This is a genomic window from Sphingomonas sp. CFBP 8760, from assembly GCF_014841615.1.
GTDB lineage: Bacteria > Pseudomonadota > Alphaproteobacteria > Sphingomonadales > Sphingomonadaceae > Sphingomonas.
Genome location: NZ_JACYUG010000010.1, coordinates 56,886 through 111,949 on the forward strand (window position 1 = coordinate 56,886; position 55,064 = coordinate 111,949).

Consider the following 55,064-nt stretch of genomic DNA (forward strand, 5'->3'; position numbering starts at 1 on the left):
GATCAGGGCGCGGGCGCTGGCGCTGGTGGGGTTCGAGGACGAGGACGATTGACGAAGCCGGCCGGACGGGCAGGGGCCCGGTCGGGGAACATCGCGCGCGTTCCTGCGCTTCATCGCTCCTGCTACAGGAGTACACCATGGCCGATGCCCTGCTGATCGACCCCGCCACCGTGTTCGACAATGTCGACGAGCGTCGCGTCGAATTTTCCGCCAGCGCCGACACGGACGAGTACGCCTTCGCCGCGCAGTACGACCTGATCGAGGCGCTTGCCGCCGAGGTGCCGGACGACCGCGCGGTGGCGCTGTTCCACCGTCACGAGGGGCAGATCATGGATCTGGCGGCGGTGGCGCTGGCGCGCGATCCCGATCAGGCGGTCATCGTCGTCAGCGAGAACGATCTGGCATGATCGATCCGGCGACGATCGACTGGCGGATGAGCGCTGCGCTGGAGAATGTGCCGCGCGGCGACAGCGAGATCGCCTCCGTCACCAGCCTGGCCTATGCGGTGCGCGAATGGCTGCGCCTCGACGGCGAACTGCAGGCGGCGGCGCTGCTGACCCCCGAACATCCGGTGACGATCGATGGCGAGGAAGCCGTGGCGTTCGCGGGGATGGCGATCCGGGCACTCGCGGCCCGGCTGCCGGACCATGACGGCGAGGGTGCCGTGGCCTAGCGTCGGGCGGTGACCGGCATGCAGTCGAACCCGCCGGCCGCCGCCGCCGCGCACAGCTGGATCGCGCCTGCCCGGTCGTCCGCCGCACCGACCTGCACCCGCACCAGCGGCTTGCCCGGCACCGGCTGGTAGATCGGGCTGTATCCGCCCAGAGAGGGTACCCGTGTCGTCGCGCGTGCCCAGGCCGCCTCGGCCGCCGCCTGCCCGGTGAACGCACCGATCTGGATACGCCATGCCGACGCGGTCGGCGTAGCAGCCGCCGCCACGGTCGGTGCAGGTGCCACGGTCGGCGCCGATGCCGTCTCGGGCGCCGATGCCGCCGCCCTCGCCGTGGATGCGACGATCATCCGCGGCGCGACGACCGGTCGTTCCAGTTGTTCGAGGGCCGTCGCCGCGAAACCCGGCAGGGCGGCGGCGGGGGTGGCGGCGACCTGTTCCGCCACGTCCGCCGCAGCGGCGCAAAAGCCCCGCTGCGCAGCGGGATCGGCGAAGAAATTGTACAATTGCGTCATGTGCCGGTCCAGCGCGCCGCGTTCCGTTCCGTAGCGTGCCTTTTCGGCGGCGTAGGCGGTGGCCAGTACCGCCTTTCGCTCGATCAGCAGCGCGTTGTAGCGGGTGACGATGCCGGCCCCGGCCGGTCCCTGGCCACAACCGAGCGCGGCGACATTGAGCGCGGCGCGCAGATGCCACAGCGCCTCCTCGTCCCCCAGTCCGCTGTTGATCGTCGGTGGTGGCGGCGGTGGCGGCGATGCGGGGGTCAGTGAGGGTTCCGGCACCGGCACCGGTGGCGTCGGCCGTTCCCGGTGCCCGCAGCCGACCAGCATCGCGGCAACCGCCGCGGCCGCCATCCATCCGCCGATCCGTCGTGTCATCTTCGTCATCCCGCCTCCGTAAAGGACCGACGGCATTCGGCAAAGATCGCCCGCGTCACCGGATCGAGGGCGCGACATGACAGTAATAAATAAAAAGTAAACGATCATGGTTAATGATAATTTACCCATAAACTGTCCTGACATGGTCCATCCCAAATAGAGACAGTAGTTGTTCTGGCATCGTCTTGGGAAAACGACGAAAAGCGGGGCACGGCATCGGACCCCGACACTTCGGGAGATGCGCAAGACATTGTCACGGGAACCGTCATCATGAAGAACATCGCTATTATCGCCGCCGCCATCGCCGGTTTTGCTGCCATGCCCGCCCACGCCGTCACGCTGGTCGGCACCAATGGGTCGGCTGCCGTGTTCGCGCAGTCGGCCAATGGCGCCCAATATAATTTCGAGAGCGCGACGACGGGCAATATCGGCGATCCCGCTGGCTTCCTGCGCACCGGCGGGCAGATGATGATCGACAGCGCCCAGAACGTTGCCGCCAACCCGTTCGGTGCCCCGGCCGGCAACAGCTACCTCTATATTTCCACGGGTGGTACGTCGGTGATCCGTTCGGTGGCGGCCGGCATCGCCGGCTATCGGACGGTATCGTTCTACATCGGGTCGATCGACTGGGGGAACACGGTGGACGTGCTCGACCTGGGCGGCAACCTGCTCCGCTCGTTCAACGGTGCCGAGATGGCCGCGCCCGCCTCGCCCAGCGGCAACCAGGATTTCCCGCTCACCAACCGTCTGCTCACCTTCAATGCGGATGCGGGCGAACTGATCGGCGGCGTGCGCTTCACCTCCAGCGTCGACTCGCTGGAAGCGGACAACATCAAGTTCACCGCCGCGGTGCCGGAACCGGCCACCTGGGCGATGATGCTGGTCGGTTTCGGTATGATCGGTGCCACGGCGCGCTATCGCCGCCGCAAGAGCACCGTCGCCTTCGCCTGATCGCTTCGACTTCCCGAAGCGTTCGTCGGGAAAGGGTCGTCGGCATCGCGCCGGCGGCCCTTTTTCCGTTTCGGGTCAGTGATGATGACCCGCTTGCCAAACGCCGCGGATCGCGGGAACAAGGCGGCATCCATCATCCGGGGAATTGCCGATCGTGCGCCTGTCCTTTCTTGCCCTTGCCCTGCTGTCCACCGCCACCCCCGCCCTGGCGCAGGACGCCAAACCCGCCGCGCCCGCGAAATCGCATGCCGAGATGGTGAAGCAGGAGGCGGAAGCCGGCTGGGCGACCGCGCCGGTCGCGGAACAGGAGGTCACGCACCGCGATGCGGTGACGGTCGGCGGCCGGCGGCTGTCCTATACCGAGTCCGCCGGGACGCTCACGATCCGCGATATCGAAGGCAAGCCGACCGCCAGCATGTTCTACACCGCCTATACGCTCGACGGGACAAAACCGGGCACGAAACGCCCGGTGACGTTCTTCTACAATGGCGGGCCGGGCAGTCCCAGTTTCTGGCTGCGCATGGGATCGTTCGCGCCGATCCGCATCCGCACCACCAACCCGGAATTCATCCGCCCCGCCCCCTATGACGTCGGCCCCAATCCCGACACGCTGCTCGACAAGACCGACATGGTCTTCCTCGACGCGATCGGCACCGGCTATTCGCGACCGCTGGGCGACATGAAGCCGTCCGATTTCTACGGCACCGACGAGGATGCCGATGCCTTCGCCAAGGCGATCCTGCGCTATGCGACCAAGTTCGGGCGGTGGAGCAGCCCCAAATTCCTGTTCGGCGAAAGCTATGGCACGCTGCGCTCCGGCGCGCTCGCCTATCAGTTGCAGGAACGGGGCATGGCGCTGAACGGCGTCGTGCTGCTGTCGTCGATCATGAACTATGGCTATCGCCAGCCGGGACTGGATCAGGTCTATCTGAACTACCTGCCCAGCTATGCCGCGACCGCCTGGTATCACAACCGCCTGCCCGATCGTCCCGCCGATGTCGCCACTGTCGTCGCGCAGGCGCGGGCCTTCGCGAATGGGCCGTATATGGTCGCGCTCGCCAAGGGACAGTCGATCTCCGACGCCGAGCGTGATTCGATCGCGAATCAGATGAGCCGGCTGATCGGCCTCAGCCCCGATTACATCAAGCGCGCCAACCTGCGCATCGACCTGCCCCGCTTCCAGAAGGAGTTGCTGCGCGGGCAGGCGCGCACGATCGGCCGGTTCGATTCGCGCTATACCGGGATCGACACCGATGCGGCGGGCGAGCGGCCGGAGACGGACGCGTCGTCCGATGCGATCTCGGGCGCGTACATCGCCTCGTTCACCGATTACCTGACCGGCACACTGAAGTACCAGACCGAGCTGCCCTATCGCCTGTCGGCGCGCGACGCGGCGGGCTGGACGTGGAACTGGAAGCACGATGCGCCGGGTCGCGGCGGCGGCGGCGGCGGCCAGAACAACCCCAACACCGCGATCGACCTGGCCGCCGCGATGCGCGCCAACCCGTACCTCAAGGTACTGTCGATGAACGGCTATTACGACATGGCGACGCCGTTCTTCGGCACCGAGAACGACCTCGGCCACATGATGCTGGAACGCCCGCAACAGGCGAACCTGGCCTTCACCTATTACCCCGCCGGGCACATGACCTATCTCAACCCCGACGCGCTCCGACAGATGAAGGTCGACCTGTCGCGCTGGTACGACGACGCGATCAGCGACGCCCGCTCGCCCACCCCGCCGGTGCCACCGACTAGCGCGGCGGCGACGGGGCCGGCGGCGGCGGGACCGAACTGAGAGGGCGTGACCCTGATGTACGTCTGATCCGTCGTTGCGAGCGCAGCGAAGCAATCCAGGGTTCCGCGCGGTACACTGGATTGCTTCGCTACGCTCGCAATGACGATGTGTTCTTGCCTGCGCTCACCCGCCGCCCAGCGTCCGCGCCCGGCGGCGCTGGACCGAGCTGCCGATGCCCAGCGCCTCGCGATATTTCGCGACGGTGCGGCGGGCGATGTCGAAGCCCCTGGCCTGCAACTGTTCGACCAGCGTATCGTCGGACAGGATCGCCGCGCCCTCGCCCGCGATCAGCGCGCGGATCGCGCTTTTCACCGCCTGCGCTGACACCGCATCGCCGCCATCGGTCGCCTGGATCGCGCTGGTGAAGAAGTATTTCAGCTCGAACATCCCGCGCGCGCAGGACAGGTATTTGTTGCTGGTGACGCGGCTGACAGTCGATTCGTGCATCTCGATCGCGTCGGCGATCTGGCGCAGCGTCATCGGCTTCAACTGCGATACGCCGTGGCGGAAAAAGCCTTCCTGCTGCTTCACAATCTCGGTCGCGACGCGGACGATGGTGCGCTGCCGCTGGTCGAGCGCCTTGACCAGCCAGGTCGCGCTGGCGAGGCAGTCCGACAGCCACGCCTTCGACGCCTTGTCCTGCGGCCCATGCGCCAGTTGCGCGTGATAGCGGCGGTTGACGAGGACGCGGGGCAGGGTGGCGCCGTTCACCTCGATCGCCCAGCTCTGGCCGACGCTCCGCACGAACACGTCGGGTACCACCGCGCGCGACGCCTCGCCCCCGTACCGGCAGCCGGGTTTGGGATCGTAGCCGCGCAGTTCGCGGATCATGTCGGCCATGTCCTCGTCGTCGACGTTGCACAGCCGCCGCAGCCGGGCGACGTCGCCGCGTGCCAGCAGGTCGAGATTGGCGATCAGCTTCGCCATGCACGGATCGTATCGATCCGCCTCCTTGGCCTGCAACGTCAGGCATTCGGCCAGATCGCGCGCGCCGACGCCGGTGGGGTCGAAGGTCTGGATCGTCGCCAGCACCGCCTCCACGCGCATCTGCGCCACGCCCAGCCGGCTCGCGATGTCGAGCGTCGATCCGGTCAGATAGCCGGCGTCGTCGATCTGGTCGATCAGGTGCTGCGCGATGAACAGGTCCGCCGCCGCCACCGCCGGCCCCGCCTGCGCCAGCAGATGATCGGCGAGGCTCAGGCTGGTGTCGGCGAAACTGTCGAGGTCGGGGCCATCCTCGGGTGCCGCGCCGCCGCTCCCCGTGATCGCGCCATCGAACCCGCCGCCGCCATCGGCCACCGAATCCTGTTGATGACTTTCGGTCGCGTAATCGATGTCGAGCGGATCGGCGGCGGCGGTGCCGGTGACGAGTTCGTCCGCCGCCGCCGGCTCCTCGCGCTCAGGCCGTTCGGGCTTCACCACCTCGTCGGTCTGCGTCGCCTCCAGCAGGGGGTTGCGTTCCACCTCCTCGGCGATGAACCCCTCGATCTCCAGATTGGACAGCGTCAGCAGCTTGATCGCCTGCTGCAACTGCGGCGTCATCACCAGCGACTGCGACTGGCGCAGGTCGAGACGCGGCGCGAGGCTCATGATGGCGGGCGGAGAAGGGGACTGCGCCGCATCGCCATCACCCTAGAGCGAGAAGGTTTCACCGAGATAAAGCCGCCGCACGTTCGCATCGGCGACCAGTTCGGCCGGGCTGCCGGAGAACAGCACCCGCCCGTCATAGATGATGTATGCGCGGTCGACGATATCCAGCGTCTCGCGGACATTATGGTCGGTGATGAGCACGCCGATGTCGCGCCGCTTCAGGTCGCGCACCAGATCGCGGATGTCGGCGATCGAGATCGGGTCGATGCCCGCGAACGGTTCGTCCAGCAGCATGATCGACGGATCGGCCGCCAGCGCGCGCGCGATCTCCGCCCGGCGCCGCTCGCCACCCGACAGCGCCATCGCCGGTGCCGCGCGCAGCCGGGTCAGCCCGAACTCGTCGAGCAGCCGGTCGAGCTTGGCGGTGCGCGCCGCCGGGTCCGGCTCCGACAGTTCGAGCACCGTCAGGATGTTCTTCTCGATCGACAGGCCACGGAAGATCGAGGTCTCCTGCGGCAGATAGCCCAGGCCCAGGATAGCGCGCCGGTACATCGGCAGGCCGGTGATATCCTCGCCGTCCAGCATGATCCGGCCCGAATCGGGCTTCACCAGCCCCATCACCGAATAGAAGCAGGTCGTCTTGCCCGCGCCGTTGGGGCCGAGCAGCCCGATCACCTCGCCCCGCCCGACCGAGACGGACACGTCGGTCAGTACGGTACGCTTGTCGTAGGATTTGGCGATCGACACCACCTGCAGCCCGTGCGCCACCGGCGGTTCGGCCAGCGGCGGGGCGCTTGCGGGGGTGCTGTCGGGGAGGGGGGCAGGGGCGGTGGGCGCGTTCATCGACCTGTCCCTCAGTTGCGCTGGGGGACGGAGAAGGTGCCCGTCACCCGGCCGCCGCGCGACGGGGTGACGCCGCCGGTCCCGGTCGCACCGCCACTGCCGCCCGCCACCGACGATCCGTCGATCACCGCGCGGCCGGTGTCGAGGTTGATCGTCAGCCGCCCGCCATTCACGGTGTTGCCGCCACCCTGTGTCAGGCTGACCCCGCCCAGCATCGTGATGACGCGGCGGTTGAGGTCGTAGATCGCATACTGGCTCTTCGCGGTCTGGTCCGGCCGGCGCACGGTGACGCCGCCCGACGCGTCCAGCCGCGACACCTGCGGGTTGCCGCCGACGACCTGTCCCACATAGGTCACCGTCATCCGGGCCGCGTTCAGCGTCATCTCCGCCTGCTTGACCGAGACGTTGCCCGACAGCACGCCGCGATTCGCCTTGTCGCGCAATTCGATATGATCTGCGCCGAAATCGATCGGTGCGTTGGTGTCATGCCGCTGCTGCGCACCCGCAAGGGCCGAAACGGCGATCAGGCCGGGGACGAGAAGGGCAGGGATGCGCATGGCGGGCTATTTCGCCCCTCGCGGCACGAACCGCAAGCGGGCATTGCCATCCAGCGTGACGGTGCGCGCCTCCAGGTCGGCGCGCATCCGGTCGCCGCGGAACGTTCCCTGCGGCACCGTGCCGGTCACCGCGCCCGCGCTCTGCATCCGCCGCGATTCGAGATCGACGGTGGCGTTGCTGGTGTCGAGGCGATAGCCGCCCGCCGCGCGCACCGCGATCGGCCCCTCCAGCGTCACCCGCTGCGTGTCCATGTCGTAATGGCCCTGCCCCGCCACGACGCGGGCGGGGCCGTCGGTCAGCTGGATGCCGGCGGACAGGTCGCGCAACTGCACCACCGGTTCTGCCGAGCTGCGCTGGATCGCGGAGCCGGCGTCCAGTTCGAACGGCTGGCCCTTGGTATCCTGGCCCCGGTATCGCGCCGACTGGATCTTCATCCGTTCGTGCGCCACCTCGACCTTCTTCTTGTCGAGGACGAACGACACGTCGCCCACCGCGGTCAGCGGCGCCATGACGAGGAACGCGGACAGGATGCCGATCCCGGTCGGCAGCGCCACGCGCATCACCGCGACGAGGCGGTCGTGCCGGCTGCCCGGCGCCGCCCATTCCTCGCGGGCTGTGCGCTGGCGCGAGGGATCAGGCATGGGCGAAGATGTCCTGCTCCGGCCAGCCGGCCAGATCGAGCGCGGCGCGGACCGGCAGGAAATCGAAACAGGCCTGCGCGATCGCCAGCCGTCCCTCGCGCGCCAGCCGGCGCTCCAGCTCGTCCTTCAGCCGGTGGAGATGGCGCACGTCGGACGCGGCATATTCCTTCTGCGCGTCGGACAGCACCGGCCCGCCCCAGTCGGACGATTGCTGCGCCTTGGACAGTTCCTGCCCCAGCAGTTCGCGCACCAGTTCCTTCAGGCCGTGGCGGTCGGTATAGGTGCGGATCAGCCGCGACGCGATCTTGGTGTCCCAGGCGGGGCCGGCGACGACGCCCAGATAATGCTGGATCGCCGCGATATCGAACCGGCCGAAATGATACAGCTTCAGCCGCGCCGGATCGGCCAGCACCGCCCGCAGTTCGGGGGCGGCATAATCGCTGCCGGGGCCGAATCGCACCAGATGCTCGTCCGGCCCGCCGTCCGACAGCTGCACCACGCACAACCGGTCGCGCGGGGTGATGAGGCCCATCGTCTCGGTATCGACGGCGATGCTGGCACCGGGCGCGAACAGGCCGGCGGGGATGTCTTCCTCGTGGAAATATACGGTCATGGTACGGCCGTAGCCGCTGGCGCCGCTCCGCTCAATGGCAGGACGCCATGATGGGCGCCGTATGATGGGGGTCGTCGGCGGGCGGACATGATCCATGCTGTGCCGTTACGGCCACGCCCCGCCGCTTTTTTCGCGCGGGGCGGCGTGATCCTGCCACAATGATGACGAATTCGTTCGCAGGGGTTCGGCAAATCGGTTATGCGTTCGAGTAAGCGCAAAAGGTTTTCGCGCTAAAGACCGTGAGCACTTCGTCCGGCTCGTGTTCTTGATAAAGTATCATACGGGCGAACCGGGAAGACGAACAGGGCTTATGGGTTTCGATAAAGGCGGCCGCGGCAACCGTGGCGGACGTGGTCGCGACAAGCGTGACAGCTTCGGTGGCGACGAATTCGGTGGCGGAAGCAGCTTCGGCGGCGGTGATCGCGGCGGCTTCGGCGGCGGCAGCAGCTTCGGTGGCGGCGATCGCGGCGGCTTCGGCGGCGGCAGCAGCTTCGGTGGCGGCGATCGCGGCGGCTTCGGCGGCGGTGGTGGCGGCGGTGGTTATCGCGGCGGCGGTGGCGGCGGCGGCTTTGGTGGCGGCGGCGGTGGTTTCGGCGGCGGTGGCGGCGGTGGCCGCGGCATGCCCCCCCAGGTCGTCGGCGAGGGCACCGGTGTCGTCAAGTTCTTCAACGCGCAGAAGGGTTTCGGCTTCGTCGTTCGCGATGACGGCGGCGAGGACGTGTTCGTGCACATCTCCGCTGTCGAACAGGCGGGCCTCGCCGGTCTGGCCGAGGGTCAGCCGCTCGGCTTCACCCTGGTCGATCGCGGTGGCCGCATCTCGGCGACCGAGCTCAAGATCGATGGCGAGCCGATGGCCGTCACCGATCGTGCGCCCCCGCGCGAGCCGCGTGAAGGTGGCTTCGGCGACCGTGGCCCCCGTCAGGGTGGTGGCGATCGCGGCGGCTTCGGCGGCGCGCCGGGTGGCGCACCGCAGCGTCAGCTGACTGGTGAGAAGGCGACGGGCACCGTCAAGTTCTTCAACGCGATGAAGGGCTTCGGCTTCATTCAGCGCGACGATGGCCAGCCCGATGCGTTCGTGCACATCTCGGCCGTCGAGCGCGCCGGCATGGCGAGCCTGAACGAGGGCGACCGCCTGCAGTTCGAAATCGAGGTCGATCGTCGCGGCAAGTACGCCGCCGTCAACCTGGNTTGCGTTTTCGGGGATGGCGGCGCGATCGTCGATCGGTCGCGACGGATGGTCATGAGTGGTGTCGCAGCCATGCGGCTGATCGTCCGTGGCCGGCGGCAAATAGCCTCCATGAGGTGAGGGCAGTGACGGGCCGCCGCCATGCGTCACCCGACGGGACGGCGCGCCTTGGCAACATCATTCCTATGTCCCAGCGCAGACCTGCCCCGGATAGGGAAGGCTGCCGCAAGCCATCGCAGACATTCGTAGATCGTCTGCCAAAGTGATCCTTCTCGCCGGGAGAGGGGGCACCGGCACCGCATTTCTGACGCATGATGACGGTGAACCCATTCCGTCGTTGCGAGCGCAGCGACGCAACCCGAAGTCCAGCGCGCGACGCCCTGGATTGCTTCGCGGCGCTGGCAACGACGGGGAGCGGGGCGAGCCGACGCCATCGCGCCCTTACCGATGAACAACCCTGTCCGCATAGGATAGCGTACCCTGCCATCGTCAGCCCGATCCATATTTCCGGCTCCGGTCTGCAACGATGCGTTGCATGCTGCACTGCATCCAAAACAGGGGCCGCTCGTTAGGGCCGCAACGGATATGAACCCGCGCGCGCTGCCGCCCCATCGGTGTCGCGACGGACAAAGGAACGCCGCCATGACTGATATCGTCACCCCCATCGCCCGCCCGCGACTCGCCTTGGCGCTTCAGGGCGGCGGCGCTCACGGCGCCTATGGATGGGGCGTGCTGGATCGTCTGCTCGACGAGGATATCGATATCGTCGCGGTCAGCGGTGCGAGTGCGGGCGCGCTGAACGGCTGCGCCCTTGTCGCCGGGCTGGCGGACGATGGCCGGGACGGGGCACGCGCCGGGCTCGAACGGCTGTGGCGCGCGGTGTCGCGAAGCTCGCCGTTGCAGGCGTTCGATCTGGAATGGGGCGGGCCGCTGTTCGAGCCGTGGTTCCGCCGCTCGCTGGAGGTGAGCAAGCTGTTCGGCCGCTACATCGCGCCCTTCGCCCCGCATATCCGCGACATGCGCGCGCTGCGCCAAGTGGTGTCGTCGAGCATCGACCTGACGGCACTGACCCGCCCGGCGGCATTGCCGCTCTATATCGCGGCCACCAGGGTATCGAATGGCGCGGCCCGCCTGTTCGGCAATGACGACATCGATCTCGACGCGATCATGGCCTCCGCCTGCCTGCCCGAACTGTTCGCGGCGGTGGAGATCGACGGCGAGGATTATTGGGACGGCGGCTTTTCCGCCAACCCCGCGCTCGAACCACTGATCTTCGAAGGGCATGGCGCCACCGATCTGCTGGTCGTGCAGATCACCCCGTTCGCGGTCGAGGACGTGTCCTCGACGCTGACCGGGATCATGGGGCGGATGAGCGATATCGGTTTCAACGCCTGTCTGCTCCGCGACCTGAAGGCGCTGACGGAGGTGCAGGCGATCGCCCGCGATGCCCATTCGCGCGATCCGGGGATGCAGGCGCTGGCGGCGACCAACCTGCACATGATGGCGGCGGCGCCGGAACTGGCGCAGCGCGGCGGTGCGAGCAAGATCGACACGCGCTGGTCGCGGATCGAGGAATTGCGCGAACTGGGCCGGGCCACGGCGGAGGCATGGCTGGCCGAGCATCGTGGCGAATTCCGCCGGTCCTCCACCCTGACCGATCTGCCCGAAGCGGCAGCGGCCTGACCAGTCAGCGCGATCCCGCCGGAACGGATACCGGCGACACCGCGCCATGGCCATCGAACCAGCTGGTCAGGTTGTCGACCACCAATTGTCCCATCGCCGCGCGGGTGTCGCGCGATGCCGATCCGATATGCGGCAGCAGCACGACCTGCGACATCGCGCGCAACTCCTCAGGCACGTTCGGTTCGTCCTCGAACACGTCCAGCCCCGCGCCGCCGATGATGCCGTCGCGGAGCGCCGCGACCAGCGCCGCCTGATCAACCACGCTGCCCCGCGCGACGTTGATGAACACGCCCTCGGCGCCCAGCGCGGCCAGCACCGCCGCGTCGACCAGATGCCGCGTCGCCGCCCCGCCGGGAACGATCGCGATCAACACGTCGCACGCCGCCGCCAGCGCGACGGGGCTGTCGTGATAATCATGGGCCACGCCCGCCTGCCGGGTCCGTCCGTGATAGGCGATCGCGACGCCGAACCCCTCCAGCCGCCGCGCCACCGCCTTGCCGATCGCGCCCAGCCCCAACAGACCGATCCGCCGCCCGCGCAACGTGGGCGACAGCGGAAACGGCCCGTCCGGCCAGTGCCCGTCGCGGACGTACCGGTCCGCCTGCGGTATCCGGCGCAGCGTCGCCAGCAACAGGCCGATCGTCAGATCCGCCACCTCCTCGTCCAGCACGCCCGGCGTGTTGGTTACCACGATTCCGCGCGCCGCGGCGGCGGCGGCGTCGATATTGTCGTAACCGACCCCGAAATTGGCGACGATCTCCAGCGCGGGCAGCGCATCGAACGACGCGGCGTCGACCCGGCCCGCCAGCGTGCTGACCGCCATGCCCCGGATGCGCGGACCCACATTTGCCAGATAGGCGGCGGGATCGGCCTGTTCCCACAGGCGGTGCAGCACGAACCGCGCGTCCAGCGCGGCGATCACCGCGTCCGCCATCGGCGCCGGCATGAGGATGTCACGATCGGTCATCGACGCCAGATAGGGTGCCCGACGTTACGGGCCTATAGCCTCCCCGTCCCGAACGGGCGGGCAAATCAGCCGGGGGCGGCGCGCCTCCGATGCCATTTGTCCAGCGCCGCGATGGTACGGGTGCGCACGTCATCCGGCGTCCCGGTGGCGTCCACCACCACGTGCCGGTCGGGATCGCGTCGCGCCTGATCGAGGAACGAGGCGCGGATGCGGCGATGGAAATCGAGGTCCAGCGTCTCGAACCGGCCCTCGTCCACCGCGGTGTCGGTCAGCCGCTTGCGGCTGCGCGCGAGCGCGATCGCCGGGTCGAGATCAAGGACGATGGTCAGGTCCGGCCATACCGCGCCGACGGCGGCGGCATGCAGGTCGCGGATGAAGCTTTCCGCCATCCCCCGCCCGGCGCCCTGATAGGCGATGGTCGATCCGACATAGCGATCCGAGATTACGAATCGGCCCAGCGCCCGCGTCGGCAGGATCACACGCCGGACATGTTCCACCCGCGCCGCCGTCATCAGCAGCAGTTCGGCATGGGGGTCCCACGCATCGTCGGTGCCGGACAGGATCAGCGCGCGGATGCGCTCCCCCTGCGGCGTGCCGCCCGGCTCGCGCGTCGCGATCCCCTCGCACCCGGCCGCGTGCAGGTGATCGGTCAGGTAACGGACCATCCCGCTCTTGCCGCAGCCGTCCACCCCCTCGACCGCATAGAAGGCCGCAGGCAAGGCGATGGTCACGCCTGCATCCGGGCGTGGTGGCGGATCACCTCGTCGATGATGAAGCGCAGGAACTTCTCCGAGAATTCGGGATCGAGCTGCGCGTCGGTCGCCAGCCGGCGCAGGCGGGTGATCTGGCGATCCTCGCGGCCGGGATCGGCGGGGGGCAGGCCGTGTTCCGCCTTGTACCGCCCCACCGCCTGCGTCACCTTGAACCGTTCCGCCAGCATATGGACCAGCGCGGCGTCGATATTGTCGATCGACTGGCGATACCCGTCGAGCACCGCGTCGGGGGCCGGAACCGTATCGGAAGGCGTGTCGGTCATCATCGGGGCGACTCCTTTTTCACCGCCCCTTTGCGCGACGGAGGGCACGGGGGGCAAGTGGCGGGGTTGCGTTGCGGCGGGGTTGCCGCCACTTGGGGGCCGATGACCGCGACCATCCACCGCCTCGGCGCCAAGCCGCCCTCGCTCGACCCGATGATGGCCCTCGTCACCGGTGACATGAATGCCGTGAACGCGGTGATCCTGGACCGGATGCAGTCGGAAATCCCGCTGATCCCCGAACTCGCCGGTCACCTGATCGCGGGCGGGGGCAAACGGATGCGGCCGATGCTGACGCTCGCGAGCGCGCGGCTGATCGGCTATACCGGCAATCGTCACCACCGGCTCGCCGCGTCGGTGGAATTCATCCACACCGCCACGCTGCTGCACGACGATGTGGTTGACGGGTCGGACCTGCGTCGCGGCCGGCGCACCGCCAACATCATCTGGGGCAACCCAGCCAGCGTCCTGGTCGGCGATTTCCTGTTCAGCCGCAGCTTCGAGTTGATGGTGGAGGATGGCAGCCTCAAGGTGCTGAAGATCCTGTCCAACGCCAGCGCCGTGATCGCGGAGGGCGAGGTGAACCAGCTGACCGCCGCGCGCCGCGTCGATCTGGCGGAGGACCGCTATCTCGACATCATCGGCGCCAAGACGGCGGCGCTGTTCGCCGCCGCCTGCCGGATCGCGGCGGTGGTCGCGGAACGGCCCGAGGGGGAGGAGACGGCGCTCGACGCCTATGGCCGCAACCTCGGCATCGCATTCCAGCTGGTCGACGACGCAATCGATTACGTGTCGGACGCGGGCACGATGGGCAAGGACGCGGGCGACGATTTCCGCGAGGGCAAGATGACGCTGCCGGTCATCCTCGCCTATGCGCGCGGCGACGCCGTCGACCGCAAGTTCTGGAAGGACGCGGTCGAGGGCCGGCGCGACAGCGACGAGGATTTCGCTCACGCCATCACCCTCGTCCGCCAGAGCCGCGCGGTCGACGATACTCTGGCCCGCGCCCGCCATTACGGCCAGCGTGCGATCGATGCGATCGCCGGTTTCCCCGCCAGCAAGGCGAAGGACGCGATGGTCGAGGCGGTCGAATTCGCGGTGGCGCGGGCCTATTGACGTACTGACGGGGGCGGGGCGCGCCACGCGGTAGTTCAGCGCGTCCTGACCGATCGCACTGCCAGTATCGCGATCGTCACCGCCGCCGCCCCACAGGCCAGCCACAGCCACCCGATCAGCATGACCGGTCCGATGGGCCGATAGAGCACCGCGCCGACCGGCCCCACCGACAGCATCTCCGCCCCGAACAAGGCCGCCGCGGCCCCCGCCACCATCCCGGCGGGCACGAGCCATGACGACTGGCGCCCGGCCCGGAACATGGCGATCGCCGCGCCAACCGCGACCAGCAGCATCGCCGCCGCCAGCCCGGCCTGCACCGCATGGCGCGCGACCCCCGGCAGCGCGGCATCGATCACCGCCACCGCGTTGAACCGGATAGTGCCGACCAGTTCGGCCAGCAGGGCGAGATGGACGAACGCCAGCGTCCGCCATGATCCGCGTTGCCGCGGTGCCGCCGTCCCCACGTCCCAGTTCGCCGCCGCGGCGAGCGAGAAGGCGGCAAGGCCCGCCACCAGCGTCCAATTGATCTGCACCCCGTCCCCGCCTAGCCTGCGCGCCGCGGCCATCGATGCCCGCCCGCCTGGAAAATCACGTGCTGCTATACACGATCTATGCGCTCTACACGGCGCTGGCCCTGCTGTCGTTCCGATGGTGGCCGGTGCGGACCGCGATCCCGGCGATATTCATGGCCGGCTGGCTGCTGCTGCCGGTCGGGCATTTCCCGCCCGCCGAAATCGTCGGCAGCCTGCCATGGTGGATCGTCGGCCTCGCATTGGCCTCGTCGATGCTGGCGACCAAGGCATGGGTGGCGGCGGTTGCAGCGCTGGCGGCGGGGCTGGTGTTCGACCGGGCACGGGTGCGGGCATGGCGGCCGCGCTGGATCGACCTGCCGATCGCGCTGTGGTGCCTGTGGCCGCTGATCGACGGGCTGGTCGCGGCGGACCCTGCGCCCGCACCATGGCTCGCCTGCCTCTACGTCACGGGCAGTTGGGGACTGCCCTGGCTGATCGGACGGATCTGGATCGTCGATGCCGCCGATCGCGCCGCGCTGCTGACCGTGATCGTCGGCGCGGGCGCGGTGCTGCTGCCGGTCGCGCTGGTCGAGGGGGTGGCGGGGCCGTTCCTCTACGACGCGCTTTACGGCCCGCACCCGTTCCGCACCGACGGCATGGTCCGCTATATCGGCTATCGCCCGCTCGCCCTCTTCGAGAACGGCAACCAGTACGGCATCTGGATCGCGATCAGCGCGGTGGCGGCGGCATGGCTGGCCTTCCTGCGTCGCGGTGGCGCCCGGTCGCGCTGGGCACGGCCGCTGTGGCTGGCGGTGACGGCGATGGCGGTGGCGGCGCAATCGGTCGGGGCGTTGTTGCTGGCGGCGGCGGGGATCGCGTTCCTGGCCCTGCGCGGGCGGGCGATCGTGCGGCCGGTGATGATCGCGGGCGTCGCATCGGTCGGGCTGCTGGGGGCGGTCCACCTCAGCGGCATCGTGCCGCTCGAACATATCGCGCGCAATACCACGGTCGGCCAGCAGGTGCTGGGCGCGGTGCGCGGCGTCGGCCGGGGGTCGTTCACCTGGCGGCTTTCGCAGGATGCGAAGGTGCTGCCCGCGATCCACGCCGCGCCGCTGACGGGGACGGCGCGGTGGGACTGGTTCCGGCCGTTCGGCACCCGGCCCTGGGGGATGGCGATGCTGATCCTCGGCCAGTTCGGGCTGATCGGACTGGTGCTGGCGTTCGGCGGCGTGATCGTGCCGGCGGTAGCGGTGCTGTTCCGGCGGATCGGCTACGGCGCATGGGCGCAGGACGACGACGCGCTGCCGCTGGCGGTGATCGTGCTGGTGGCGATGGCAGACGCGACGCTCAATTCGTTCGTCTACCTGCCCGCGATCCTGATCGCGGGCGGCATCGCGGTGCGGCCCCGGCAGCGCTGATTCAGCAGTCCACCGCGCAGTCCTCGCCGGTTTCGACCTGCAACGTCGCATGGCCGATCGCGAAGTCCCGGCGCAGCATGTCGCGCGCGTCCGCCAGGAACGCGTCGCCCGGCGGCCCGCCGGGCATCAGCAGATGCGCGGTCAGCACCGGTTCGGTGGTCGACATCGCCCAGATGTGCAGGTCGTGCAGCCGCGTCACCCCCGGCAGCGCGAGCAGCGCGGCGGCCACCCGGTCGTAATCGATCCCGCGCGGCACGCCGGCCAGCGACAGTTCCACCGTCTCGCGCAGCAGCCCCCAGGTCTGCCAGAAGATCAGCGCCGCGATCACCAGGCTGACGACCGGGTCGATCCAGCCGATCCCCGTCGCCCAGATCACGATACCGGCGATCACCACCCCCGCCGATACCAGCGCATCGGACAGCATGTGCAGGAACGCGCCCCGGATGTTGACGTCACCGTGCCGCCCGCGCGCGAACAGCCATGCGGTCAGCGCGTTGACGAGGATGCCGACCCCCGCGACCGCCGACACCGTCAGCCCGGCCAGCACCGGCGGATCGCCGATCCGCTGCACCGCCTCCAGCACGATCGCGCCCAGCGCGACCAGCAGAAACAGCGCGTTGAGCAGCGCGGCAAGGATCGTCGACCCCTTCAGGCCATAGGTGAAGCGCTTCGTCGCCGGCTTGCGCGCCAGCGACGCGCCGCCCCACGCCACCGCCAGCCCCAGCACGTCGGACAGATTGTGCCCCGCATCCGCCAGCAGCGCGACCGATCCCGTCCACCATCCCGCGCCGCCCTCCGCCAGCACATAGGCGATGTTGAGTGCGATCCCGATCGCGAAGGCGCGGTCGAACGAGGCGGGGGCGTGGTGATGGCCATGGCCGTGTGCATGGCCATGGCCATGGCCGGCATGGTCGTGCCGCTGATGATGCGCATGGCCGTGATCGTGATCGTGATCGTGCAGGTCGGCCATGTGCTCTCTTTCGCGAACGTCGATCCTGCCAGTAGCTATGACGAGCGCGTTTCCCAAACCCGTTCGCCCTGAGCGCAGTCGAAGGGCGCCTCGCCGAGCGAAGCCGAGGCGCCACGGACGGAGCGTCCTCGACGTTGCTCGGACCAGTGCTTCGACTGCGCTCAGCACGAACGGGGAAAGAATTAGATCGTATCATCGCTGGCAGAACGTCCCGCTTTCCGCACCCGCCCGGCTTGTGGCAGGGCACCCCCATGTCCGCCCCCGCCATCCTCCCGATCACCGCCGTCCTGCCCGATCTGCTCGTCGCCCTGCGGCAGGGATCGTCGGCGGTGCTGGTCGCGCCGCCGGGTGCGGGCAAGACGACGGCGGTCGCGCCCGCCCTGCTCGCCGAGCCGTGGTGCACGGGCGAGGTACTGCTGCTGTCGCCGCGCCGGCTGGCGGCGCGCGCGGCGGCGGAGCGGATGGCGCAGTTGGCGGGCGAGGCGGTCGGCGCTACCTTCGGCTATGCGACCCGGCTCGACAGCCGGCGCTCGGCGACGACGCGAGTGATGGTGATGACGCAGGGCATCTTCACCGCGCGCATCCAGGCCGATCCCGAACTGGCCGGCGTGTCGGCGGTGCTGTTCGACGAAGTGCATGAGCGCAGTCTGGAGGGCGATGTCGGCCTCGCCTTCGCGCTCGACGTGCAGGGCGCGCTGCGCCCCGACCTGCGGCTGGTGGCGATGTCGGCGACGCTCGACGGCACCCGCTTCGCCGCGCTGATGGGAGACGCACCCATCATCGAGAGCGAGGGGCGCAGCCACCCCCTCACGCTACGCTATCTGGGCCGCGCTGCCGAACGCCGGCTGGAGGACGAGGTGGCCGGCGCGATCCGCCGCGCGCTGGCGGAGGAAGAGGGCGGCGTCCTCGCCTTCCTGCCCGGCGTCGCGGAGATCGAGCGGGTGGCCGAACGGCTCGACCGCCTGCCCGAGGGGGTCGAACTGTTCCGCCTCCACGGCAATCTTGATCCCGCCGAACAGCGCGCGGCGATCCGCCCGGCCGCGTCGCGCAAGGTGGTGCTGGCGACCTCGATCGCGGAGACCAGCCTGACGCTCGACGGCATCCGCGTGGTGGTCGATCCCGGCCTCGCCCGCCGGCCGCGCTACGATCGCGCCGCCGGGATGACCCGGCTGGTGACGGAACGCGCCAGCCAGGCGGCGGCGACGCAGCGGGCGGGCCGTGCCGCGCGACAGGGGCCGGGCGTGGCGTATCGCCTGTGGGAGGAGGCGGCGACCGCCGGCCTACCGCGCTTCGACCCGCCCGAGATCGTCGAGGCGGACCTGTCGTCGTTGCTGCTCGCGAGCGCGATCTGGGGCGTCGCCGATCCGCGGTCGCTGGCGTGGCTCGATCCGCCCCCGCTCGCGGCGGTGACGGAGGCGCGCGAGCGGCTGGCGACCTTGGGCGCGATCGATGCGGACGACCGGCCGACCGCGCACGGCCACGCCATCGCCGCGCTGCCGATGCCGCCGCGTCTAGCGCATATGCTGATCGTCGCGGGGCAGCGTGGTCTCGGCCGGGTTGCGGCGGAGGTGGCGGTGCTGCTCGGCGAGCGCGGGCTGGGCGGCAACGACCCCGATCTGGAGGTGCGCCGCCGCCGCTGGCGTAGTGAGCGCGGCACCAAGGCAGAGGGCGCGCGCAAGCTGGCCGGACGCTGGGCGCGGCTGGTTGCGTCCGGCGATGAGGCGGGGGAGGGCGCGGAGGGATTGTGTATCGCGCTCGCCTTTCCCGATCGCGTGGCGCGGCGGCGCGATGTATCGGGCGAACAATGGGCCAGCGTCGGCGGGCGCGGGTTCCGGCTCGATCTCACTGCCTCGCTGGCGCGCGCGGAATGGCTGGCGGTGGCGGAGACGCAAGGGTCGGCGGCGGGCGCGCGCATCCTGTCCGCCGCGCCGATCGATCTCGCCGGCATCGAATCGCTGTTCGCCGACGCGATCCGGCTGGTGCGCAGCGTCACCTTCGATCCCGCGACCGGTGGCGTGCAGGCGCTGCGTGAACGCCGCCTCGGCGCGCTGCGCCTGCAATCGGGGCCGGACAGCGCCGCCGATCCGCGCGACGTGGCGGCGGCGCTGCTCGACGGGGTACGCCAGGACGGGGTGGCGCGCCTGCCCTGGGACGACCGCGCGGTGCAGTTGCGCGACCGCGCGGGCTATGCCGGGATCGACAGCGACGCGCTGCTGCTCGACCGGCTGGACGAATGGCTGCCGCCGCTGCTGGCCGGCAAGCGCCGGCTGGATCAGGTCGCGCCCGGCGAGCTGATCGAGGCGATGCGGACCATGATCGGCTGGGACGCGATGCGCCGGATCGACCGGGTGGCCCCCGCCGCCTTCACCTCGCCCGCCGGCAGCGGCCACGCGATCGACTATGCGGCCGAGGGTGGCCCGCGTGTCGAACTGCGCGTGCAGGCGCTGTTCGGGCTGGCGGTGCATCCAGTGGTGGGGGAAGGGCAGGTGCCGCTGGTCCTGTCGCTGACCAGCCCGGCGGGGCGGCCGATCCAGACCACGCGTGACCTGCCCGGCTTCTGGGCGGGCAGCTGGGCGGCGGTGGCGAAGGAGATGCGCGGCCGTTATCCCCGCCATCCCTGGCCCGACGACCCCGCTGGCGCGGCGGCGACGCTGCGCACGAAAAATGCGGATGCAAGGCGCGGCGGATCGCGGTAGATGACGGTCATGGCAACCGCTCGCATTTTCCAGCGCCCGAAGAACTCGATGCAGTCCGGTCGCGCCCGGACCGACCAATGGCAGCTCGAATTCGAGCCGGCCGAGGCCAAGCATCCCGATCCGCTCACGGGCTGGGCCGGCAGCGGCGACACCCGCGACCAGATCCGCCTGCTGTTCCCGACGGTGGAGGCCGCGATCGCGCATTGCGAGCGTGAGGGCCACGACTACACCGTGGTACCCGCGCCCTCGAAGACGCTGAAGCTGCAAGCCTACGCGGACAATTTCCGCTAACCGACGCGGGGCTTTTGTCCCTGATCCTACTTGTTACTGCCTCCCCGGCGGAGGCCGGAGCCCAGTTGGGAAGGCGGTCGTTGTTCATCACGACCCTCCGCCCAACTGGACCCCGGCCTCCGCCGGGGAACTGCTTTTTTGAGCCGGATGATATCAGGTTGAACCGGATGTTCGTCATTGCGAGCGTAGCGAAGCAATCCAGGGCGTCCTGGTCCGGCGCTGGATTGCTTCGCTACACTCGCAATGACGGATTGGGTCAAACCATGTCATCCCGCTCTAGGATAGCTGGTGCCCCTCCGCAGGCGTCACCTCACCTGAATTACGCCGCGACCGCCTTCGATCGCGCCGCGAAGCTCTTGCGCAGCTTCTGGAGCTTGGGCGGGATCACCGCCATGCAATACGGGTTCGACCGGCCCGACGTTTCCCAGTAATCCTGATGATAGCCCTCGGCCGGGTACCAGGTGTCCATCGGCTCGATCGTGGTGACGATCCGGCCGCCGGTTTCGCCCGCCCGTTCGATCGCCGCCTTCATCGCCGCTTCCTGCTCGGGCGAGGCGGGGAACATCGCCGACCGGTACTGGGTGCCGACATCGTTGCCCTGCCGGTTAAGCTGCGTCGGGTCGTGCGTCGCGAAGAAGATGTCGAGCAGGTCGCCGAGATCGAGCTGTTCGGGATCGTAGCCGACGCGGATCGCTTCGGCATGGCCGGTGTCGCCGCCGCACACCTGCTTGTAGGTCGGGTTCGGGACGGTGCCGCCGATATAGCCGCTTTCGACCGAGGTCACCCCGATCACGTCCTTGAACACCGCCTCGGTACACCAGAAACATCCGCCTGCAAGCGTTACATATTCGGTCCCACGTTCAGTCATAGCCAACTCCTTTGATCCCAAGATAGGAAGCCGCTAGGGCGCCCGCAAAGGGAGACGATCGATGGCGGTTATGGTGACGGGCGGCGCAGGGTATATCGGCAGCCATGCGGTGCTGGCGCTGCTCGATGCGGGGCAGGACGTGGTGGTGGTCGACAACCTCGTCACCGGGTTCGACTGGGCGGTGGACGATCGCGCGACGCTGGTCGAATGCGACATCGCCGACGAGGGTCGGGTGCGTGCGGCGATCCGCGGCTACGATGTCGATGCGATCATGCACTTCGCCGGATCGGTGGTGGTACCCGAATCGGTCACCGATCCGCTCAAATACTATCGCAACAACACCGCCGCCTCGCGCTCGCTGATCGAAAGCGCGGTGACGGAGGGGGTGCGGCACTTCATCTTCTCGTCCACCGCCGCCACCTATGGCACGCCGGAAAAGGTGCCCGTCGCCGAGAACGACCCGACCGTGCCGATCAATCCCTATGGCATGTCGAAGCTGATGACCGAGGCGATGCTGCGTGACGTCGCGGCGGCACATCCGATCAACTATTGCGCGCTGCGCTACTTCAACGTCGCCGGGGCCGATCCCGATGGCCGCTCGGGCCAGTCGACGGCGGGCGCCACGCACCTCATCAAGGTGGCGGTCGAGGCGGCGACGGGGCGGCGCAGCCACGTCTCGATCTTCGGCACCGATTTCGACACGCGCGACGGCACCGGCGTGCGCGACTATATCCACGTCTCCGATCTGGCCGCCGCGCATGTCGCGGCCCTCGATCTGCTGCGCACCGATCCGGGCAGCAGCCACACCCTCAACTGCGGCTATGGTCGCGGCTTCTCGGTCGCCGAGGTGCTCGACGCGGTCGATCGCGTCACCAACATGGCGATCGAGCGCAGGCTGGAAGGCCGCCGCGCCGGCGATCCGGCCGAACTGGTCGCCGACAACAGCGCGATCCTCGCCGCGCTGCCGTGGCGGGCAGAACGCGACGATCTGGAAGGCATCGTCCGCGACGCGCTGGCCTGGGAGCGCAAGCTGGCCGAGCGGGACCGCTGAGATAGACGGATCGAGACGATCGTTCGCGTCGCGTAGCGGCTGAGCGAAGTCGACATGGCGTATCTGGGCGGCACTGGGGAAGACGGCATCGAGACGATGCCCGGACACGTCGATGCCGCCATCGTGACGGCTGGCGTGCGCGCTATCGGTCGTCGGTGGCGGCAGCGGCCAGTGCGGCGGCGATCTGGCGATGGGAGGCGGATTGCGCGTCGACATGCGCGGCGTGGACCAGCCCGATGGTGCGGGTGAAGTCGAAGCCGTCGAGCGGGATGCGCACGACGCCGGGGTCGCGGAAACCATCGGGCATCACCGTCACCCCCAGACCGGCCCGGACATAGCCCAGCGCCTTGTCGTCGCCGGTCGTCCGTGCCGGGAAGAAAGGCCGGATACCGCGCGCCGTGAAGAACCGGCTGGTCTCCGCCAGCAATTCGCAGTGCCGGCGCAGGATCATGGGATCGTTCGCCAGTTCGTCGACGCGGATGCTGGCGCGCGTGGCGAGTGGATGCACGGTGCCGAGGGCCAGCGAATAGCCTTCGATCAGGATCGGCCGTCCCCTGTCCCCATCGTCGTCGCGCACGATCGTCACCGCCGCGTCGATCCGCCCGCGGGCCAGCCGGTGGCGCAGGTCCCGTTCCGTACCCTCGACGATCTCGATCCGGTCGCCGGTCGGGAAGGCGCGGCGTTCGTGCAGGAGATGTTCGGTCCAGCGTCGCGGCGTCGTCGACAGGATTCCCAGGCGGAGCGTGCCGCCATCGACCGTGCCGATCACCTCGCGTTCGGCTGCGGCGAATTCCGCCTCGATCATCCGGGCATGGCCGAGCAGCCGGACCCCGGCATCGGTCAGTTCCACGCGGCGGTTGGTACGGTGGAACAGCGGCCGGCCCAGCGCCGCCTCCATCTTGGCGATGCCGACCGACAGCGTCGGTTGCGACACGTTGCAGGCCGCCGCCCCGCGCGAGAAATTGCCCGTATCGACCACCGACAGGAAATAGCGGAGGTGATACCGGTCGATCATAGACGTGATCTATGAACTTCCCCCGGCTCTTTCAATTTTGCATGCAGGCCGCATCTCCCTAGAAGTCGTGGCAACGATATCCGGGAGAGTGAGATGGCAGAGCTGGACTTTGGCCTGGGCGAGATGGCGGATACGATCCGCGACACGGTGCGGCGGTTCGCGCTCGACCGGATCGAGCCGATCGCGGCCCGCGTCGATGCGGAGGACAGCTTCCCGCGCGAATTATGGCCCGAGATGGGGGCGCTCGGCCTGCACGGCATCACCGTCGAGGAAGCGGATGGCGGCCTCGGTCTCGGTTACCTGGAGCATCTGATCGCCTGTGAGGAGATCAGCCGCTCGTCCGCCTCGGTCGGTCTCAGCTATGGCGCGCACTCCAACCTGTGCGTCAACCAGATCCGCCGCTGGGGCAATGCGGCGCAGAAGGCGAAATACCTGCCGAAGCTGATCTCCGGCGAGCATGTCGGCAGCCTCGCGATGTCGGAGGCCGGCGCGGGATCGGACGTCGTGTCGATGAAGCTGCGCGCCGACAGGGTCGATGGCGGGTATCGCCTGAACGGCACGAAGTTCTGGATCACCAACGCACCCTATGCCGACACGCTGGTGGTCTATGCCAAGACGATCCCCGACGCCGGATCGAAGGGCATCACCGCCTTCCTGATCGAAAAGGGCATGTCCGGTTTCTCGATCGGGCAGAAGATCGACAAGGTCGGGATGCGCGGATCGCCGACCGCCGAGCTGGTGTTCGATGATTGCCTCGTCGCCGACGAACAGGTGATGGGGCCGCTGAACGGCGGCGTGAAGGTGCTGATGTCGGGGCTGGATTACGAGCGGGTGGTGCTGTCCGGCATCCAGCTCGGCATCATGCAAGCATGTCTTGACGTCGTGCTGCCCTATGTCCGCGAGCGCCGGCAGTTCGGCCGGGCGATCGGCGAGTTCCAGCTGATGCAGGCGAAGATCGCCGACATGTACGTCGCGCTGAACACGTCGCGCGCCTATGTCTATGCGGTCGCCAGGGCGTGCGATGCGGGGCGGACGACGCGGTTCGACGCGGCGGGATGCATCCTGTTCGCGTCGGAAAACGCGGTGAAGGTCGCCAACGAGGCGATCCAGGCGCTGGGCGGCGCGGGCTATACGAAGGACTGGCCGGTCGAGCGCTATTGGCGTGACGCCAAGCTGCTCGACATCGGGGCCGGCACCAACGAGGTGCGGCGGATGCTCGTCGGGCGCGAACTGATCGGTCACGACGCCCCGAAAGCGCAGTAATGACGACGCTGACCACGCTGATCGATCCGGCTTCGGACGAATACCGGGCAAACGTCGCGCATAATCGCGGACTGGCCGCGGCCTTGCGCGCGACCGTGGCGAAGACCGCGCTGGGCGGGTCGGAACAGCATCGCGCCCGGCACGTCGCGCGTGGCAAGCTGCTGCCGCGCGATCGGGTGGAGCGGTTGCTCGATCCCGGCTCGCCGTTTCTGGAGGTGGGCGCGCTGGCGGCGCACGGCCTGTACGATGACGGCGCGCCCGGCGCGGGGGTGATCGCCGGGATCGGCCGGGTGTCGGGGCGCGAGTGCATGATCCTCGCTAACGACGCGACGGTGAAGGGCGGCGCCTATTTCCCGATGACGGTGAAGAAGCATCTGCGCGCGCAGGAGATCGCGCGCGAGAACCGCCTGCCGTGCATCTATCTGGTCGACAGCGGCGGCGCCAACCTGCCGCATCAGGCGGAGGTGTTTCCCGACCGCGATCATTTCGGCCGCATCTTCTTCAATCAGGCGCAGATGTCGGCGGAGGGCATCCCCCAGATCGCCTGCGTGATGGGCAGTTGCACCGCCGGCGGGGCCTATGTCCCCGCCATGGCCGACGAAAGCGTGATCGTGCGCGATCAGGGCACGATCTTCCTCGCCGGGCCGCCGCTGGTGAAGGCGGCGACGGGCGAGGTGATTTCGGCCGAGGAACTGGGCGGAGCGGAGACGCACGGCCGCCGGTCCGGCGTGGTCGATCATGTCGCCGAGAATGACGAACACGCGCTGCTGATCGTGCGCGATATCGTCGCGACGCTGAACAAGCCCAAGGCGGTGGACATCGAGATCGCCGCGCCGCGCTCGCCGAAGCTGGACCCGCAGGACCTGTACGGCCTCGTCCCGCAGGACGTGCGCGCGCCTTACGATGTGCGCGAGGTGATCGGGCGGATCGTCGACGCGTCGGAATTTCATGAGTTCAAGGCGTTGTACGGCACCACCCTCGTCTGCGGCTTCGCCCGCATCTGGGGGATGCCGGTCGCGATCCTCGCCAACAACGGCGTCTTGTTCTCGGAATCCGCGCTGAAGGGCGCTCATTTCATCGAACTGGCGTGCCAGCGGCGGGTGCCGTTGCTGTTCCTCCAGAACATCTCCGGCTTCATGGTCGGGGGGAAATACGAGGCGGAGGGGATCGCCAAGAACGGCGCGAAGCTGGTCACCGCCGTCGCCACCGCGTCGGTGCCGAAGATCACGGTGCTGATCGGCGGCAGTTTCGGCGCGGGCAATTACGGCATGTGTGGCCGCGCCTATTCGCCGCGTTTCCTGTTCACCTGGCCCAACGCCCGCATCTCGGTGATGGGCGGCGAGCAGGCGGCCAGCGTGCTGGCGACGGTCCACCGCGATGCCGAGACGTGGACACCCGAACAGGCCGAAGCCTTCAAGGCGCCGGTCCGCCGGAAATATGAGGATGAGGGCAATCCCTATTACGCCACCGCGCGATTGTGGGACGACGGCATCATCGATCCCGTGCAGACCCGCGACGTGCTGGGCCTCGCCTTTTCCGCCACGCTGAACGCGCCGATCCCCGAGCGCGCGCAGTTCGGCCTGTTCCGGATGTGATGGTGATGATCGAGAGCCTGTTGATCGCCAATCGCGGCGAGATCGCCCGCCGCATCATCCGCACCGCGCGCCGGCTGGGCGTGCGGACGATCGCGGTTTATTCCGACGTCGATGCCGATATGCCGTTCGTGCGCGAGGCGGACGAGGCGGCGTGCATCGGCACCGCTGCTGCCAGCGACAGCTATCTGCGGCAGGACCGGCTGCTGGAGGCGGCGCGTGCAACGGGGGCGGCGGCGATCCACCCCGGTTATGGTTTCCTGTCGGAGAATGCCGAATTCGCCGAGGCGGTGGTCGCGGCCGGACTGGTCTGGGTCGGCGCGCCGCCCGCCGCGATCCGCGCAATGGGTCTGAAGGACGCGGCCAAGGAGCGGATGATCGCCGCCGGCGTGCCGGTGACGCCCGGCTATCTGGGGGCGGACCAGAGCCCGGAGCGGTTGCAGGCGGAAGCCGACGCGATCGGCTATCCGGTGCTCATCAAGGCGGTCGCCGGCGGCGGCGGCAAGGGGATGCGCAAGGTCGATGCCGCGGCCGACTTCGCGGAGATGCTGGCAAGCTGCCAGCGCGAGGCGGCGGCCTCGTTCGGCAACACGCAGGTGTTGATCGAGAAATACATCCTGTCGCCGCGCCATATCGAGGTGCAGGTGTTCGGCGACATGCACGGTGGCGCGGTGCATCTGTTCGAGCGCGACTGTTCGCTGCAACGCCGCCACCAGAAGGTGATCGAGGAGGCGCCTGCACCGGGTATGGATGCCACCACGCGCGCGGCGGTGTGCGATGCGGCGGTAAAGGCGGCGCGTGCGGTCGATTATGTCGGAGCGGGCACGATCGAGTTCATCGCCGACGGGTCGGAGGGTCTGCGGGCCGATCGCATCTGGTTCATGGAGATGAACACGCGGTTGCAGGTCGAGCATCCGGTGACCGAGGCGATCACTGGCCAGGATCTGGTCGAATGGCAACTCCGCGTCGCGTCGGGCGAGCCGTTGCCCCGTACCCAGGACAAGCTGTCGATCACCGGCTGGGCGATGGAGGCGCGGCTCTATGCCGAGAACCCGTCGACCGGCTTCCTGCCCTCGACCGGGCCGCTCGACCGGCTGCGCTTCCCCGCCGACGTTCGCATCGATAGCGGCGTCGAGGAAGGAGGCGCGGTCACGCCTTATTATGATCCGATGATCGCCAAGCTGATCGTCCACGGCTCCAGCCGGCGCGAGGCGGCGGCGAAGCTGGCAGCGGCGGCGGGCGGCACGCAGGTGTGGCCGGTCAGGACCAACGCCGCCTTTCTGGCGCGCGCGGCCGCGCATCCCGATTTCGTCGCTGGCCGCGTCGATACCGGCTTTATCGAGCGCCATGCCGATGCGCTGATCCCGCCGGCCGCGCCGTCCCCGGCGGTGCTGGCCGCGGCGGCGGCGGCAATCCTGCCCGTCCCCACCGGCGATCCATGGACCAGCCTGCGCGGCTTCCGGGCCAACGCCGCACCGTCTCCGCAGATCGAGGTGGAGGTCGCGGGCAAGCCGTATCTGGTCACCGACGTGCCGGGCACCGGTGCGGTCGTCGCGGACGGGGTGTTGTTCCTCGATGGCGAGGCATGGCCGTTCGGTCCGCGCCGCGCCGATCATGTCGCCGGCGGTGGCGACGGTGACGGCGCGATCCTGTCGCCGATGCCGGGCCGCGTGATCGCGGTGCTGGTCACGGCGGGACAGGCCGTCACCAAGGGCGAACGGATGCTGGTGCTGGAGGCGATGAAGATGGAGCAGGCGCTGCTGGCCCCGTTCGATGGCATCGTCGCCGACCTGAAAGTGGCCGAAGGCGCGCAGGTGCCCGAGGGCACGCTGCTGGTGCGCATCGACAAGGGAGAGGGTTGATGGCCGGACGATTCTACGACCAATGGACGGTCGGTGACCGGATCGTCCACGACATCCGCCGCACCGTGACCGAGACGGACAACCTCCTGTTCTCGACCATGACGCACAACCCGCAACCGTTGCATCTGGATGCGGAGGCGGCGCGGGCCAGCGAGTTCGGCCGGATCCTCGTCAACGGCACCTTCACCTTCGCGCTGATGGTCGGGCTGTCGGTCGGCGATACGACGCTCGGCACGCTGGTCGCCAATCTCGGCTACGACAGGCTGGTGATGCCGAAGCCGGTGTTTCTCGGCGATACATTGCGCGCCGAAACCGAAGTACAGGAGTTGAAGGACAGCAAGTCGCGGCCCGAAGCCGGCATCGTCACCTTCGCCCACCACATGCTCAACCAGCGCGACGAGATCGTCTGCCAATGCCTGCGCAGCGCGCTCCTGAAGCGCACCGTTGCCGGGCAGGTCGGGGCATGAGGCTGCGGTCGCTGCTGTTCGTGCCGGGCGACCGGCCCGAACGGTTCGACAAGGCTGCCGCCAGCGGTGCCGACGCGCTGATCCTCGATCTGGAGGATTCGGTGTCGGCCGCGAACAAGCACGTCGCGCGGGCGGCGGTGGCGGCGCGCATCGCCGCGCGGGGGGAGGTCGCGGTGCTGGTGCGGGTCAATCCGCTCGATTCCGGTCTGCTGGCGGACGATCTCGCCGCGCTGCATGGCCTGTGCCCCGGCGGCATCGTGATGCCGAAGGCGGAGGGAGCGGACAGCGTCCGGCTGCTCGATCAGCGGCTGGCGGCGGCGGGGATCGACGCGCCGATCCTGCCGATCGCCACCGAAACCCCCGCCGCGATCTTCCAGCTCGGCAGTTATGCCGATGCGGGCGTGCGACTGGCGGGACTGACCTGGGGCGCGGAGGATCTGCCCGCCGCGATCGGCGCGGCGACCTCGCGGGAGGCGGACGGCCGTTACACCGCGCCCTATGAAATGGTGCGGTCGCTGACGTTGTTCGGCGCCCATGCGGCGGGTGTGGCGGCGATCGAGACGGTGTATCCGGCTTTCCGCGATCTCGACGGACTCGATGCCTATGCCCGCCGCGCGGCGCGGGACGGCTTCACCGGCATGATGGCGATCCACCCGACGCAGGTGGCGACGATCAACGCCGCCTTTTCACCCGACGAACGACAGATCGCGGCGGCGCGGGCGATCGTCGCCGCCTTTGCCGCCGCCCCGGATGCGGGCGCGTTGCAGGTCGATGGCCGCATGGTGGACGCCCCGCACCTGAAACAGGCGCAACGCCTGCTCGATCGCGTCGACGGGACGGCATAGAGCCCGATGACATCCTGGCATAGAATCCATTGGAAAACTCGCGAAAGGGCGAGTTTTCCAATGGACTTCTAAACCGGGCCGGGTCCGTTCAGACGTCCAGATTGGCGACGTTCAGCGCATTGTCCTGAATGAACTCGCGCCGTGGCTCCACCACCTCGCCCATCAACTGGGTGAAGATCATGTCCGCCGCCGACACATCGTCGCTGGTCACGCGCAACATCGTGCGGTTCGACGGATCGAGCGTGGTTTCCCACAGCTGTTCGGCGTTCATCTCGCCCAGCCCCTTGTAGCGCTGGATGGCGAGGCCCTTGCGCCCTGCGGCAAGGATCGCATCCAGCAACTGCGACGGCCGCGCGACCCGCGATTCGCCACGGGCCAGCGTGGTCTTCTCGCCATTCTCGTCGGTGGGGGCATCGTCGCCCTCACGGTCCTCGTCCTCGGGGGCCGCCGCCTGCGCCGCGCCGCGCGCGGGCACCAGCTTGCCGGCCTGCGCGAAGCTGTCCGCCTGTTCGGCCGACAGCGTGTGCAGCTTGCGCGCCTCCGCGGAGGCGATGAAGCTGGCCTCGACGATGTGGTGGTCGGTCACGCCGCGCCAGCGCCGCTCGAAATGGATGCCGCCATCCTCGGTCAGGCGCGCGGTCCACGTCGCCTCGCCGACGGTGCCGGTCTCACCCGATTCCAGCCGTCGCGTCACCTCCGCGACGGTCGCCTGCCGCTGCTCGCGAGTCAGCGCGGGGTCGAGCGCGCCGCCCAGTGCCAGCACCTCGATGATCGACGGATCGTAGCGGCGCGGGACGTAGCGCATCAGCGTGCGCATCCGCCGCGCGTGATCGGTCAGGTCCTTCAGGTCGCGGCCGGTGCGGGCGCCCACCGCCGTCTCGAACACCATCGCCTGCACGCCGCCCTCGACCAGATATTCGTCGAGCGCGGTATCGTCCTTCAGATAGACCTCCGACCGGCCTTTGGTCGCCTTGTACAGCGGTGGCTGCGCGATGAAGAGATGCCCGCGCTCGATCAGTTCGGGCATCTGGCGGTAGAAGAAGGTCAACAGCAGGGTGCGGATGTGCGCGCCGTCGACGTCTGCGTCGGTCATGATGACGACCTTGTGGTACCGCAGCTTGTCCGCGTTGAAATCATCGCGGCCGATGCCGGTGCCCATCGCCTGGATCAGCGTTCCGATTTCCTTGGACGAGATCATCCGGTCGAACCGGGCGCGCTCGGTGTTCAGGATCTTGCCGCGCAGGGGAAGGATGGCCTGGAAATGGCGGTCGCGGCCCTGCTTCGCGGAGCCGCCGGCCGAATCACCCTCGACCAGGAACAGTTCGGACTTGGCGGGATCGCGCTCCTGGCAATCGGCCAGCTTGCCGGGCAGCGACGCGATATCCATCGCGCCCTTGCGCCGGGTCAGTTCGCGCGCGCGCTTCGCCGCCTCGCGCGCCGCGGCGGCGTCGATGATCTTGCCGACGATGCTGCGGCCATGCGCGGGGTTTTCCTCCAGCCATTCCGCCAGCTTGTCCGCCATCAGGCTTTCGAGCGGCTGGCGCACCTCGGATGAAACCAGCTTGTCCTTGGTCTGCGATCCGAACTTCGGGTCGGGCAGCTTGACCGAGACGATCGCGGTCAGCCCCTCGCGCATGTCGTCGCCGGTCAGGCTGACCTTTTCCTTCTTCAGCAACCCCGATTTTTCGGCATAATTGTTGAGCGTGCGGGTCAGCGCCGCCCGGAACGCGGCCAGATGCGTGCCGCCGTCGCGCTGCGGGATGTTGTTGGTGAAGGCGAGGACGTTCTCGTAATAGCTGTCGTTCCATTCCAGCGCGACGTCGATGCCCACTTCGTCACGCTGGCCGTGGATGGCGATCGGTTCGGGGAACAGCGGCGTCTTGGCGCGGTCCAGCCACTTCACGAATGCGGCGATGCCCCCCTCGTAATACAGTTCCACCGTCTTGGGTTCTTCATGTCGCCCATCGGTCAGGAACAGGCGCACGCCCGAATTGAGGAAAGCCAGTTCGCGGTAGCGATGCTCCAGCTTCTCGAAGTCGAACTCCAGGATCTTGAACGTGGCGGGCGAGGGGAGGAAGGTGACGCGCGTCCCTTTCTGTCCGGGCGCCGCAGGGCCGACCACCTTCAGCGGCGACACGGCGTCGCCGAACGCGAAGCGCATGTAATGCTCCTCGCCATCGCGCCAGATCGTCAGGTCGAGGAACTCGCTGAGCGCGTTCACCACCGACACGCCGACGCCGTGCAGGCCGCCCGATACCTTGTAGGCATTGTCGTCGCTGGTGTTCTCGAACTTCCCGCCGGCGTGCAGCTGGGTCATGATGACCTCGGCCGCCGACACGCCCTCCTCGGGGTGGATGCCGGTCGGGATGCCGCGACCGTTATCGGTGACGCTGACCGATCCATCGGGGTTCAGGACGATGTCGATGCGGTCGCAATGCCCGGCCAGCGCCTCGTCGATCGCGTTGTCGCTGACCTCGAACACCATGTGGTGCAGGCCCGATCCGTCATCGGTGTCGCCGATATACATGCCCGGCCGCTTGCGGACGGCGTCCAGGCCCTTCAGCACCTTGATCGACGAGGCGCCATAGTCGGAGGTATTGGCGGGATTCTGCGAATTCTGCGGAGTGGTCATGCCCGATCTATAGCCGGGCGGGCCGCCAATCCCAACTGCAATCCGCCCATTTCCGCCATGCAGACCGGGCGGATCGCAGGACGGCCGGTCAGGGGTTGGTGCGCCCGCCACCATTGGCACCGCCGCCGCCCGGCCCGCCACCGCCCGCCGCGCCGACCGTGCCGATATTGCCGAACAGGTCCTGGAAGAAACCGCGCTGGCGACCCAGCGTCGGCGTCGACTTGCCATAGGGGTTGATCGAGGCGACCTGCGACACGTCGCCGCGGCGGATCGCGGTGACGTTGCCGGCGGGATCGAAGCTGATCTGGATGGTGATCTGCGACTTCACCTTGGGCGTCTGGAACCCGTAGTTGCGGCTGTCGCGGGCGACATAGTACCAGTCGCCCTGACCATCGGGCGCGAACTGGCCGGACACGCTGGGCTGGCCCAGCACCTGCGCCACCGATTGCCGGGTGTCGACGCCCGGCTGCACCGAGTTGACCAGATCGGCATCGATCACATAGCCCTGATGCGAGCGCAGCGGCGCACAGCCGCCGACCGTGACCCCGACGATAAGCCCTGCGACGAGCGCGGCGGACGGGAAACGCATGGGGATCACTCCAGACGGGCACGCAAGCGATATGACGGGGCGGCCGCGCGCCCGCGATTGCATCGGCCACCGATCGCCTCGATATGCGAGGAGCCCGCAGCGCACAAGCCATGCACCGCCGGGCATGATGGCCGGAGCGGGGCGACGGGAGGAATGCGGGTGAACTGGTGGAAGCGGATAAGGGGAGCGCGCCGTGACGAGACGATATTGCCGCTCTACCGGGCGGTGGTCGCCCGCGGCCGCGCGCCGCACTGGTATCTGGACGGGGCGGTGCCCGATACGCTGGATGGCCGGTTCGACATGATCGCCGCGGTGCTGGCCATGGTGCTGCTGCGGCTGGAGGAACGTCCCGACGAACAGGCGGTGACCGCCGGTCCGTCGGCCGCGCTGACCGAGCATTTCGTCGACGACATGGATGCGCAGCTCCGCCAGATCGGTTTCGGCGACATGGTCGTCGGCAAGCAGGTCGGCCGGATGATGGCGGCGCTGGGCGGGCGGCTCGGCGCCTATCGCGACGGGCTGGCGACCGGCGGCCTCGCCGAGGCATTGGTCCGCAACCTGTATCGCGGCGATCCGCCCGCACCCGCCGCGCTCGCCCATGCCGAGCATCACTTGCGCGCGCTGCGCACCGCCCTGTCCGCCACGCCGCTGGCCAGCCTGATCGCCGGAGAATTGCCATGACCACCCCAGAATGGAGCCGCCCCGAACGCCTCGACACGATCGCGCATGACGAGCGCGCCGTGACGATCGAGGCCGACGAGGCCGAACGGGCCGCGGTCGCCCGCCGGTTCGACCTCGTCGCGATCGACCGGTTGTCCGCGCACCTGACGATGCGCCGCGACGGGGCGGGCATCCTCGTCACCGGACGGGTGACGGCGGCGGTGGCGCAGGCCTGTTCGGTCACCGCCGAGCGGCTGGCGGTGATGGTCGACGAGCCGGTGCTGGTCCGGTTCATCGAGCCCGTGGCCGAGGAGGACGAGATCGAACTGTCCGCCGACGCGCTCGACACGATCGAGATCGAAGGCGGCGCGATCGACCTGGGGGAAGCGGCGGCGCAGACGATGGCGCTGGCGCTCGACCCCTTTCCGCGCGGCCCGAATGCCGGCAAGGTGCTGAAGGCCGCGGGCGTCATCGGCGAGGACGAGGCCAGGCCGCTCGGAGCGCTTGCCGGGTTGAAGGCGTTGCTCCAGAAGGAGTGACTACTCCCGGCGTTTCACCTGCAGCCGGCACCCGTAAACCATCGGTTCACGGGCAGGACGGCATGGCGGATGCAATGGCGGATGCGTAAAGTACGTAAAGGTGGACCGGATGCCGGATGACAGGGTGGCCGACCGGGTGTCGGCCGACATGGAACGGATCTTCCGGCGGCACCCCCAGGCCGCCGACACCCCGGCGGCGGCGCGTGCCGCCAGCGGCAGGTCGCGCGAGTTCGTCGTCCAGACCCCGCCGGCCGATCGCACGTCCTCGTGGGTCGTGCGGTTGGTGACGATCGTCGTCCCCCTGATCGCCATCGCCGTGTTGGCGTTCCTGTTCCTCCAGATCGGCGCGGACCGGAGCCCGGCGGCGGCGCTGGCCCAGGCCAGTCCGGTCAGGCGATCCGCCGCCGTACCGCCCGTCCGCCCGGCACCGGCGACCTACCGCACCGCCGCGCCCGTCGTCGTCGCGGACGAAGCGGACGAAGCGGACATGCCTGCGGAAGCGATCGAGCGCGCCGGAGATGACAGGCTCGCCACGTCCGCCGTGCCCGCCCGCCGATCGCGCGTGATAACGCGGACGTTGCCCGTCGCCACCGCGCGGTCCGCCGCCGCCGACGATGGCTGCCGCCCCGGCAGCGAGGAGAACCGCTGCATCTATCGCGAGGTGCGGGCGGCCGACCGTCGTCTGGTCGCCGCCTATCACGCCGCTACCGAGGCGGGGGTGCCGCGGCGCGAGATGCTGGCGGTGCGCCGCATCTGGACGCGGGCGCTGGCGGTCTCGCTCGACGATCCCGACGGCACGATCCGAACCTATGACGAACTTGCCGCCCGGTTGCGCGACGCCGCGCGGCAGGCACAGGCGGATGACGACCGGCCATGACCGGCCTGCTCGACGCGGAGTCGGATTGGGAGGTCGGGCCGCACGCATCGGTCGAGGGGCGGCTGGTCTATGCGATCGGCGATGTCCATGGGTGCTACGATATCCTGACCAGGCTGCTGGCGATGATCGCCGACGATGTGGCGGCGCGCGGCCGGGGCCGGCGGCCGCTGCTGGTCTTCGTCGGGGACTATGTCGATCGCGGACCGGCGACCGCCAAGGTGCTGTCGTCGCTGGTCTGGCTGCAACGCCATGCGCCGTTCGAACCGCGCTTCCTGAAGGGCAATCACGAGGAGATGCTGCTCGCGTGGCTCGACGATCCGGCAGAGGCGCGCGGCTGGTTGCGGGTGGGCGGGGCGGAGACGTTGCGATCCTACGCGGTCGAACCGCCGGCCGAGGTCGATGCGATCGACGATCACCTGCGGGCGCGCGACGATCTGCTGGAACGGATGCCCGCCTCGCACCTGCGCTTCCTCCAGGCACTGGAACTGACGCTGACGCTGGGCGACTATGCCTTCGTCCATGCCGGGGTGCGGCCGGGCGTGCCGCTGCGCAAGCAGGTGCCCGCCGATCTGCTGTGGATTCGCGAGCCGTTCCTCAGCCATGGCAAGCGGTTCGAAAAGGTCATCGTCCATGGCCATACCTGGGATTCGGCGGAACCGATGATCCGGGAACAGCGCATCGGGATCGACACCGGCGTCTATCGCACCGGGGTGCTGACCGCGCTCAGGCTGGAGGACGGGCGGATCGGCTGCTTCCAGGCGAAGGGGGCGGGTGATCCACTGGCGATCAGGTTGTAACGGCTACCTTTTGTCATGCTTTGTATTGCCGCCCGACAACTTCTATGAACGATGGTCCATCCTGCCCAGAACCCTGCCGGAGCCACCGTCGCGCATGTTGAAAATCCGTCTCTGGGCCGCCTTGTGGGCGGCGACGACCATCGTTCTGGCGTTGCTGCTGTTCATCACGCCATCGGCGGATCTCGCCTTGCCGATCCTGCTGGCCATCGCCGCATTGTGCCTCGCGATCGTGACGCCGTTCGACGCGACGAAGCGCGCTGCGCGTCTGCGCGTGGTGGCGGCATGCGGCACCTATGCGGGCATCTGCGTGGGCGCGCTGGGCTGGGCGATCTGGCAGGGGCAGTCGTTCGGCATCCTTGCGCTGCTCGCGATCATGGTGGCGTTCGGGCTGTTCCTGTCCGGCTGGGCGTGGACGACCCGGGCGCGCAAGCACCGCACCGGCTGGGGCGGCTATTACGACCGCGCCGATTAGGCGCGCCGCCCCGTCTCACCGCCCCGTCAGCCGGGCTGGCGTTCGGGGCGGGAGGCCGGCGGCGCCTCGGTGACGATCGCGGTGCCCGACTTGTCGATCGTGATGATCCAGCGCGTGCTGCGGTCGCAGATTGCCACCCAGGCGGGTTTACCCTCGATCGCGGCGATGCCGTCTTCCTCCGTCACCTCCTGGCATTCCTTGCCGGCGTCGCGGATCGCGCGCAGGAACACGCCCTGCCGCAGACGGGGGGAAAGCGCCGTGATCCGCGCCGCATAACCACCGTCGGGGGCCGCTGCCGCAGTGTTGTCGGCCGTGTTGCCGGCCGCTTCCGTGGCGGGTCCGCCGGTACCGCAGGCAGCGAGCATCAGCAGGGGAAGCGAGGCGACGAACAGCGACCGGATCATGACGGGTCCTCCTGATCGCGCAAACGAGCGATCCACCGGCTGGTTTCGCATGTGATTTTCTCTCTGACGGCGCGGTGGCGATCGGCTAGACGTACGTTGATACAGGGGGATTCGATGAAGTCCAAGGTCGCCGGGATGCTTGCCATGGTCGCGTTGCTGTCCGCCTGCGGCGGCGGTGGTGACGGCGGCGGCAGCGGTACGTTCACCGGCGGCACGACGACCGCCGGCGGCGGCGCGGGGGGCGGGGGATGCTCGCTGCTGGAACGGCAGAACTGGGCGGCGGCGCAGTTGCGCGAATGGTATCTGTTTCCCGAACTGCTGCCCGTCTCGTCTAACCCGGCCGGCTATGGCACCGTCGACGATTATATCGATGCGCTGACCGCCACCGCGCGCAGCCAGCGCCGGGACCGTTATTTCACCTACCTGACCTCGATCCGCGAAGAGGATGCCTATTACAACGCCGGCACCAGCGGCGGGTTCGGCGTGCGCCTGTCCTACGATACGGTCGCCCGGCGCGTGTTCGTGGCGGAATCGTTCGAGGGTGCCCCCGCATTGGCCGCGGGGATCGACCGCGGGGCGGAGATCGTATCGATCGGCACCAGTACCGCCAATCTTGCCTCCGTGGCGTCGATCATGGCCGCCAGCGGACCCAATGGCGTGCTGACCGCGCTCGGCCCCGATACGGCGGGAACGGCCCGGGTACTGCGCGTCACCGGCGGGGGTGGCGGGCAACGCGACGTGACGGTCACCAAGGCCGATTATGCGCTGACCCCGATCTCGTCGCGCTACGGCGTGCAGATACTGAACGATGGCGGCCGGCAGGTCGGCTATGTCAACCTGCGCACCTTCATCGGCACCGCCGATCCGGCACTGCGCGATGCCTTTGCCCGATTTAGGGCAGCGGGGATCACGCAGGTGATCGTCGACCTACGGTACAATGGCGGTGGCGCGATCGTGATCGCCGAGCTGTTCAGCGACCTGCTGGGCGGACAACGCTCCACCGCGGACGTGCAGAGCCGTACCGTCTTCCGGCCCGACAAATCGTCGAACGACTCGATCAGATATTATGGCCCGCAACCACAGTCGATCGCGGCGACGCGGATCGCCTTCATCGGCACCGGCGGCACCGCCTCGGCCAGCGAACTCGTCATCAACGCGTCGATCCCCTATCTTGGCGCGAACGCCGCGCTGATCGGCACCAACACCTATGGCAAGCCGGTCGGCCAGATCGCGCGCGATCTGGCGGCCTGTGACGACCGACTGCGCGTGGTGGCGCTGGCGACGCAGAACGCGGCACGGCAGGGCGACTATTACGACGGGCTGGCGGGCAAGGTGCAGGCCAGTTGCCAGGCGACCGACGACGTGAACTATCCGATGGGCGATCCGCGAGAGGCCTCGACCAAAGCGGCGCTCGATTTCCTGGCGGGGCGTAGCTGCGGTGCGGCGATCGGCGATGCCGGCCTTCGCAGCGCGACGTCGGGCGGGCGGCGTGAATTGCTGACACCGACGCGGCCCAACACCGCGCAGCGCGAGGTGCCGGGGCTGTTGTAACGCGTCAGTCGGTCTTGACGATCGTCTCGTCCAGCGACGCCACCGTCACGCCGAACCGTTTGGCGGTCAGCCGGTTCTGTGCGGAACGGCCATCGGACGACAGCGTCAGCCATTGCTCGACCGCGAAGCCGCCGGTGCTGGTGTAGCGCAGGTGCAGGCGATCACCGGTCGTCTCGCCGGTGATCGGGCCCTTCGCATCGGTCAGCGTGCCGGTGTAGCGGCCCGGCCCGATCGCGCGGATGCGCCACTGGCGTGATTTGGGCGCGGTACCCTCGCGCGTCACGATCTGGTCGAGGATCAGGGTATCCCCCTCGATCCGGCCCCGGCCCTGTACCGTGAAGCGGTGGCTGCCGCGCAGGATCACCTTGAACAGCCCGTCCCCGCGCGTGCCGCCTTCGAAAAACCGGATCGCGTCGAATTCGGGCGGTGGCGGCGTGGCCGATGCGGCGGTGGCGAACAGGGCAAGGACGATCAGGGCGGGGCGCATGGTCAGGCAACGCATCATGTCGCCGGCCGGACGCATATGGTGGACCATCGCCGCCGCCTGCTTTAGCGGACGCAGCATGAGCGACGACGATTATGTCTATGACGAGGCGAGCGGCGAATGGGTCGCGGCCTCCACCGTGCAGGATGCGGTGGCGGACGCCGATGCGGTGGTGGTCCGCGATGCCGTGGGCAACGTGCTGGCCGATGGCGATCAGGTGACGCTGATCAAGGACCTGACCGTCAAGGGCGCGGGGCAGACATTGAAGCGTGGCACGCTGATCCGGTCGATCCGGCTGACCGGCGACGCGCAGGAGATCGACTGCAAGTTCGACGGGATCAAGGGGCTGGTGCTGCGCGCCGAGTTCGTCCGGAAGCGCTGAATGACCGATCCGAAGATCGATCCGACCTGGCTGGAACCACTGCGCGAGGAGTTCGCCGGCCCTGCGATGGCGGCGCTGCGCACCTTCCTGAAGGGCGAGAAGGCGGCTGGCAAGCGCATCTTCCCCCATTCCAGCGACTGGTTCCGCGCGCTGGAACTGACGCCGCTGCCCGCCGTGCGCGTCGTGATCCTGGGGCAGGACCCCTATCATGGCGAGGGGCAGGCGCATGGCCTGTGCTTCTCCGTCCGCCCCGGCGTGAAACCACCGCCGAGCCTGCTCAACATCTACAAGGAAATGGCGACCGATTGCGGCATCCCGCCCGCCACGCACGGTTTCCTGGAGCATTGGGCCAAGCAGGGTGTGCTGCTGCTCAACAGCGTGATGACGGTGGAAAGTGGCAAGGCGGGATCGCACCAGAACCGGGGCTGGGAACGGTTCACCGACGCGGTCGTGCGGCTGGTGGCGGCCAAGCCGGAACCGGTCGTGTTCCTGCTCTGGGGCGCCTATGCCCAGAAGAAGGCGGCGTTCGTGCAGGACGTGGCGGCGGGCGGCCGTCATCTGGTGCTGAAGGCGCCGCACCCTTCGCCGCTGTCCGCGCATAATGGCTGGTTCGGCAGCAAGCCGTTCTCGCAGACCAACGCGTTTCTGGAGCAGCACGGGCGCGGGACGATCGACTGGGCCCTGCCGCCGGTGTGAGGGGGGCGGGTCACGCCCCGCCTTCACGTCCCCGCCACGCCAACCCGGCCGGTGCGTTCCAGTTTGCCCCAGCCCACCGTCCAGCCGCCGATCGCCGCGCTGATCGCGCGCAACACGACGCCGTACATGATCTGGCGATAGACCAGCCGTTGCGCGATCAGGAGCAGCGCCGGAAAGCGCTGGCCATGCCCGTCGAGGCGATAGCCGATCCAGCCGCAGGCCGCGTCGATCGCGGTGAACGCCGCCCAGTACAGCGCCATCGTCCCTACATCGCCGCTGGTCTGCGCCCAGCCATGCTGCGCGACGCGGAGGGCGGTGCCGACGATCGACAGCAGCAGCGCGAGATCGATCAGCGGCGAGATCGCGGCGAACACGATCTGGAACAGCCACGCCTGCGGCAGGCCGACCAGCGCAAGGCCGGAGGGTTTGCGGGCGCGCAGGATGCCGCGATGCTTCCACAGGCATTGCAGCGTGCCGAACGCCCAGCGGAACCGTTGTTTGGCCAGCGCACGGAACGTCTCCGGTGCCTCGGTCCAGGCGATCGCCTGCGGATCGTAGGTGACGCGCCAGCCGGCGCGCTGGATCGCGATTGTCAGATCCTGATCCTCCGCCAGCGTATCTTCCGGATAGCCGCCGACGGCATCCAGCGCGCTGCGCCGCCATGCCCCCACCGCGCCGGGCACCACCGTCATCGCATCGAACCCGGCGAGCGCACGGCGTTCCAGATTCTGCGCGGTGATGTATTCGATCGCCTGCCAGCGGGTGACGAGATTGACGCGGTTGCCCACCCGCGCGTCGCCCGCGACCGCGCCGACCGCCGGATCGGCGAACCACCGCGCCAGTCGCGCGATGGTCTGCGCCTCGAACTGGGTATCGGCGTCGAGGGCGATCACCACCTCGCCGTCCGCCTCTTGCAAGGCGCGGTTGAGCGCCGCCGCCTTGCCGCCGTTGGCCAGCGTCAGCAGGCGGACGCGCGGGTCGTCGGCGAACGCCGCGCGTATCAGTGCGCTGGTCGTATCGCGCGACCCGTCGTCGGCGACGATCACCTGCACCGCCGGATAATCGCTCGCCAGCACGCGCCGGACCGAGGCGACGATGACCCGTTCCTCGTTATAGGCGGGGATGACGACCGACACCGTGGGTGCGAAGACGGGCGGTTCGGTGCGGCGGCGGCGCGCCTGCAACCGGGCGAGTCCCGCCATCATCACCGCGCGCGCGATGCCGAGCGTGATTGCGACATAGAACAGCCAGGTCAGCGCCGCGGACAGCGCCGCCAGCACGACGAAGACCGCGACATCGGTACGCACCGCCCACAGGTCGCCACCCGTCACCGTCGGCATCGCCCGCGCCGGCGACACGCCGACCAGTCGTGATGCGGTGACGAAGCGATAGCCGTTCGCCTTCAGGGCGGCGATGATCCTCGGCAGCGCCGCCACCGTCTGTGCCCGGTCGCCGCCGCCATCGTGGAGCAGAATCACGTTGCCGCTGCTGGTCGCGCTGGCGTCGTGGACCTGATCCAGCACCTGCCGCACGATCGCATCGGCGCCCGGCCGCTGCCAGTCGTTGGGATCGACGTGGAGGCCGACCACGGTATAGCCCGCGCGCTGTGCCTGCAGCGCCGGCCCCAGTTCGTCGGTGGTGGTCGGCTCGGCATCCCCGAAATAGGGTGCGCGGAACAGCGTCATCGACCGCCCGGTATAGGCCTGCACCAGCCGCTGCGTCGTGTTCAGTTCCAGCGCGGTGCCGCGCGGCCCCAACCGGGCCATGTTGGGATGGGTATAGCTGTGGTTGCCGATCTCGCTACCGTCGGCGACGATCCGGTTGAGCAGGCCGGGATGCGCCAGCGCGTCCTCGCCGATGACGAAGAAGGTGGCGGGAACGTGCGCGGCCTCCAGCACGTCGAGTATCCTTGGCGTCCAGGTCGCGTCCGGCCCGTCGTCGAAGGTCAGCGCCAGCGCCATGGGATCGGCGGCGCCGGCACGCTGCACGACATAGGGGGTGGGCAGCACGTCGTAGCGTTCGTCCCGGATGATGCCCTGTGCATCGGTGCGCAGCGTGCGCCGCCCGATCGTGGGGGTGGCGGCGATCCGCAGGATTTCGCCCGACCCCTCGACATCGGTGTTCAGCATCGCGGCGGGGTGCGACAGGGCGGGGCGATGGCTGGTACGCATCGCCGCCAGATCGGCCCAGAAACCCTGATCCTCGCTGCCCAGCCGCCACAGTGCGACATCGCCGATCCCCAGCCGCGTCAACGCCTGCATCTGGTTCCAGCTGGTGGCGGCGTCGAGCATCCATACCGCGTGGTGCGTTCCCCCTTCGTCATAGGCGAAGTTGGCGTTGCCGCTGGCGGAATCGAAGACCGGCGCGGCGCTGCTGTCATGGGCGGCCAGCCATGCCTCTTCAATCGACAGCGCATCGGTATCGTCGCCGTGCCAGTCATAGGCATAGCTGCCAAGCGCCACGACCAGCTTCGCGGCCGGCACGACGCGTCGCGCGGCGGCGACCTGCTGCACGAACCAGTCCTGCGCGGCGATCGGGCCGGTGCTGCCCCCCTCCCAATGCTGGTCATAGGCCATGAAGATCAGCTTGTCCGACACCGCCGCCAGTGCTGCGAGCGGCCAGCGCTCGTCCTCCGCCGGGGCGGTGACGGCGAGGACGGTGCCGGCGGGCATGGCGGTATGCAACTGGCGCAGGAAGTCGAGATAAGGATGGATCGCGGTGGCGGGCAATGCCTCGAAGTCCATCACCAGTCCCGCCACCTTGCGGGTCGCGACCATGGCGGCGAGCTTTCGGGCGAGCATCCGGCTATCGGTGCGATGGGCCAGCAGCGCGGCGGCGCCGTCGCCGTCCCAATCGCTGTCGCCGAAATTCTGCACCATCGGCAGCAGCCTGGGTGGATGCCGCATCGCCGCCAGCGTGCGGTCGAACGCGTCGTCGCGGGCGATGGCGACGGTGTGCCGCGGCCCCGCCACCGTGACGAGCGCGGGGACGACCCAGTCGAGCGCATCGTGGTTGCGCCGCAACGAGGCGAGACTGCCGTCATTACCCGGTTCGTAGAAGCCGATGCTGAGCGCGGACCCGCCCGCCGCTACCCGGCGATGCGGCAGCCATGCGGCCAGCCCGTGCGGATGATGGTCGCCACGCGCAGCAGCCGCATGGGGCAGTGGCAGCGGCAGGCGCAGATCCTTTCGTGGCGGCATCACCATCAACGTCGTTGCGAACGCCGCCGCCGCCAACGCTATCACCAGCATCAGCACCGCCACCATCCGCCGCGACACGCGGCTGCGCCGCCCGGTGGGATCGAAGAAAACCGGTGCCGACATCTTCTCTCTTCTGCCCTGCTAATGCGCCATCGCGGCCGATCGTGTCGCGATGATCGTGCCCGCCCGCCTAGCTCCGGCGACCTGAGCGGCGGCTGGGCGCCAGCTTACCTTTTCGTCATCTTTGCCCGTCCCGACGAAGATGATGGGATCCGGCCCCGGTTCAGGCACTCAGCGCATAGGTGATGACGAAGCACGCCGCGGTCAGCAGCAGCATGGCGATCATGAAGGTAGCATCCGCCACCCGTTCCATCCGGTGCAGGCGATGGCGATGCAGGCTGCGCAGCGAGACGTAGGAGGCGAGCGTTGCGACGAGGAACAGGAGCGAATCGATCGCCAGCAGGTCGTCGGCGATGCTGGCCCGCCGCCCGATCGCCACGCCGACGTGGAGCAGGCCGATGCCGGTCAGGCACACCCCGACCATCGCCGAGGCGATCGGGCAGATCAGCCGGCAGATCCGCTCGTCCAGCGCGGCGCGACGGGGCGGGCCGGGGATGGGTGATGATCCGATCATCGCCGCCTTGTGAACGGGTCCGTCTGGCGGTGGACTGACCGGAAGATGAGCGATCCGTCATGTTGCGCCCATCGCCCGAACAGGCACGGTCGGCGACAAGGGCGGTCGGATTGGACGAACAGATGCAGGAATATCGCCGATGCTTCCCCTTTCCCACCGGCAGGCTGCAACCGTCGTCGACCGGTTCACGACGTGGCTTGATACTCCAAAGGGCATGGGGCCGGACGAACCACACGCAAGCGTGCGGGCCGGACCGGTATCGCCCGGACGGGCGCCATGAACGACATACGCCGGCTCGGCCAAATAGCGCTGGCCTTGGCGTTGCCCGCATTGCTGGCGGCGGCGCTGGTGCTGCATGGTCTGCGGGGGCAGCGGATCGCGATGCAGGCGCGGCTGGGCGCGACCTTTGCCGGGGTCCGGCCGGTCGTGGTCACCAGCCTGCGCCGGGGCGGGCCGGCGGACCATGCCGGGCTGGCGGTGGGCGACGTGGTGGAAACCATCGACGGCCGCCCGGCCGGGTCGCTTGCCGGACTGGACCGGGCGGTGGCATCAGGCACCCCGGCGGCGGTGCGTATCCGGCGCGGCACGCGTGAGATCGGGGTCATCGTCCGGTAACGACGGGACGGTTACCGGAAGGAATATCGGAGGGCGGCCATGGGTCACAAGATATTGCTGGTCGAGGACGACGACGCCACCGCCGGCTACGTCGCCAGGGGGTTGGGCGAGGAGGGGTTCGTGGTCGACCGCGCCGCCAACGGGCGCGATGGCCTGTTCCACGCCACCGACGGCAGCTATGACTGCATCGTCCTCGACCGGATGTTGCCGGGCATGGACGGGATGGCGGTGTTGTCCGCGTTGCGGGCGGCGGGGGTGGCGACGCCGGTCATCATCCTGTCGGCACTCGGATCGCCCGAAGACCGGGTGAAGGGGCTGGTCGGCGGCGCCGACGATTATCTGGTCAAGCCGTTCGCCTTTGCCGAACTGCTCGCGCGCATCCGGCTGCTGGTGCGACGCGGCGCGGCCACGCCGGCGGCGCAGACGATGCTGCGATGCGACGATCTGGAGATGGACCTGCTTGCCCGCCGCGTGGTCCGGTCCGGCCGGACGCTGACGTTGCAGCCGCGCGAGTTCCGCCTGCTCGAATATCTGCTGCGCCATGCCGAGCAGGTGGTGACGCGCACCATGTTGCTCGAAGGCGTGTGGGATTATCATTTCGACCCGGGCACCAACGTGATCGACGTCCATCTCAGCCGCCTGCGCAAGAAGGTGGACGAGGGGTTCGCCCGGCCGCTGCTCCATACCGTGCGCGGGGTCGGATACCGGCTCGGCGTGGATGGTTGAGCGCCACGTGCCGGCATGAACTGGCGGTCGACCACGGTGCGGTTCGCCGCGCTGGTGTTCCTGTTGCAGATCGCGGCGGCGGGCGTGCTGCTGCTGGCGGTGCGCATGATCGTGCATGGTCAGGTCTATGCCGGCGCCGCCGCGACCGGTGAGATGGTGCGGCAGGACGTGCTGGCGGGGCAGGCGCGGGGCGTGGCGGCGATCGCCCGCGCGGTCGGCCTGCACACCGTTGGTGACACGGGTTCACGCGCGGTGCTGTTGCTGACCGATGCCGCCGGCCGGCCGCTGGCGGGCAATCTCGACGCGCTGCCACCCAATGTCATGCCCGATGGCCAGCCGGTGCAGATCGACCTCTATCGCCGTCGCCATGCGACGCCGGAGGCCATGCTGGTCCGCATCGACCGGCTGTCGGGCGGGTTGCGGCTGCTGACCGGCAGCGTGGTGGAGGACGAGGCGCGCACCGTCCGCCTGCTCGAACTGGCGATGCTGGTCGCGCTGTCGCTGGCGGTCGCATTCGCCGCGCTGGCGGCGTGGCTGGCGGCGCGGATGATCGTGTTGCGGCTGGAAGATACGGTCGCGACGCTGGATGCGGTACGCGATGGCGCGCTGTCGCGCCGGGTGCCCGCCGATGCCAGCGGCGATGCGTTCGCGTTGCTGGCGGCCTCCGTCAACGCCACGCTCGACCGGACCGGGCGGCTGGTGGAGGAACTGACGCTGGCGACCGACATGCTGGCGCACGACCTGAAATCACCGCTGACCCGGCTGCGATCGGCGCTGGAACGCGCTGCGGTCGCGGCCGACACGCCGGCAGCGCAGGAGGCGGTGGAGCGTGCGCAGGCGGAGGGGCAGCGGTTGCTGACGACGGTGGAGACGGCGTTGCGCATCTCCCGTGCGGAGGCGGGGATCGGGCGCGATGCGTTCGCCCCGGTCGACGTTGCGGTCGAGCTGGAGGAGATCGCGGAAATCTACGGCCCGCTGGTCGAGGAGGCAGGCCGCGCGATCCGGGTGGTGACACCGGTGCGACCGACCCTGAATCTGCATCGCGAACTGATGGCGCAGGCGCTGGGGAACTTGATCGACAATGCAGTGAAATACGGGGCCGGCACGATCATGCTGGCGGTGGAGGCGATCGGGGACGGAGTGCGGGTGTCGGTGTCGGACGAAGGTGCCGGTATCGCGCCCGAACACCGCGCCGCCGCGCTCCGCCGGTTCGGGCGGGTCGACGAGGCGCGGGGCGGGTCGGGCGCGGGGCTGGGCCTGTCGCTGGTCGGGGCGGTCGCCCGACTGCACGGCGGCTCCGTCGCGCTTCAGGAAGCGGGCGGCCTGCGGGTGGTGATCGACCTGCCGGTCGGGGAAGAACCAACCGGCTGATCGACCCGGATCAGGCGAAGGCGACGCGGGTGGGGCGGCGGCGGCGTAGCATCATGCCGGCTGCGCCGAAGCCGATCAGCATCATCGCCCAGCTTGCCGGCTCCGGCACCGCCGACACGGTGAAATTGACGATCGTCGCGATCTGCGCCGCCGACAGCCCGTCGACGCGCGGGGCCGCTATCAACGCCTGCCCGGTGGTGCGGGCAAGGGCCACGTCGCTGGCGAGCGGCCCGGCCTCGTCCCTTGCCGGGAACGCGAAGTTGAGCAGGCTGACGCTCTGCCCGGCCGCGACGTCCAGCGCGAAGCGGGCATTGTAGCGATCGGCCGTGACCGTGGCCTGTGCCAGCCCGTTATTACCCGAAACCAGCGCCAGCACCGCATCGCCCGTGCAACTGCCGTCACCATCGTCCTCGCAACTGACCGTCAGGCCACCCTGTGCGTAACTGACCAGTTCGTCGCCATCCGACCCGAGGTTGCCGAAGAAGTTCACCGTCGTGCGGATCGCGGCACCAGTGGTGTTCGTGAAGGTGTCGAGGAAGCGATAGGTGTTGCCCGACAGCAGTTCGACCTGCCGGTTGAGCGCCAGTCCGCCGGTGCCGGTGTTATAGAAACCGAACGTATCGAACGTGTCGAAGCCGCCATCGGCGATCGATCCCAGCGCGCGGTTGCTCGGCTGCGCATTGCCTCCGGGGCCGACATAGCGCGCGGCGACGCCGGTGCCGGTGAAGATGTCGGCGCCGGCCTGGAACTGCGCGGCATGGGCGCTGGCGGGAAGCGTGGCGGCCAGCAGGGTGAGCGCCGCGATCATACGGGTGTGCATGGATGTCTCCGGGAAAGGAATGGTTGGTCGGCAACGGGCCGACCGCAAAATGGATGATGCCGGACGAGCGTCAGGCGCGGCGGGCGGTGAGCCACTGGTCGGGCTTCAGCGGGCGGCCGACCAGCCGGATTTCGCCGATATTCCCGAAGAAGCCGTCGACACGGGCGCCGTTCCACCATGACGCGCCGATGATCCAGGGATTGTTGACGCTCTGCGAGCGCATGCCGACCTCGCCCGTCACGTTGCGCAGCACGGGCGCACCCTCGACGTACAGGATCGTCTCCCGCGTCGCGGGGTCGCAGACGATCGCGACGTGATACCAGGTGTCGGCCATGATCTCGCCCGACCAGTTGGCCTGCGGCAGCGCGGCGTTGCTGGCCGGCACCACTTCCCACTGGATTTCACGCAGCGACGAGATCGCGAACAGCACCGACGACGCCTCGCGGTCACCGCCGCGGAAGCCGGGCAGGTTGCCGCGATTGCCGACCCGGCCCAGGATGTTGCCCCAGCGGTGGTTCTCCCGCGTCCAGCCGGCATCCACCTTGATGAACGCCTCCACCGTATAGCCGTCCCAGAAGCTGCGGTTGTTGACCGCGGCGTTCATCGCGGTCGAGAACGAACTGTTGCGACCGGTGACCTTGTCGGTGTTCAGGAAACGGACGCTGGCCGGGCACGACGACAGGTGATGACGGTCGTCGGACCATTGCACGTCGCCGGCCTGTGCCGGCCCCGCCAGTGGCACCCGCGTCATCGGGAAGGCGCCGGTGGCATCGGGCAGTGCCTCGCCCACCGCGACGATCGCACCCGCCTTGCCCGCCATCGGCCGCCAATGGGCGTAGGTGTCGGCGGCGACGGGATAGTCGGTGGCATCGCGCGGCGGCACCGCCACCGGCACGGCCGGCTCGACATAACCGGCCAGCAGCTTTTCCTTCACGACCGGCAGGATCGGCGCGCCGGTGGTCGACCAGACCGGGCGGAAGCGCAGGAAGCCCGCGAACCGTTTCTTGAAGTTGATGTCGATGCTGAACTGTTCGTTCGGCTCGGTCAGCAGCGCACGATCGAACTGGTTGAGCGTCGCCTTGGGCTTCTGCACCACCCAGGGCGAGAACGACATGACGTCGATCCGATTGGCCGACAGGTCGAATTCGTACAGCCGCATCAGCGCGTTGCCGCCCTGATAATCCATCTGGTAATCGACCACCATCTCCTCGACCGGATTGCCGAAGTCGTTGATCTTGGTCAGCCGTGCGGCACCGTGGTGGTGGCCGTTCAGCGTCATGAAGATCTGGTCGTTGTCCCGGATCAGCCGATCCCACAGCATCTTGCCATAATCGGTTTCGAGCGGGCTGATGCCATCCTTGTCGATGTTGAGCAGCTGGTGGTTGGACAGGATCACCGGCAGTGTCGGATTGCGCCGGATCACGTCGCGCGCCCAACCGATCGCGGCATCGGAGATGCGCCACGACAGCGACAACACCATGAAACGGATGCCATGTGCCTCGAACACGTGATATTCGTGGAAGCCGGAGCCGTCGCGTTCCCGGAAGGTCGCCTGCGTCGCCGCCCGGCTGGTCGGAAACCACTGGAGATAGGGTTCATTGGGGCCCCAGCGTTGCGCATCGGTACCCGTTCCCTGATCCCAGGGACCGCGATATTCGAAGGCGGCGACGACGTCGTGATTGCCTGCCAGCACCGAATAGGGAATGCGGGCCGCCTCCAGCCGCTTCATCGCGGCATCGGCGACCTGCCACTGGCTGGGCCTGCCGACCTGGTCGACCACGTCGCCCAGATGGATGACGAACGGGATATTGTACGCCGCCGCATTGTCGGCGATCCACTTCGTCTGCGCGGCGAACGGCTCGCTGCCGTATTTGCGGGAGAACTGGCTGCTCTCCTCCGGCGTGGCGTAGCGCGAATAGAATTGCGTGTCGGGCAGCACGGCCACCGTGAAACTGGTGGTGGCGTCCGGGATCTTCGCATCCGCCAGTAGCGACGCGTCGTCGGCGGCGGCCGTCGCGGTGGCGTTCGCGTCACCATCCCCGTCGCAGCCGGACAGCAGCCCGGCACCCAGCGGCAGGATCGACAGTCCGGCAACATTGCGCAGCACGGCGCGTCGATCGGCGACGTGGCGCATCGCGCCGCCGCCCTGTTCGTCGTTCATGATGTATTTTCCCCACGGATCGGCGTTTCGCCGTTGCCCGTGCAGCTACCCGTGACAGATTGCAGCCACGCGTCGATTACATGTCAGTTTCACGACGCCGTGCCGTGCCGCGATGGCGCCCGTGCAACCGGCGATTGCCTCGGGCGCGCAGGCGGACGACAAGGAGACAATTGACAGGAGTATCCGATGCGTTCGTTTGCCTTTGCCCTGCTGCCGATCATGGCGCTGTTGCCTGCCGCTACCCCCGTTCCGATCCAGGTGACGAAACCCGCAACCGGTTCGACGGCGGCCGCACAGGATGCCGCGCTGATCCGCTTCCTTGATGCCGCCTATGACGAGCAGCTGGCGCTCAGCCCGGAAGGGCAGACCCAACTCGGGCTCAAGACTGATTACGGCCGGCTCGACGACTATACCGATGCCGCCGCGGTGCGTGCGCAGGCGCTGGCCGAACGCCAGCTGGCGGCGATGCGTGCGCGGTTCAAACCCGATCAATTGGGCGAGGGCGGGCGGGTCAGCTATCGCCTGTTCGAATATGAGGTCGATCGGGGCCGCCGTTCGCTGCCGTTCCGCAATCTGCGCTTCCCGGTATCGACCAATGGCAGCCCGGCGGGAGAAATCCCTGTGCTGCTCATCAACAACCACAAGGTCGATACGGTCGCCGATGCCGAGGCGTATATCGCCCGCCTGCGCGAGACCGAGCGGGTGATGCGCGAGGTATCGGCGACGATGCGGGCACAGGCGGCGGCGGGGATCATCCCCAACAAGGTCAATTTCGCGCCTGCACGGGCCGATGCGCAGGCGATCGTCACCGGCGCGCCGTTCGACACGGGGGCGGATTCGACCTTGATGGCGGATTTCCGCAAGAAGGTGGCGGCGCTGAATGCCCCCGCCGCCACCAAGACGCGCCTGCTGGGCGAGGCGCAGGCGGCGCTCACCGGGCCGTTCCGGCGCGGCTACGCGCTGCTGTTCGCGGCGCTGGACGAGATCGAGCCGAAGGCGACGGGTAATTTCGGCGCATGGCATCTGCCCGGCGGCGACGCCTATTATGCCGATCGTCTGCGCAATTCGACGACGACCGAACTGACCGCGGATCAGATCCACCAGCTCGGCCTGCGCCAGGTCGCGGCGATCCGGCAGGAGATGGAGGGGATCAAGCGCGAGGTTGGCTTCACCGGCACGCTGGAGGAATTCTTCACCCAGATCCGAACCGATCCGCAGTTCAAATATGCCAACACTGCCGCCGGGCGCGATGAATATCTGCGCGATGCCCGCGGTGTGATCGCGGCATCGATGGCGGCGGCCCCCCGCTATTTCCGGGTGCTGCCCAAGGCGGCGCTGGAGGTGCGCGCGGTGGAGAAATGGCGGGAAGGCACCGCCTCCACCGCATTCTACAATCCGCCGTCGGCGGATGGATCGCGACCCGGCATCTATTACGTCAATCTGGTCGACATGAACCAGACGCAGAAGGTGCAGGTCGCTGGCATCGCCGCGCATGAAGGCGCGCCCGGCCATCATTTCCAGATCGCCCGTCAGCAGGAACTGGCGGCGCTGCCTAAGTTCCGCAAATTCGGTGGCTATGGTGCCTATGTCGAGGGGTGGGGCCTCTATTCGGAGCGGCTTGCGAACGAGATGGGGGTGTACAAGACCCCGTACGACCGGTTCGGCATGTTATCTTTGCAGGTATGGCGCGCGATCCGGCTGGTGCTGGATACCGGCATCCATTCCAAGCGGTGGACGCGTGAACAGGCGATCGCCTATTTCCGGGCGAACAGCTCCGTCTCCGACAAGGATATCGCGCGTGAGGTGGACCGGTATTTCAATTGGCCGGGGCAGGCGACCAGCTACATGGTCGGCCAGTTGAAGATCGCCGAACTGCGCGCCCGCGCCGAACGCGAACTGGGGCCCCGCTTCGATATCCGCGACTTCCACGAAGCGGTCTTGGGGCAGGGTGCGCTGCCGCTCGACGTGCTGGAGGAGCAGATCACGGGCTATATCGCGGCGAAGAAGGGATAGCGGTTCAGCCCGCCAGCGGTGAACGGTCGTAGTCGCGCAGCAGCGCGGCGACGTCGTCATACATCGCGACCGCGCCGGCTTGGGTCAGCGCATCGTCGGCGAACCCGCCGGAACGGACGGCGACCGCGGTGATCCCGCATTTCGCCGCCGCTTCCAAATCATACGGGGTGTCGCCGACCACGATCACCTCGTGCGGCGGCGGCGATCCGATCTTCCTCAGCGCGGTGGCGAAGATATCGGGCGCGGGCTTGGTGTTCTCGACATCGTCGGCGCTGGTGGTTTCGGCCACCAGTTCGCGGGCGCCCAAAAGGTCCAGATAATGGTCGAGTTCCTGCTCCGATGCGGAGGAGGCGAGAACCACCCGCAGGCCCGCGGCATGGACCCGGCGCAGCAGGTCGTGTGCGCCGGGGAAAGGCTTCACCTCGTTCAGGAAACGCGCCTTGAACACCTTGCCGTGCGCCTCGCCGAGCGCCGACTGCGCCTCCTCGTCCAGATCGGGCAGCAGCGTCGGGACGAGCATATCGGTGCCCTTGCCGATCTGGTCGTGGATCGTCTGGCGATCGAACCGTGCGTCGATGCCAGCAAAGGCTTCTTCCCATGCGATGACGTGATGATCGTTGCTGTCGACGAGCGTGCCGTCGATGTCGAACAGGACAGCCGTGATGGCCATATGGATGCCTTTCGAGCAAACGGGCGATGTGATCCGCCGCCCCTGTCATGGGAGCGCATGGCCGGATGCCGTGGTTCCCGTCGGCCTTCCATGACGGGAAAATAGCGGGTGGCGGCGGGACAGCGACGCTTGGCCGACGGCTATCTTTTCTATCAATTCCTATCGCAATGATGGGGTATGCTGATGGTATGTCAGCCAGCGCCCCCGCCATCGACCGTCTTGCCAGCCCCCATAACGACGGCGGAACTGGCGCGAACATCGGTGAGGCGCTGGCCTCGCTGAAGGCTGCGCGCCTCGACTGGCGGCAGCGGCGCGCGGTGACCGCTGATTCTCCCCGCTTTCCGTCCCGGCACGGGCTGGAGCGGATCGTCGAGATGTTGGCGGCGGCACTGTATCCGCGCCGACTCGGCCAGTTTCGCGGCGAGGCGGCGGACGAGGATGCGTTCGTCGTTGCCAAGCTGATCGCCGCGACCGGCGAACTGGAGCGCGAGATCGCCGCCGAACTGGGATATTGGCAGGAAGAGGCACGCGGCGGCACGTTCGATCCCGATCAGCCGGGCCTGATCGTGCGGTTGTTCTCCGCCGCGCTGGGGGCGGTGCGTCGGCTGGTCGACAGCGATGTCGAGGCGGCGTTCCTCGGTGATCCCGCCGCCCGCAGCGTCGATGAAATCCTGATCTGCTATCCCGGCGCCACCGCCAGCCTGTATCACCGCATCGCCCACCAGCTGCACGAACTGGGTGCGCCGATCACCGCGCGGATCATCTCCGAGATCGCCAACGAGCGCACGGGGATCGATATCCATCCGGGCGCGACGATCGGCGAGGGTTTCTTCATCGATCACGGCACCGGCGTGGTGATCGGCGAAACCGCGATCATCGGCGCGCGGGTGCGGCTGTACCAGCACGTCACGCTGGGCGCGCGCACGCCGATCGGCGATCGTCAGCCGGGGCCGATGGAGCGCCATGCCCGGCATCCGATCATCGAGGACGATGTCGTCATCTATGCCGGCGCGACGATCCTGGGGCGGGTGACGATCGGGCGCGGCACGACGATCGGTGGCAATGTGTGGCTGCTGGACGACGTGCCCGCCGGCAGCATCGTCGTTCAGCCCGCCGCGCGGGTCGCCGCGTCGGCCGACGCCGCGGCGGTGCGCGACGCGCTGTCGGGCGGGGGCTGAACGGTGGGTGGCACCCCCCGCAAGCCGGTGATCGGCGTGCTGTGCTGCAACGAGGTGGCGGATCGGCCCGTGCAGGTCGTCGCCAGCCGCTTCGTCCTGCCCTTGCGCAGCATATCGGACGCCACCGTGCTGCTGGTGCCCGCGCTGATCGATGGCAACGATGCCGGGCAGCTGACCGCGATCCTCGACGGATTGCTGCTGACCGGATCACGGTCGCATGTCGCACCCTCACGCTATGGCAGCGATGTCGTGGCCGCACCGCTCGACGAGCAGCGTGACGAGGTGGCACTGTCGCTGGCCGGGCGGATGATCGAGGCGGGCAAGCCGGTGTTCGGCATCTGCCGGGGGATGCAGGAGATCAACGTGCTGTTCGGCGGTACGCTGGCCGCGGATCGCGACGGTGCGCATCTGCATGGCACGCCCGGCGACTATGCCTCGCTGTTCGATCACCGGCATGATGTCGAACTGGTCGACGGCGGTCGGCTGGCGGCCGGGATCGGCACCCGGCGGCTGTCGGTCAATTCCGTGCATTATCAGGGTGTCGACCGGTTGGGCGGTGGCCTGTCGGTGGAGGCGGTGGCGACCGATGACGGGTTGATCGAGGCGTTTTCGGCACAACCCTGCGGCGCGGATGTGCTGGCGGTGCAGTGGCATCCGGAATGGAACGTCGAATCCTGCGCCGACGGCCGCGCGTTCTTCACGATGATCGGCACGTCGTTGCGGCGTTAAACTGGATTGATGATCCAGATCACGATCTGGCGGGCATCGTCGATAAATCGCTATGCTCCGTGTTAATTCAGTGGCTTACCGGCGCTTTGGATGGACCAATCACCCCGCCGTGCGTTTCGATCGCGACATCGTGGATAGCGTGGAAACGCCGCATCCGGATGGCCGATCACGATCGAAAGGATGATGACATGATCCGTTTACGCACCCTGCCGCTGGCGCTGCTGCTCGCCGGGGCGGCTGTGACCGCCTCTGCCCAGACGCCTCCGCCCCCGCCCCCGGCCGAAGCGAAGACGCAGGCCGCCGCCTATGTGATGGCCGCTGGCAAGAGCGACATGTACGAGATCGAATCCAGCCGGATCGCGCTCCAGAAGACGCAGAATGCTGGCATCCGCCGCTATGCCGACATGATGATCAAGCATCATCAGAAGACGACCGCCGATACGATGGCGGCGGCGCGTAAGGCCGGCATGAACCCGTCGCCGCCCGCCCCGGACGCCGGTATCACCGCCTCGCTGGGCGAATTGCAGGCGGCGTCGGGCGCCGATTTCGATCGCCTGTATCTGGGGCAGCAGCTGCCCGCGCATCAGGCCGCCCTCGACCTTCACCAGAGCTATGGTGCCGGCGGCGATCAACCGGCACTGAAGACGACCGCAAAGAAGGCGGTGCCGATCGTCAAGCAGCATCTGGCCGCCGCCCAGCGGATGCAGGGTGCGATGGGCGGTAGCGCCGGCGGGATGTAACGACCGCCCGGACCGGCGGCCGTTGGGTGCCGCTGGTCCGGCGATCAATGGCGGACCGGCGGTCATGCCGTTCGTGAGGTGTCGCTAGTCCGCCAGCATCGCTGCCAGCGGGGCGGTCATCGTTTCCCGTACACCGGCATCGTCATGAGTGACGATCCGTGCGGCGATGCCCATCCGGCTGGCAAGCGCTGCACCTTTCGCGGGACCCAGCACCGTCAGGGCGGTTGCCCATGCATCCGCAAAAAGTGCTGATGAATGAATGACACTGGCGGCGATGACGCCGCTGGTGGCAGCGCGGCCGGTGCGGGGATCGATCGTGTGGTCGCCGCGCCGGTAGTTGCCCGATGTCGCGACCGACAGGCCGTGAAGCGCGATCCGGAGCGGCGGGATATCGGCACCTGGGGGGGCTTCCAGATCCACCCACCACGGCTCGCCATCGGGACGAAGGCCATGCCCGGCGAGTTCGCCCCCGATCTCGACCAGCGTATGACGGATGCCACGTGTCTGAAGCAGGTCGGCGACCGCGTCGACCGCATGGCCCTTCGCGATCCCCGACAGGTCGAGTGACAGGCCACCGGGCTGGCGCAATCGCCGCGTGCCCGCCTCGAAGGCCAGCCGCCGCCAGCCCGATCGCGCCAATGCCGCCTCGATCTCCGCCGAGGTCGGCGGCGCGGCGACAGGTCGGGGGCCAAAACCCCACAGATCGACCACCGATCCGATCGTCGGATCGAACGCGCCATCGGTAATTCC

The 55,064-nt window shown here is 68.5% G+C and carries 55 protein-coding genes (2 of these 55 cut by a window edge); 32 read left to right on the forward strand and 23 right to left on the reverse strand.

Going from position 1 to position 55,064, the window contains the following annotated elements; all coding sequences use genetic code 11:
• The 3 genes from IFT82_RS13295 to IFT82_RS13305 form a co-directional block, all read left to right on the forward strand.
• A protein-coding gene (locus tag IFT82_RS13295; RefSeq protein ID WP_192127536.1) for a ligase-associated DNA damage response exonuclease crosses the window boundary here: on the forward strand, positions 1-52 show its final stretch. 962 nt of this gene lie to the left of the window's left edge; only the last 52 of its 1,014 coding nucleotides appear in the window; the start codon falls outside the window, past its left edge; the stop codon is at positions 50-52.
• Between the two features lie 85 nt (positions 53-137).
• Positions 138-407 carry a hypothetical protein gene (locus IFT82_RS13300; protein ID WP_192127539.1) on the forward strand — a complete coding sequence of 90 codons (270 nt, stop codon included), beginning with the start codon at positions 138-140 and terminating at the stop codon, positions 405-407.
• A complete protein-coding gene (locus tag IFT82_RS13305) occupies positions 404-673 on the forward strand; it encodes a hypothetical protein (RefSeq protein WP_192127541.1) in 270 nt (89 codons plus the stop codon). Before IFT82_RS13300 ends, IFT82_RS13305 begins: the two co-directional genes overlap by 4 nt.
• Here the strand turns inward: IFT82_RS13305 and IFT82_RS13310 are convergent.
• On the reverse strand, positions 670-1,554 hold the full coding sequence (locus tag IFT82_RS13310; protein WP_244646746.1) for an SPOR domain-containing protein: 885 nt from the start codon (positions 1,552-1,554) through the stop codon (positions 670-672). The genes IFT82_RS13305 and IFT82_RS13310 overlap by 4 nt on opposite strands.
• 261 nt (positions 1,555-1,815) lie before the next feature.
• Between IFT82_RS13310 and IFT82_RS20950 the strand changes: the two genes are divergently transcribed.
• Together IFT82_RS20950 and IFT82_RS13320 are read left to right on the forward strand one after the other, a co-directional pair.
• The gene (locus IFT82_RS20950; RefSeq protein WP_244646747.1) at positions 1,816-2,496 is read left to right on the forward strand and encodes a PEPxxWA-CTERM sorting domain-containing protein; all 681 of its coding nucleotides are present in this window, start codon (positions 1,816-1,818) and stop codon (positions 2,494-2,496) included.
• Positions 2,497-2,650: 154 nt separating this feature from the next.
• Positions 2,651-4,294, forward strand: a complete 1,644-nt coding sequence (locus IFT82_RS13320) for a S10 family serine carboxypeptidase-like protein (RefSeq protein ID WP_192127543.1) — start codon at positions 2,651-2,653, stop codon at positions 4,292-4,294.
• A gap of 123 nt (positions 4,295-4,417) precedes the next feature.
• On the opposite strand, the gene rpoN is transcribed toward IFT82_RS13320, so the two are convergent.
• Genes rpoN through IFT82_RS13345 form a run of 5 tightly spaced genes read right to left on the reverse strand, consistent with a single transcriptional unit; the run spans position 4,418 to position 8,539 of the window.
• On the reverse strand, positions 4,418-5,884 hold the full coding sequence (gene rpoN, locus IFT82_RS13325) for an RNA polymerase factor sigma-54 (RefSeq protein ID WP_192127545.1): 1,467 nt from the start codon (positions 5,882-5,884) through the stop codon (positions 4,418-4,420).
• Positions 5,885-5,926: 42 nt separating this feature from the next.
• The gene (gene lptB / locus IFT82_RS13330) at positions 5,927-6,727 is read right to left on the reverse strand and encodes an LPS export ABC transporter ATP-binding protein (protein ID WP_244646748.1); all 801 of its coding nucleotides are present in this window, start codon (positions 6,725-6,727) and stop codon (positions 5,927-5,929) included.
• Positions 6,728-6,738: 11 nt separating this feature from the next.
• The gene (locus tag IFT82_RS13335) at positions 6,739-7,284 is read right to left on the reverse strand and encodes an LptA/OstA family protein (protein WP_192127547.1); all 546 of its coding nucleotides are present in this window, start codon (positions 7,282-7,284) and stop codon (positions 6,739-6,741) included.
• 6 nt (positions 7,285-7,290) lie between these two features.
• A complete protein-coding gene (gene lptC, locus IFT82_RS13340; protein WP_192127549.1) occupies positions 7,291-7,926 on the reverse strand; it encodes an LPS export ABC transporter periplasmic protein LptC in 636 nt (211 codons plus the stop codon).
• Positions 7,919-8,539, reverse strand: coding sequence for a ribonuclease D (locus IFT82_RS13345; protein ID WP_192127551.1), 621 nt, complete (start codon positions 8,537-8,539; stop codon positions 7,919-7,921). Before IFT82_RS13345 ends, lptC begins: the two co-directional genes overlap by 8 nt.
• Positions 8,540-8,849: 310 nt before the next feature.
• Here IFT82_RS13345 and IFT82_RS21210 point away from each other — a divergent pair.
• Positions 8,850-9,726 (forward strand): cold-shock protein (locus tag IFT82_RS21210; RefSeq protein WP_192127670.1); only part of this gene is annotated, 877 nt, incomplete at its 3' end.
• Positions 9,727-10,367: 641 nt separating this feature from the next.
• Positions 10,368-11,408, forward strand: a complete 1,041-nt coding sequence (locus IFT82_RS13355) for a patatin-like phospholipase family protein (protein WP_192127553.1) — start codon at positions 10,368-10,370, stop codon at positions 11,406-11,408.
• A gap of 4 nt (positions 11,409-11,412) precedes the next feature.
• Here the strand turns inward: IFT82_RS13355 and IFT82_RS13360 are convergent, their stop codons facing one another.
• The 3 genes from IFT82_RS13360 to IFT82_RS13370 all read right to left on the reverse strand — a co-directional run bounded on the left by IFT82_RS13360 (position 11,413) and on the right by IFT82_RS13370 (position 13,414).
• Positions 11,413-12,375: a 2-hydroxyacid dehydrogenase gene (locus tag IFT82_RS13360; RefSeq protein ID WP_192127555.1), complete on the reverse strand. Its 963-nt coding sequence runs from the start codon at positions 12,373-12,375 to the stop codon at positions 11,413-11,415.
• A gap of 65 nt (positions 12,376-12,440) precedes the next feature.
• On the reverse strand, positions 12,441-13,106 hold the full coding sequence (gene tmk / locus IFT82_RS13365; RefSeq protein ID WP_342355112.1) for a dTMP kinase: 666 nt from the start codon (positions 13,104-13,106) through the stop codon (positions 12,441-12,443).
• Entirely contained in the window at positions 13,103-13,414 is a 312-nt protein-coding gene (locus IFT82_RS13370) for a chorismate mutase (RefSeq protein ID WP_192127557.1), read from the reverse strand. Before IFT82_RS13370 ends, tmk begins: the two co-directional genes overlap by 4 nt.
• A 99-nt stretch (positions 13,415-13,513) precedes the next feature.
• Between IFT82_RS13370 and IFT82_RS13375 the strand changes: the two genes are divergently transcribed.
• Positions 13,514-14,524, forward strand: a complete 1,011-nt coding sequence (locus tag IFT82_RS13375; RefSeq protein WP_192127559.1) for a polyprenyl synthetase family protein — start codon at positions 13,514-13,516, stop codon at positions 14,522-14,524.
• Between the two features lie 35 nt (positions 14,525-14,559).
• Here IFT82_RS13375 and IFT82_RS13380 read toward each other — a convergent pair whose 3' ends face one another.
• Positions 14,560-15,057, reverse strand: coding sequence for a hypothetical protein (locus tag IFT82_RS13380; protein WP_192127561.1), 498 nt, complete (start codon positions 15,055-15,057; stop codon positions 14,560-14,562).
• Between the two features lie 59 nt (positions 15,058-15,116).
• On the opposite strand from IFT82_RS13380, the gene IFT82_RS13385 reads away from it, so the two are divergent.
• Positions 15,117-16,454 carry a hypothetical protein gene (locus IFT82_RS13385; RefSeq protein WP_192127563.1) on the forward strand — a complete coding sequence of 446 codons (1,338 nt, stop codon included), beginning with the start codon at positions 15,117-15,119 and terminating at the stop codon, positions 16,452-16,454.
• Position 16,455: 1 nt separating this feature from the next.
• On the opposite strand, the gene IFT82_RS13390 is transcribed toward IFT82_RS13385, so the two are convergent.
• On the reverse strand, positions 16,456-17,424 hold the full coding sequence (locus IFT82_RS13390; protein WP_192127566.1) for a cation diffusion facilitator family transporter: 969 nt from the start codon (positions 17,422-17,424) through the stop codon (positions 16,456-16,458).
• A 251-nt stretch (positions 17,425-17,675) separates the two neighbouring features.
• On the opposite strand from IFT82_RS13390, the gene hrpB reads away from it, so the two are divergent.
• Both hrpB and IFT82_RS13400 read left to right on the forward strand, forming a co-directional pair.
• Entirely contained in the window at positions 17,676-20,120 is a 2,445-nt protein-coding gene (hrpB, locus tag IFT82_RS13395) for an ATP-dependent helicase HrpB (RefSeq protein WP_192127568.1), read from the forward strand.
• Positions 20,121-20,129: 9 nt separating this feature from the next.
• The gene (locus IFT82_RS13400) at positions 20,130-20,411 is read left to right on the forward strand and encodes an ETC complex I subunit (protein ID WP_192127569.1); all 282 of its coding nucleotides are present in this window, start codon (positions 20,130-20,132) and stop codon (positions 20,409-20,411) included.
• Positions 20,412-20,730: 319 nt separating this feature from the next.
• On the opposite strand, the gene msrA is transcribed toward IFT82_RS13400, so the two are convergent.
• Positions 20,731-21,279: a peptide-methionine (S)-S-oxide reductase MsrA gene (msrA, locus tag IFT82_RS13405; RefSeq protein ID WP_192127571.1), complete on the reverse strand. Its 549-nt coding sequence runs from the start codon at positions 21,277-21,279 to the stop codon at positions 20,731-20,733.
• Between the two features lie 61 nt (positions 21,280-21,340).
• Between msrA and galE the strand changes: the two genes are divergently transcribed.
• Entirely contained in the window at positions 21,341-22,330 is a 990-nt protein-coding gene (galE, locus tag IFT82_RS13410) for a UDP-glucose 4-epimerase GalE (RefSeq protein ID WP_192127573.1), read from the forward strand.
• Between the two features lie 142 nt (positions 22,331-22,472).
• Here galE and IFT82_RS13415 read toward each other — a convergent pair whose 3' ends face one another.
• Positions 22,473-23,345, reverse strand: coding sequence for a LysR family transcriptional regulator (locus IFT82_RS13415; RefSeq protein ID WP_192127575.1), 873 nt, complete (start codon positions 23,343-23,345; stop codon positions 22,473-22,475).
• A gap of 93 nt (positions 23,346-23,438) precedes the next feature.
• Between IFT82_RS13415 and IFT82_RS13420 the strand changes: the two genes are divergently transcribed.
• Genes IFT82_RS13420 through IFT82_RS13440 form a run of 5 tightly spaced genes read left to right on the forward strand, consistent with a single transcriptional unit; the run spans position 23,439 to position 29,374 of the window.
• Positions 23,439-24,608, forward strand: a complete 1,170-nt coding sequence (locus IFT82_RS13420) for an isovaleryl-CoA dehydrogenase (protein WP_192127577.1) — start codon at positions 23,439-23,441, stop codon at positions 24,606-24,608.
• Positions 24,608-26,203, forward strand: a complete 1,596-nt coding sequence (locus IFT82_RS13425) for a carboxyl transferase domain-containing protein (protein WP_192127579.1) — start codon at positions 24,608-24,610, stop codon at positions 26,201-26,203. Before IFT82_RS13420 ends, IFT82_RS13425 begins: the two co-directional genes overlap by 1 nt.
• 5 nt (positions 26,204-26,208) lie before the next feature.
• Positions 26,209-28,062: an acetyl/propionyl/methylcrotonyl-CoA carboxylase subunit alpha gene (locus tag IFT82_RS13430; RefSeq protein ID WP_192127674.1), complete on the forward strand. Its 1,854-nt coding sequence runs from the start codon at positions 26,209-26,211 to the stop codon at positions 28,060-28,062.
• Positions 28,062-28,529, forward strand: a complete 468-nt coding sequence (locus IFT82_RS13435) for a MaoC family dehydratase (RefSeq protein ID WP_192127581.1) — start codon at positions 28,062-28,064, stop codon at positions 28,527-28,529. Before IFT82_RS13430 ends, IFT82_RS13435 begins: the two co-directional genes overlap by 1 nt.
• Positions 28,526-29,374 carry an HpcH/HpaI aldolase/citrate lyase family protein gene (locus IFT82_RS13440; RefSeq protein ID WP_192127583.1) on the forward strand — a complete coding sequence of 283 codons (849 nt, stop codon included), beginning with the start codon at positions 28,526-28,528 and terminating at the stop codon, positions 29,372-29,374. Before IFT82_RS13435 ends, IFT82_RS13440 begins: the two co-directional genes overlap by 4 nt.
• Positions 29,375-29,462: 88 nt before the next feature.
• Here the strand turns inward: IFT82_RS13440 and gyrB are convergent, their stop codons facing one another.
• The gene (gene gyrB, locus IFT82_RS13445; RefSeq protein WP_192127585.1) at positions 29,463-32,006 is read right to left on the reverse strand and encodes a DNA topoisomerase (ATP-hydrolyzing) subunit B; all 2,544 of its coding nucleotides are present in this window, start codon (positions 32,004-32,006) and stop codon (positions 29,463-29,465) included.
• An 88-nt stretch (positions 32,007-32,094) separates the two neighbouring features.
• Complete coding sequence (locus IFT82_RS13450; protein WP_192127587.1) at positions 32,095-32,595, reverse strand: outer membrane protein assembly factor BamE; 501 nt, start codon at positions 32,593-32,595, stop codon at positions 32,095-32,097.
• A 153-nt stretch (positions 32,596-32,748) separates the two neighbouring features.
• On the opposite strand from IFT82_RS13450, the gene IFT82_RS13455 reads away from it, so the two are divergent.
• From IFT82_RS13455 to IFT82_RS13475, 5 genes are all read left to right on the forward strand, one after another.
• Positions 32,749-33,276, forward strand: coding sequence for a ubiquinol-cytochrome C chaperone family protein (locus IFT82_RS13455; RefSeq protein ID WP_192127589.1), 528 nt, complete (start codon positions 32,749-32,751; stop codon positions 33,274-33,276).
• Positions 33,273-33,794, forward strand: a complete 522-nt coding sequence (locus IFT82_RS13460; RefSeq protein WP_192127591.1) for a YceD family protein — start codon at positions 33,273-33,275, stop codon at positions 33,792-33,794. The genes IFT82_RS13455 and IFT82_RS13460 overlap by 4 nt, the downstream gene beginning before the upstream one ends.
• A 109-nt stretch (positions 33,795-33,903) precedes the next feature.
• Complete coding sequence (locus IFT82_RS13465; protein WP_192127593.1) at positions 33,904-34,671, forward strand: hypothetical protein; 768 nt, start codon at positions 33,904-33,906, stop codon at positions 34,669-34,671.
• Complete coding sequence (locus tag IFT82_RS13470) at positions 34,668-35,468, forward strand: metallophosphoesterase family protein (RefSeq protein ID WP_192127595.1); 801 nt, start codon at positions 34,668-34,670, stop codon at positions 35,466-35,468. The genes IFT82_RS13465 and IFT82_RS13470 overlap by 4 nt, the downstream gene beginning before the upstream one ends.
• Positions 35,469-35,562: 94 nt before the next feature.
• Complete coding sequence (locus IFT82_RS13475; protein ID WP_192127597.1) at positions 35,563-35,940, forward strand: hypothetical protein; 378 nt, start codon at positions 35,563-35,565, stop codon at positions 35,938-35,940.
• 26 nt (positions 35,941-35,966) lie between these two features.
• On the opposite strand, the gene IFT82_RS13480 is transcribed toward IFT82_RS13475, so the two are convergent.
• Positions 35,967-36,344 (reverse strand): hypothetical protein, encoded by a 378-nt coding sequence (locus IFT82_RS13480; protein WP_192127598.1) that lies wholly within the window; start codon positions 36,342-36,344, stop codon positions 35,967-35,969.
• Positions 36,345-36,458: 114 nt separating this feature from the next.
• Here IFT82_RS13480 and IFT82_RS13485 point away from each other — a divergent pair, with 114 nt between their 5' ends.
• A complete protein-coding gene (locus tag IFT82_RS13485; protein ID WP_244646749.1) occupies positions 36,459-37,895 on the forward strand; it encodes a S41 family peptidase in 1,437 nt (478 codons plus the stop codon).
• A 4-nt stretch (positions 37,896-37,899) separates the two neighbouring features.
• Here IFT82_RS13485 and IFT82_RS13490 read toward each other — a convergent pair whose 3' ends face one another.
• A complete protein-coding gene (locus IFT82_RS13490) occupies positions 37,900-38,460 on the reverse strand; it encodes a DUF3833 family protein (protein ID WP_192127600.1) in 561 nt (186 codons plus the stop codon).
• Here IFT82_RS13490 and IFT82_RS13495 point away from each other — a divergent pair.
• Both IFT82_RS13495 and ung read left to right on the forward strand, forming a co-directional pair.
• A complete protein-coding gene (locus IFT82_RS13495) occupies positions 38,459-38,761 on the forward strand; it encodes an alkylphosphonate utilization protein (protein WP_192127602.1) in 303 nt (100 codons plus the stop codon). The genes IFT82_RS13490 and IFT82_RS13495 overlap by 2 nt on opposite strands.
• On the forward strand, positions 38,762-39,457 hold the full coding sequence (gene ung / locus IFT82_RS13500; protein WP_192127604.1) for a uracil-DNA glycosylase: 696 nt from the start codon (positions 38,762-38,764) through the stop codon (positions 39,455-39,457). It abuts the gene before it with no gap.
• A gap of 23 nt (positions 39,458-39,480) precedes the next feature.
• On the opposite strand, the gene IFT82_RS13505 is transcribed toward ung, so the two are convergent.
• On the reverse strand, positions 39,481-42,780 hold the full coding sequence (locus IFT82_RS13505; protein WP_192127606.1) for a glycosyltransferase: 3,300 nt from the start codon (positions 42,778-42,780) through the stop codon (positions 39,481-39,483).
• A 160-nt stretch (positions 42,781-42,940) separates the two neighbouring features.
• Entirely contained in the window at positions 42,941-43,291 is a 351-nt protein-coding gene (locus IFT82_RS13510; protein ID WP_192127608.1) for a hypothetical protein, read from the reverse strand.
• Positions 43,292-43,567: 276 nt separating this feature from the next.
• Here IFT82_RS13510 and IFT82_RS13515 point away from each other — a divergent pair, with 276 nt between their 5' ends.
• Genes IFT82_RS13515 through IFT82_RS13525 form a run of 3 tightly spaced genes read left to right on the forward strand, consistent with a single transcriptional unit; the run spans position 43,568 to position 46,003 of the window.
• Positions 43,568-43,906, forward strand: a complete 339-nt coding sequence (locus IFT82_RS13515) for a PDZ domain-containing protein (RefSeq protein ID WP_192127610.1) — start codon at positions 43,568-43,570, stop codon at positions 43,904-43,906.
• Between the two features lie 39 nt (positions 43,907-43,945).
• Positions 43,946-44,632 carry a winged helix-turn-helix domain-containing protein gene (locus IFT82_RS13520; RefSeq protein ID WP_192127612.1) on the forward strand — a complete coding sequence of 229 codons (687 nt, stop codon included), beginning with the start codon at positions 43,946-43,948 and terminating at the stop codon, positions 44,630-44,632.
• Between the two features lie 15 nt (positions 44,633-44,647).
• Entirely contained in the window at positions 44,648-46,003 is a 1,356-nt protein-coding gene (locus IFT82_RS13525) for a sensor histidine kinase (RefSeq protein ID WP_192127614.1), read from the forward strand.
• Positions 46,004-46,013: 10 nt separating this feature from the next.
• On the opposite strand, the gene IFT82_RS13530 is transcribed toward IFT82_RS13525, so the two are convergent.
• Together IFT82_RS13530 and IFT82_RS13535 are read right to left on the reverse strand one after the other, a co-directional pair.
• Complete coding sequence (locus IFT82_RS13530) at positions 46,014-46,823, reverse strand: PEPxxWA-CTERM sorting domain-containing protein (RefSeq protein WP_244646750.1); 810 nt, start codon at positions 46,821-46,823, stop codon at positions 46,014-46,016.
• 70 nt (positions 46,824-46,893) lie between these two features.
• Positions 46,894-48,984, reverse strand: a complete 2,091-nt coding sequence (locus IFT82_RS13535; RefSeq protein WP_192127615.1) for a LamG-like jellyroll fold domain-containing protein — start codon at positions 48,982-48,984, stop codon at positions 46,894-46,896.
• Between the two features lie 186 nt (positions 48,985-49,170).
• Here IFT82_RS13535 and IFT82_RS13540 point away from each other — a divergent pair, with 186 nt between their 5' ends.
• Complete coding sequence (locus IFT82_RS13540) at positions 49,171-50,997, forward strand: DUF885 domain-containing protein (protein ID WP_192127617.1); 1,827 nt, start codon at positions 49,171-49,173, stop codon at positions 50,995-50,997.
• 4 nt (positions 50,998-51,001) lie between these two features.
• Here IFT82_RS13540 and IFT82_RS13545 read toward each other — a convergent pair whose 3' ends face one another.
• Positions 51,002-51,667: an HAD family hydrolase gene (locus IFT82_RS13545; protein WP_192127618.1), complete on the reverse strand. Its 666-nt coding sequence runs from the start codon at positions 51,665-51,667 to the stop codon at positions 51,002-51,004.
• Between the two features lie 188 nt (positions 51,668-51,855).
• Here IFT82_RS13545 and epsC point away from each other — a divergent pair, with 188 nt between their 5' ends.
• The 3 genes from epsC to IFT82_RS13560 all read left to right on the forward strand — a co-directional run bounded on the left by epsC (position 51,856) and on the right by IFT82_RS13560 (position 54,314).
• On the forward strand, positions 51,856-52,845 hold the full coding sequence (epsC, locus tag IFT82_RS13550; RefSeq protein ID WP_192127619.1) for a serine O-acetyltransferase EpsC: 990 nt from the start codon (positions 51,856-51,858) through the stop codon (positions 52,843-52,845).
• Between the two features lie 3 nt (positions 52,846-52,848).
• Positions 52,849-53,574: a gamma-glutamyl-gamma-aminobutyrate hydrolase family protein gene (locus IFT82_RS13555; RefSeq protein WP_342355113.1), complete on the forward strand. Its 726-nt coding sequence runs from the start codon at positions 52,849-52,851 to the stop codon at positions 53,572-53,574.
• Positions 53,575-53,762: 188 nt separating this feature from the next.
• On the forward strand, positions 53,763-54,314 hold the full coding sequence (locus IFT82_RS13560) for a DUF4142 domain-containing protein (RefSeq protein WP_192127620.1): 552 nt from the start codon (positions 53,763-53,765) through the stop codon (positions 54,312-54,314).
• A gap of 84 nt (positions 54,315-54,398) precedes the next feature.
• Here IFT82_RS13560 and IFT82_RS13565 read toward each other — a convergent pair whose 3' ends face one another.
• A protein-coding gene (locus IFT82_RS13565; protein ID WP_244646751.1) for an FAD:protein FMN transferase crosses the window boundary here: on the reverse strand, positions 54,399-55,064 show its 3' portion. 288 nt of this gene lie beyond the right edge of the window; the window shows 666 of its 954 coding nt (coding positions 289-954); the start codon falls outside the window, past its right edge; its stop codon occupies positions 54,399-54,401.

What these genes read in the sequence shown, in the direction of transcription:
- IFT82_RS13300 (WP_192127539.1), top strand. Translation starts at nt 138, where the DNA reads ATGGCCGATGCCCTGCTGATCGACCCCGCCACCGTGTTCGACAATGTC.
- IFT82_RS13305 (WP_192127541.1), top strand. Translation starts at nt 404, where the DNA reads ATGATCGATCCGGCGACGATCGACTGGCGGATGAGCGCTGCGCTGGAG.
- IFT82_RS13310 (WP_244646746.1), bottom strand. Translation starts at nt 1,554, where the DNA reads ATGACGAAGATGACACGACGGATCGGCGGATGGATGGCGGCCGCGGCG.
- IFT82_RS20950 (WP_244646747.1), top strand. Translation starts at nt 1,816, where the DNA reads ATGAAGAACATCGCTATTATCGCCGCCGCCATCGCCGGTTTTGCTGCC.
- rpoN (WP_192127545.1), bottom strand. Translation starts at nt 5,884, where the DNA reads ATGAGCCTCGCGCCGCGTCTCGACCTGCGCCAGTCGCAGTCGCTGGTG.
- lptB (WP_244646748.1), bottom strand. Translation starts at nt 6,727, where the DNA reads ATGAACGCGCCCACCGCCCCTGCCCCCCTCCCCGACAGCACCCCCGCA.
- IFT82_RS13335 (WP_192127547.1), bottom strand. Translation starts at nt 7,284, where the DNA reads ATGCGCATCCCTGCCCTTCTCGTCCCCGGCCTGATCGCCGTTTCGGCC.
- lptC (WP_192127549.1), bottom strand. Translation starts at nt 7,926, where the DNA reads ATGCCTGATCCCTCGCGCCAGCGCACAGCCCGCGAGGAATGGGCGGCG.
- IFT82_RS13345 (WP_192127551.1), bottom strand. Translation starts at nt 8,539, where the DNA reads ATGACCGTATATTTCCACGAGGAAGACATCCCCGCCGGCCTGTTCGCG.
- IFT82_RS13355 (WP_192127553.1), top strand. Translation starts at nt 10,368, where the DNA reads ATGACTGATATCGTCACCCCCATCGCCCGCCCGCGACTCGCCTTGGCG.
- IFT82_RS13360 (WP_192127555.1), bottom strand. Translation starts at nt 12,375, where the DNA reads ATGACCGATCGTGACATCCTCATGCCGGCGCCGATGGCGGACGCGGTG.
- IFT82_RS13370 (WP_192127557.1), bottom strand. Translation starts at nt 13,414, where the DNA reads ATGATGACCGACACGCCTTCCGATACGGTTCCGGCCCCCGACGCGGTG.
- IFT82_RS13375 (WP_192127559.1), top strand. Translation starts at nt 13,514, where the DNA reads ATGACCGCGACCATCCACCGCCTCGGCGCCAAGCCGCCCTCGCTCGAC.
- IFT82_RS13390 (WP_192127566.1), bottom strand. Translation starts at nt 17,424, where the DNA reads ATGGCCGACCTGCACGATCACGATCACGATCACGGCCATGCGCATCAT.
- hrpB (WP_192127568.1), top strand. Translation starts at nt 17,676, where the DNA reads ATGTCCGCCCCCGCCATCCTCCCGATCACCGCCGTCCTGCCCGATCTG.
- IFT82_RS13400 (WP_192127569.1), top strand. Translation starts at nt 20,130, where the DNA reads ATGGCAACCGCTCGCATTTTCCAGCGCCCGAAGAACTCGATGCAGTCC.
- msrA (WP_192127571.1), bottom strand. Translation starts at nt 21,279, where the DNA reads ATGACTGAACGTGGGACCGAATATGTAACGCTTGCAGGCGGATGTTTC.
- galE (WP_192127573.1), top strand. Translation starts at nt 21,341, where the DNA reads ATGGCGGTTATGGTGACGGGCGGCGCAGGGTATATCGGCAGCCATGCG.
- IFT82_RS13415 (WP_192127575.1), bottom strand. Translation starts at nt 23,345, where the DNA reads ATGATCGACCGGTATCACCTCCGCTATTTCCTGTCGGTGGTCGATACG.
- IFT82_RS13420 (WP_192127577.1), top strand. Translation starts at nt 23,439, where the DNA reads ATGGCAGAGCTGGACTTTGGCCTGGGCGAGATGGCGGATACGATCCGC.
- IFT82_RS13425 (WP_192127579.1), top strand. Translation starts at nt 24,608, where the DNA reads ATGACGACGCTGACCACGCTGATCGATCCGGCTTCGGACGAATACCGG.
- IFT82_RS13430 (WP_192127674.1), top strand. Translation starts at nt 26,209, where the DNA reads ATGATCGAGAGCCTGTTGATCGCCAATCGCGGCGAGATCGCCCGCCGC.
- IFT82_RS13435 (WP_192127581.1), top strand. Translation starts at nt 28,062, where the DNA reads ATGGCCGGACGATTCTACGACCAATGGACGGTCGGTGACCGGATCGTC.
- IFT82_RS13440 (WP_192127583.1), top strand. Translation starts at nt 28,526, where the DNA reads ATGAGGCTGCGGTCGCTGCTGTTCGTGCCGGGCGACCGGCCCGAACGG.
- gyrB (WP_192127585.1), bottom strand. Translation starts at nt 32,006, where the DNA reads ATGACCACTCCGCAGAATTCGCAGAATCCCGCCAATACCTCCGACTAT.
- IFT82_RS13450 (WP_192127587.1), bottom strand. Translation starts at nt 32,595, where the DNA reads ATGCGTTTCCCGTCCGCCGCGCTCGTCGCAGGGCTTATCGTCGGGGTC.
- IFT82_RS13455 (WP_192127589.1), top strand. Translation starts at nt 32,749, where the DNA reads ATGCGGGTGAACTGGTGGAAGCGGATAAGGGGAGCGCGCCGTGACGAG.
- IFT82_RS13460 (WP_192127591.1), top strand. Translation starts at nt 33,273, where the DNA reads ATGACCACCCCAGAATGGAGCCGCCCCGAACGCCTCGACACGATCGCG.
- IFT82_RS13465 (WP_192127593.1), top strand. Translation starts at nt 33,904, where the DNA reads ATGCCGGATGACAGGGTGGCCGACCGGGTGTCGGCCGACATGGAACGG.
- IFT82_RS13470 (WP_192127595.1), top strand. Translation starts at nt 34,668, where the DNA reads ATGACCGGCCTGCTCGACGCGGAGTCGGATTGGGAGGTCGGGCCGCAC.
- IFT82_RS13475 (WP_192127597.1), top strand. Translation starts at nt 35,563, where the DNA reads ATGTTGAAAATCCGTCTCTGGGCCGCCTTGTGGGCGGCGACGACCATC.
- IFT82_RS13480 (WP_192127598.1), bottom strand. Translation starts at nt 36,344, where the DNA reads ATGATCCGGTCGCTGTTCGTCGCCTCGCTTCCCCTGCTGATGCTCGCT.
- IFT82_RS13485 (WP_244646749.1), top strand. Translation starts at nt 36,459, where the DNA reads ATGAAGTCCAAGGTCGCCGGGATGCTTGCCATGGTCGCGTTGCTGTCC.
- IFT82_RS13495 (WP_192127602.1), top strand. Translation starts at nt 38,459, where the DNA reads ATGAGCGACGACGATTATGTCTATGACGAGGCGAGCGGCGAATGGGTC.
- IFT82_RS13490 (WP_192127600.1), bottom strand. Translation starts at nt 38,460, where the DNA reads ATGCTGCGTCCGCTAAAGCAGGCGGCGGCGATGGTCCACCATATGCGT.
- ung (WP_192127604.1), top strand. Translation starts at nt 38,762, where the DNA reads ATGACCGATCCGAAGATCGATCCGACCTGGCTGGAACCACTGCGCGAG.
- IFT82_RS13505 (WP_192127606.1), bottom strand. Translation starts at nt 42,780, where the DNA reads ATGTCGGCACCGGTTTTCTTCGATCCCACCGGGCGGCGCAGCCGCGTG.
- IFT82_RS13510 (WP_192127608.1), bottom strand. Translation starts at nt 43,291, where the DNA reads ATGATCGGATCATCACCCATCCCCGGCCCGCCCCGTCGCGCCGCGCTG.
- IFT82_RS13515 (WP_192127610.1), top strand. Translation starts at nt 43,568, where the DNA reads ATGAACGACATACGCCGGCTCGGCCAAATAGCGCTGGCCTTGGCGTTG.
- IFT82_RS13520 (WP_192127612.1), top strand. Translation starts at nt 43,946, where the DNA reads ATGGGTCACAAGATATTGCTGGTCGAGGACGACGACGCCACCGCCGGC.
- IFT82_RS13525 (WP_192127614.1), top strand. Translation starts at nt 44,648, where the DNA reads ATGAACTGGCGGTCGACCACGGTGCGGTTCGCCGCGCTGGTGTTCCTG.
- IFT82_RS13530 (WP_244646750.1), bottom strand. Translation starts at nt 46,823, where the DNA reads ATGCACACCCGTATGATCGCGGCGCTCACCCTGCTGGCCGCCACGCTT.
- IFT82_RS13535 (WP_192127615.1), bottom strand. Translation starts at nt 48,984, where the DNA reads ATGAACGACGAACAGGGCGGCGGCGCGATGCGCCACGTCGCCGATCGA.
- IFT82_RS13540 (WP_192127617.1), top strand. Translation starts at nt 49,171, where the DNA reads ATGCGTTCGTTTGCCTTTGCCCTGCTGCCGATCATGGCGCTGTTGCCT.
- IFT82_RS13545 (WP_192127618.1), bottom strand. Translation starts at nt 51,667, where the DNA reads ATGGCCATCACGGCTGTCCTGTTCGACATCGACGGCACGCTCGTCGAC.
- epsC (WP_192127619.1), top strand. Translation starts at nt 51,856, where the DNA reads ATGTCAGCCAGCGCCCCCGCCATCGACCGTCTTGCCAGCCCCCATAAC.
- IFT82_RS13560 (WP_192127620.1), top strand. Translation starts at nt 53,763, where the DNA reads ATGATCCGTTTACGCACCCTGCCGCTGGCGCTGCTGCTCGCCGGGGCG.